This is a genomic window from Bacillus spizizenii TU-B-10 (assembly GCF_000227465.1).
Taxonomy (GTDB): Bacteria; Bacillota; Bacilli; order Bacillales; family Bacillaceae; genus Bacillus; species Bacillus spizizenii.
Map to the genome: position 1 here is coordinate 591,112 of NC_016047.1, position 57,671 is coordinate 648,782.

61 protein-coding genes, 7 tRNA genes, 1 pseudogene and 2 riboswitches (2 of these 71 only partly in view) are annotated in these 57,671 nt (G+C 44.6%); of the genes and pseudogenes, 52 read left to right on the plus strand and 17 right to left on the minus strand.

Annotation, left to right across the window (positions count from 1 at the left end; all coding sequences use genetic code 11):
* Positions 1-45: the final stretch of a lipid II flippase Amj gene (amj, locus tag GYO_RS24715; RefSeq protein WP_003225092.1), read on the plus strand. Its footprint begins 765 nt before the window's first position; the window shows 45 of its 810 coding nt (coding positions 766-810); its start codon lies beyond the left edge, outside the window; its stop codon occupies positions 43-45.
* A gap of 44 nt (positions 46-89) precedes the next feature.
* Here amj and GYO_RS24720 read toward each other — a convergent pair whose 3' ends face one another.
* The gene (locus GYO_RS24720; protein ID WP_014112694.1) at positions 90-380 is read right to left on the minus strand and encodes a DUF3817 domain-containing protein; all 291 of its coding nucleotides are present in this window, start codon (positions 378-380) and stop codon (positions 90-92) included.
* Positions 381-565: 185 nt separating this feature from the next.
* Here GYO_RS24720 and lrpC point away from each other — a divergent pair, with 185 nt between their 5' ends.
* The 10 genes from lrpC (at position 566) to GYO_RS24770 (ending at position 15,061) form a co-directional block, all read left to right on the plus strand.
* On the plus strand, positions 566-1,000 hold the full coding sequence (lrpC, locus tag GYO_RS24725; protein ID WP_014112695.1) for a transcriptional regulator LrpC: 435 nt from the start codon (positions 566-568) through the stop codon (positions 998-1,000).
* Between the two features lie 64 nt (positions 1,001-1,064).
* Positions 1,065-3,251 (plus strand): DNA topoisomerase III, encoded by a 2,187-nt coding sequence (locus tag GYO_RS24730; protein ID WP_014112696.1) that lies wholly within the window; start codon positions 1,065-1,067, stop codon positions 3,249-3,251.
* A 202-nt stretch (positions 3,252-3,453) separates the two neighbouring features.
* Entirely contained in the window at positions 3,454-4,542 is a 1,089-nt protein-coding gene (locus GYO_RS24735; protein WP_014112697.1) for a glycosyl hydrolase family 8, read from the plus strand.
* Positions 4,523-5,374, plus strand: a complete 852-nt coding sequence (epsK, locus tag GYO_RS24740) for a cyclic-di-GMP receptor EpsK (protein WP_014112698.1) — start codon at positions 4,523-4,525, stop codon at positions 5,372-5,374. Before GYO_RS24735 ends, epsK begins: the two co-directional genes overlap by 20 nt.
* Positions 5,375-5,384: 10 nt before the next feature.
* Positions 5,385-7,094 (plus strand): DUF2334 domain-containing protein, encoded by a 1,710-nt coding sequence (locus tag GYO_RS24745; protein WP_080010115.1) that lies wholly within the window; start codon positions 5,385-5,387, stop codon positions 7,092-7,094.
* Positions 7,087-8,349, plus strand: coding sequence for a glycosyltransferase family 2 protein (locus tag GYO_RS24750; protein WP_014112700.1), 1,263 nt, complete (start codon positions 7,087-7,089; stop codon positions 8,347-8,349). Before GYO_RS24745 ends, GYO_RS24750 begins: the two co-directional genes overlap by 8 nt.
* Before the next feature lie 5 nt (positions 8,350-8,354).
* Entirely contained in the window at positions 8,355-10,466 is a 2,112-nt protein-coding gene (locus GYO_RS24755; protein WP_014112701.1) for a cellulose biosynthesis cyclic di-GMP-binding regulatory protein BcsB, read from the plus strand.
* A 134-nt stretch (positions 10,467-10,600) separates the two neighbouring features.
* Positions 10,601-10,745: riboswitch (cyclic di-AMP (ydaO/yuaA leader) on the plus strand.
* 193 nt (positions 10,746-10,938) lie between these two features.
* Positions 10,939-12,762 (plus strand): potassium transporter KimA, encoded by a 1,824-nt coding sequence (kimA, locus tag GYO_RS24760; protein WP_014112702.1) that lies wholly within the window; start codon positions 10,939-10,941, stop codon positions 12,760-12,762.
* 58 nt (positions 12,763-12,820) lie between these two features.
* Positions 12,821-13,216: an NUDIX hydrolase gene (locus GYO_RS24765; protein ID WP_014112703.1), complete on the plus strand. Its 396-nt coding sequence runs from the start codon at positions 12,821-12,823 to the stop codon at positions 13,214-13,216.
* 120 nt (positions 13,217-13,336) lie between these two features.
* Positions 13,337-15,061 (plus strand): pyruvate oxidase, encoded by a 1,725-nt coding sequence (locus GYO_RS24770; RefSeq protein WP_014112704.1) that lies wholly within the window; start codon positions 13,337-13,339, stop codon positions 15,059-15,061.
* Positions 15,062-15,156: 95 nt separating this feature from the next.
* Here GYO_RS24770 and GYO_RS44290 read toward each other — a convergent pair.
* The 5 genes and pseudogenes from GYO_RS44290 to GYO_RS24790 all read right to left on the minus strand — a co-directional run.
* Positions 15,157-15,280: pseudogene (locus GYO_RS44290) on the minus strand (hypothetical protein); the annotation flags it as partial.
* Positions 15,281-15,363: 83 nt separating this feature from the next.
* The gene (locus GYO_RS24775) at positions 15,364-15,630 is read right to left on the minus strand and encodes a hypothetical protein (protein WP_041521127.1); all 267 of its coding nucleotides are present in this window, start codon (positions 15,628-15,630) and stop codon (positions 15,364-15,366) included.
* A 102-nt stretch (positions 15,631-15,732) separates the two neighbouring features.
* Complete coding sequence (locus GYO_RS24780) at positions 15,733-17,010, minus strand: Nramp family divalent metal transporter (protein WP_041520860.1); 1,278 nt, start codon at positions 17,008-17,010, stop codon at positions 15,733-15,735.
* Between the two features lie 228 nt (positions 17,011-17,238).
* On the minus strand, positions 17,239-17,496 hold the full coding sequence (locus GYO_RS24785) for a GlsB/YeaQ/YmgE family stress response membrane protein (RefSeq protein WP_014112708.1): 258 nt from the start codon (positions 17,494-17,496) through the stop codon (positions 17,239-17,241).
* Positions 17,497-17,573: 77 nt separating this feature from the next.
* A complete protein-coding gene (locus GYO_RS24790) occupies positions 17,574-18,026 on the minus strand; it encodes a DUF2188 domain-containing protein (protein ID WP_014112709.1) in 453 nt (150 codons plus the stop codon).
* Between the two features lie 117 nt (positions 18,027-18,143).
* On the opposite strand from GYO_RS24790, the gene GYO_RS24795 reads away from it, so the two are divergent.
* The 4 genes from GYO_RS24795 (at position 18,144) to GYO_RS24810 (ending at position 20,292) form a co-directional block, all read left to right on the plus strand.
* Entirely contained in the window at positions 18,144-18,962 is an 819-nt protein-coding gene (locus tag GYO_RS24795) for an EcsC family protein (protein WP_014112710.1), read from the plus strand.
* A 128-nt stretch (positions 18,963-19,090) separates the two neighbouring features.
* The gene (gene gsiB, locus GYO_RS24800) at positions 19,091-19,462 is read left to right on the plus strand and encodes a glucose starvation-inducible protein GsiB (RefSeq protein ID WP_014112711.1); all 372 of its coding nucleotides are present in this window, start codon (positions 19,091-19,093) and stop codon (positions 19,460-19,462) included.
* Between the two features lie 135 nt (positions 19,463-19,597).
* Positions 19,598-19,924 carry a cupin domain-containing protein gene (locus tag GYO_RS24805; protein WP_014112712.1) on the plus strand — a complete coding sequence of 109 codons (327 nt, stop codon included), beginning with the start codon at positions 19,598-19,600 and terminating at the stop codon, positions 19,922-19,924.
* An 8-nt stretch (positions 19,925-19,932) separates the two neighbouring features.
* Entirely contained in the window at positions 19,933-20,292 is a 360-nt protein-coding gene (locus GYO_RS24810) for a YdbC family protein (RefSeq protein WP_014112713.1), read from the plus strand.
* Between the two features lie 36 nt (positions 20,293-20,328).
* On the opposite strand, the gene GYO_RS24815 is transcribed toward GYO_RS24810, so the two are convergent.
* Complete coding sequence (locus tag GYO_RS24815; RefSeq protein ID WP_014112714.1) at positions 20,329-21,150, minus strand: manganese catalase; 822 nt, start codon at positions 21,148-21,150, stop codon at positions 20,329-20,331.
* 85 nt (positions 21,151-21,235) lie between these two features.
* Complete coding sequence (dctB, locus tag GYO_RS24820; RefSeq protein ID WP_014112715.1) at positions 21,236-22,288, minus strand: C4-dicarboxylate TRAP transporter substrate-binding protein DctB; 1,053 nt, start codon at positions 22,286-22,288, stop codon at positions 21,236-21,238.
* A 69-nt stretch (positions 22,289-22,357) separates the two neighbouring features.
* Between dctB and dctS the strand changes: the two genes are divergently transcribed.
* The 9 genes from dctS to GYO_RS24865 all read left to right on the plus strand — a co-directional run bounded on the left by dctS (position 22,358) and on the right by GYO_RS24865 (position 32,197).
* Positions 22,358-23,965 carry a two-component system sensor histidine kinase DctS gene (dctS, locus tag GYO_RS24825; RefSeq protein WP_014112716.1) on the plus strand — a complete coding sequence of 536 codons (1,608 nt, stop codon included), beginning with the start codon at positions 22,358-22,360 and terminating at the stop codon, positions 23,963-23,965.
* Complete coding sequence (gene dctR / locus GYO_RS24830; RefSeq protein ID WP_014112717.1) at positions 23,955-24,635, plus strand: two-component system response regulator DctR; 681 nt, start codon at positions 23,955-23,957, stop codon at positions 24,633-24,635. Before dctS ends, dctR begins: the two co-directional genes overlap by 11 nt.
* Before the next feature lie 120 nt (positions 24,636-24,755).
* Complete coding sequence (gene dctP / locus GYO_RS24835) at positions 24,756-26,021, plus strand: C4-dicarboxylate transporter DctP (RefSeq protein ID WP_003225140.1); 1,266 nt, start codon at positions 24,756-24,758, stop codon at positions 26,019-26,021.
* A gap of 149 nt (positions 26,022-26,170) precedes the next feature.
* A complete protein-coding gene (locus GYO_RS24840) occupies positions 26,171-27,223 on the plus strand; it encodes an AI-2E family transporter (protein ID WP_014112718.1) in 1,053 nt (350 codons plus the stop codon).
* A 48-nt stretch (positions 27,224-27,271) separates the two neighbouring features.
* Positions 27,272-27,402, plus strand: a riboswitch (cyclic di-AMP (ydaO/yuaA leader).
* Between the two features lie 73 nt (positions 27,403-27,475).
* Positions 27,476-28,714: a dicarboxylate/amino acid:cation symporter gene (locus tag GYO_RS24845; RefSeq protein WP_014112719.1), complete on the plus strand. Its 1,239-nt coding sequence runs from the start codon at positions 27,476-27,478 to the stop codon at positions 28,712-28,714.
* Between the two features lie 91 nt (positions 28,715-28,805).
* Positions 28,806-29,732 carry an ABC transporter ATP-binding protein gene (locus tag GYO_RS24850; RefSeq protein ID WP_014112720.1) on the plus strand — a complete coding sequence of 309 codons (927 nt, stop codon included), beginning with the start codon at positions 28,806-28,808 and terminating at the stop codon, positions 29,730-29,732.
* 19 nt (positions 29,733-29,751) lie between these two features.
* A complete protein-coding gene (locus GYO_RS24855) occupies positions 29,752-30,492 on the plus strand; it encodes a DUF2705 family protein (protein ID WP_236827570.1) in 741 nt (246 codons plus the stop codon).
* Positions 30,493-30,586: 94 nt separating this feature from the next.
* Entirely contained in the window at positions 30,587-30,922 is a 336-nt protein-coding gene (locus GYO_RS24860) for a hypothetical protein (protein WP_014112722.1), read from the plus strand.
* A gap of 129 nt (positions 30,923-31,051) precedes the next feature.
* On the plus strand, positions 31,052-32,197 hold the full coding sequence (locus GYO_RS24865) for an acyl-CoA dehydrogenase family protein (protein WP_014112723.1): 1,146 nt from the start codon (positions 31,052-31,054) through the stop codon (positions 32,195-32,197).
* Between the two features lie 24 nt (positions 32,198-32,221).
* On the opposite strand, the gene fbpB is transcribed toward GYO_RS24865, so the two are convergent.
* Positions 32,222-32,401, minus strand: coding sequence for a Fur-regulated basic protein FbpB (gene fbpB, locus GYO_RS24870; RefSeq protein ID WP_072565771.1), 180 nt, complete (start codon positions 32,399-32,401; stop codon positions 32,222-32,224).
* Positions 32,355-32,519, minus strand: coding sequence for a Fur-regulated basic protein FbpA (locus tag GYO_RS24875; protein WP_003225157.1), 165 nt, complete (start codon positions 32,517-32,519; stop codon positions 32,355-32,357). The genes fbpB and GYO_RS24875 overlap by 47 nt, the downstream gene beginning before the upstream one ends.
* A gap of 245 nt (positions 32,520-32,764) precedes the next feature.
* Between GYO_RS24875 and GYO_RS24880 the strand changes: the two genes are divergently transcribed.
* On the plus strand, positions 32,765-33,637 hold the full coding sequence (locus tag GYO_RS24880; RefSeq protein ID WP_014112724.1) for a cation diffusion facilitator family transporter: 873 nt from the start codon (positions 32,765-32,767) through the stop codon (positions 33,635-33,637).
* Between the two features lie 14 nt (positions 33,638-33,651).
* Here the strand turns inward: GYO_RS24880 and GYO_RS24885 are convergent, their stop codons facing one another.
* A complete protein-coding gene (locus GYO_RS24885) occupies positions 33,652-33,972 on the minus strand; it encodes a thioredoxin family protein (RefSeq protein ID WP_003225161.1) in 321 nt (106 codons plus the stop codon).
* Between the two features lie 153 nt (positions 33,973-34,125).
* Between GYO_RS24885 and GYO_RS24890 the strand changes: the two genes are divergently transcribed.
* The 5 genes from GYO_RS24890 (at position 34,126) to GYO_RS24910 (ending at position 40,666) form a co-directional block, all read left to right on the plus strand.
* Positions 34,126-35,211: a D-alanine--D-alanine ligase gene (locus tag GYO_RS24890; RefSeq protein ID WP_014112725.1), complete on the plus strand. Its 1,086-nt coding sequence runs from the start codon at positions 34,126-34,128 to the stop codon at positions 35,209-35,211.
* A 74-nt stretch (positions 35,212-35,285) separates the two neighbouring features.
* A complete protein-coding gene (locus tag GYO_RS24895) occupies positions 35,286-36,659 on the plus strand; it encodes a UDP-N-acetylmuramoyl-tripeptide--D-alanyl-D-alanine ligase (protein WP_014112726.1) in 1,374 nt (457 codons plus the stop codon).
* Positions 36,660-37,059: 400 nt separating this feature from the next.
* A complete protein-coding gene (gene cshA, locus GYO_RS24900) occupies positions 37,060-38,544 on the plus strand; it encodes a degradosome RNA helicase CshA (protein WP_014112727.1) in 1,485 nt (494 codons plus the stop codon).
* 171 nt (positions 38,545-38,715) lie between these two features.
* Positions 38,716-39,195: a PH domain-containing protein gene (locus GYO_RS24905; RefSeq protein WP_014112728.1), complete on the plus strand. Its 480-nt coding sequence runs from the start codon at positions 38,716-38,718 to the stop codon at positions 39,193-39,195.
* Complete coding sequence (locus GYO_RS24910; protein WP_041520861.1) at positions 39,185-40,666, plus strand: PH domain-containing protein; 1,482 nt, start codon at positions 39,185-39,187, stop codon at positions 40,664-40,666. Before GYO_RS24905 ends, GYO_RS24910 begins: the two co-directional genes overlap by 11 nt.
* Here the strand turns inward: GYO_RS24910 and GYO_RS24915 are convergent.
* Positions 40,663-41,262 carry a rhomboid family intramembrane serine protease gene (locus GYO_RS24915; protein ID WP_003225175.1) on the minus strand — a complete coding sequence of 200 codons (600 nt, stop codon included), beginning with the start codon at positions 41,260-41,262 and terminating at the stop codon, positions 40,663-40,665. The genes GYO_RS24910 and GYO_RS24915 overlap by 4 nt on opposite strands.
* 94 nt (positions 41,263-41,356) lie before the next feature.
* On the opposite strand from GYO_RS24915, the gene acpS reads away from it, so the two are divergent.
* The 14 genes from acpS (at position 41,357) to GYO_RS24985 (ending at position 52,240) form a co-directional block, all read left to right on the plus strand.
* The gene (acpS, locus tag GYO_RS24920) at positions 41,357-41,722 is read left to right on the plus strand and encodes a holo-ACP synthase (protein ID WP_014112730.1); all 366 of its coding nucleotides are present in this window, start codon (positions 41,357-41,359) and stop codon (positions 41,720-41,722) included.
* A gap of 164 nt (positions 41,723-41,886) precedes the next feature.
* A complete protein-coding gene (locus GYO_RS24925; protein ID WP_072181690.1) occupies positions 41,887-42,903 on the plus strand; it encodes a LolA family protein in 1,017 nt (338 codons plus the stop codon).
* A gap of 114 nt (positions 42,904-43,017) precedes the next feature.
* Positions 43,018-44,187 carry an alanine racemase gene (gene alr / locus GYO_RS24930; RefSeq protein WP_014112731.1) on the plus strand — a complete coding sequence of 390 codons (1,170 nt, stop codon included), beginning with the start codon at positions 43,018-43,020 and terminating at the stop codon, positions 44,185-44,187.
* Positions 44,188-44,302: 115 nt separating this feature from the next.
* Positions 44,303-44,584 carry a type II toxin-antitoxin system antitoxin EndoAI gene (gene endB / locus GYO_RS24935; RefSeq protein ID WP_003225183.1) on the plus strand — a complete coding sequence of 94 codons (282 nt, stop codon included), beginning with the start codon at positions 44,303-44,305 and terminating at the stop codon, positions 44,582-44,584.
* Positions 44,585-44,588: 4 nt separating this feature from the next.
* The gene (gene ndoA, locus GYO_RS24940; RefSeq protein WP_003156187.1) at positions 44,589-44,939 is read left to right on the plus strand and encodes a type II toxin-antitoxin system endoribonuclease NdoA; all 351 of its coding nucleotides are present in this window, start codon (positions 44,589-44,591) and stop codon (positions 44,937-44,939) included.
* A 116-nt stretch (positions 44,940-45,055) separates the two neighbouring features.
* Positions 45,056-45,880 (plus strand): RsbT co-antagonist protein RsbRA, encoded by an 825-nt coding sequence (gene rsbRA, locus GYO_RS24945; protein WP_003240350.1) that lies wholly within the window; start codon positions 45,056-45,058, stop codon positions 45,878-45,880.
* Positions 45,881-45,884: 4 nt separating this feature from the next.
* The gene (gene rsbS, locus GYO_RS24950; RefSeq protein ID WP_003225190.1) at positions 45,885-46,250 is read left to right on the plus strand and encodes an RsbT antagonist protein RsbS; all 366 of its coding nucleotides are present in this window, start codon (positions 45,885-45,887) and stop codon (positions 46,248-46,250) included.
* Positions 46,251-46,253: 3 nt separating this feature from the next.
* The gene (rsbT, locus tag GYO_RS24955) at positions 46,254-46,655 is read left to right on the plus strand and encodes a serine/threonine-protein kinase RsbT (RefSeq protein WP_014112733.1); all 402 of its coding nucleotides are present in this window, start codon (positions 46,254-46,256) and stop codon (positions 46,653-46,655) included.
* Positions 46,656-46,666: 11 nt separating this feature from the next.
* Entirely contained in the window at positions 46,667-47,674 is a 1,008-nt protein-coding gene (gene rsbU, locus GYO_RS24960; protein ID WP_014112734.1) for a phosphoserine phosphatase RsbU, read from the plus strand.
* 61 nt (positions 47,675-47,735) lie between these two features.
* Entirely contained in the window at positions 47,736-48,065 is a 330-nt protein-coding gene (gene rsbV, locus GYO_RS24965; RefSeq protein WP_014112735.1) for an anti-sigma factor antagonist RsbV, read from the plus strand.
* Positions 48,062-48,544 carry an anti-sigma B factor RsbW gene (rsbW, locus tag GYO_RS24970; protein WP_003234299.1) on the plus strand — a complete coding sequence of 161 codons (483 nt, stop codon included), beginning with the start codon at positions 48,062-48,064 and terminating at the stop codon, positions 48,542-48,544. Before rsbV ends, rsbW begins: the two co-directional genes overlap by 4 nt.
* Positions 48,510-49,298, plus strand: coding sequence for an RNA polymerase sigma factor SigB (sigB, locus tag GYO_RS24975; RefSeq protein ID WP_003240361.1), 789 nt, complete (start codon positions 48,510-48,512; stop codon positions 49,296-49,298). The genes rsbW and sigB overlap by 35 nt, the downstream gene beginning before the upstream one ends.
* The gene (gene rsbX, locus GYO_RS24980) at positions 49,298-49,897 is read left to right on the plus strand and encodes a phosphoserine phosphatase RsbX (protein WP_014112736.1); all 600 of its coding nucleotides are present in this window, start codon (positions 49,298-49,300) and stop codon (positions 49,895-49,897) included. Before sigB ends, rsbX begins: the two co-directional genes overlap by 1 nt.
* Before the next feature lie 183 nt (positions 49,898-50,080).
* A complete protein-coding gene (locus GYO_RS24985) occupies positions 50,081-52,240 on the plus strand; it encodes a Tex family protein (protein WP_014112737.1) in 2,160 nt (719 codons plus the stop codon).
* 9 nt (positions 52,241-52,249) lie between these two features.
* Here the strand turns inward: GYO_RS24985 and cmpA are convergent, their stop codons facing one another.
* Positions 52,250-52,363 carry a cortex morphogenetic protein CmpA gene (cmpA, locus tag GYO_RS43600; protein WP_003225207.1) on the minus strand — a complete coding sequence of 38 codons (114 nt, stop codon included), beginning with the start codon at positions 52,361-52,363 and terminating at the stop codon, positions 52,250-52,252.
* Positions 52,364-52,466: 103 nt separating this feature from the next.
* Here cmpA and GYO_RS24995 point away from each other — a divergent pair, with 103 nt between their 5' ends.
* The 8 genes from GYO_RS24995 to GYO_RS25030 all read left to right on the plus strand — a co-directional run bounded on the left by GYO_RS24995 (position 52,467) and on the right by GYO_RS25030 (position 53,760).
* Positions 52,467-52,919, plus strand: coding sequence for a SprT family protein (locus tag GYO_RS24995; RefSeq protein ID WP_014112738.1), 453 nt, complete (start codon positions 52,467-52,469; stop codon positions 52,917-52,919).
* A gap of 122 nt (positions 52,920-53,041) precedes the next feature.
* Positions 53,042-53,116, plus strand: a tRNA-Asn gene (locus tag GYO_RS25000).
* A gap of 4 nt (positions 53,117-53,120) precedes the next feature.
* Positions 53,121-53,211: transfer RNA gene (locus GYO_RS25005), tRNA-Ser, on the plus strand.
* Positions 53,212-53,240: 29 nt separating this feature from the next.
* A tRNA-Glu gene (locus GYO_RS25010) sits at positions 53,241-53,312 on the plus strand.
* 12 nt (positions 53,313-53,324) lie between these two features.
* Positions 53,325-53,399 (plus strand) — tRNA-Gln (locus GYO_RS25015).
* Positions 53,400-53,426: 27 nt separating this feature from the next.
* Positions 53,427-53,502: transfer RNA gene (locus GYO_RS25020), tRNA-Lys, on the plus strand.
* Positions 53,503-53,513: 11 nt separating this feature from the next.
* Positions 53,514-53,595, plus strand: a tRNA-Leu gene (locus tag GYO_RS25025).
* 81 nt (positions 53,596-53,676) lie between these two features.
* Positions 53,677-53,760: transfer RNA gene (locus GYO_RS25030), tRNA-Leu, on the plus strand.
* A gap of 259 nt (positions 53,761-54,019) precedes the next feature.
* Here the strand turns inward: GYO_RS25030 and GYO_RS25035 are convergent.
* From GYO_RS25035 to GYO_RS25050, 4 genes are all read right to left on the minus strand, one after another.
* Positions 54,020-55,189, minus strand: coding sequence for an MFS transporter (locus GYO_RS25035; RefSeq protein WP_041520862.1), 1,170 nt, complete (start codon positions 55,187-55,189; stop codon positions 54,020-54,022).
* Between the two features lie 137 nt (positions 55,190-55,326).
* Complete coding sequence (locus tag GYO_RS25040; protein WP_014112741.1) at positions 55,327-56,073, minus strand: SDR family oxidoreductase; 747 nt, start codon at positions 56,071-56,073, stop codon at positions 55,327-55,329.
* A gap of 246 nt (positions 56,074-56,319) precedes the next feature.
* Positions 56,320-56,595: an HPr family phosphocarrier protein gene (locus tag GYO_RS25045; protein ID WP_014112742.1), complete on the minus strand. Its 276-nt coding sequence runs from the start codon at positions 56,593-56,595 to the stop codon at positions 56,320-56,322.
* A gap of 169 nt (positions 56,596-56,764) precedes the next feature.
* On the minus strand, positions 56,765-57,671 hold the 3' portion of the coding sequence (locus GYO_RS25050; protein ID WP_014112743.1) for an alpha/beta hydrolase. The gene runs 221 nt beyond the window's last position; the window shows 907 of its 1,128 coding nt (coding positions 222-1,128); its start codon lies beyond the right edge, outside the window; the stop codon is at positions 56,765-56,767.

Consider the following 57,671-nt stretch of genomic DNA (forward strand, 5'->3'; position numbering starts at 1 on the left):
ATTCCGGGCGCCTACTATATCGCGTGGCTGACAAAGTGGTTTTGATAAGAAAGGCTGGATCATAAAGATCCAGCCTTTTTCGCGCTTACTTATTTATATTTCCGTAATCCGCGGTCGTACAAAAAGTTTCCGAATGGGACAAAAGCGGCGATGAAGCCGGCGGCTGACCATTTCAGCGACCATTTGACAGAGAAGGTTGCATACGCCAAGACAAGCAAATACAAAATGAACAACCCGCCGTGAACCGAACCGACAATTGTCACCGCCAGCGGAAGGCCTGCCCAATATTTAAGCGGCATGGCGATGAACAGCAGGATTAAGAGTGACATTCCTTCAATAAAACCCATCGTGCGAAGTCTTCCGATCGGCGTTTGCAGCATAAATCGCCCTCCTTGTGGACACGTTTTCATTCTATACTATAAACAATCCGGAGGGCGCATATGACAGCTTTCAGAAAATGTTCGGAAAACATTCATTTTTAAATACTATTTCTAGGGGACTGTACTTGTCATTTACAAAAATACCCGAGATAATGTGTACAAAATCATAAAAGAAGGATGTTGAAATGAAACTTGACCAGATTGATCTGAATATCATTGAGGAGCTGAAGAAGGACAGCCGTTTGTCAATGAGGGAATTAGGCAGGAAAATTAAGCTGTCGCCGCCATCTGTGACAGAACGGGTGAGGCAGCTTGAATCGTTCGGGATCATTAAGCAATACACGCTGGAGGTCGATCAGAAAAAGCTGGGGCTTCCCGTTTCATGCATTGTGGAAGCAACCGTCAAAAACGCGGATTACGAGAGGTTCAAAAGCTATATTCAAACATTGCCGAATATCGAATTTTGCTACCGGATTGCGGGTGCAGCCTGCTATATGCTGAAAATCAACGCTGAAAGCCTCGAAGCGATAGAAGATTTCATTAACAAAACATCGCCCTACGCGCAAACCGTCACTCACATTATTTTCTCAGAAATTGACACGAAAAACGGGTGCAGTTAGAGAGTGCTTGTTCAAGTCTGTTATAATAAAAGGATGAGCGTGAAAGAAAGAGAAGTGATCAAGCATGTCAAAAACAGTTGTATTAGCTGAAAAACCTTCAGTCGGCCGGGATTTGGCCCGGGTGCTGAAGTGCCATAAAAAAGGAAACGGTTATCTCGAAGGCGATCAATATATTGTTACATGGGCTTTGGGCCATTTGGTGACACTTGCTGATCCGGAAGGCTACGGAAAAGAATTTCAATCATGGCGGCTGGAGGATCTGCCGATTATCCCAGAACCATTAAAGCTTGTTGTGATTAAGAAAACCGGAAAACAGTTCAATGCGGTCAAATCGCAGCTTACCCGTAAAGACGTCAATCAGATTGTCATCGCGACTGATGCAGGCCGGGAAGGGGAGCTTGTTGCGCGCTGGATCATTGAAAAAGCAAATGTCCGTAAGCCGATCAAGCGGCTGTGGATTTCATCTGTGACAGATAAAGCGATCAAAGAAGGCTTTCAAAAGCTGCGCAGCGGCAAAGAATATGAAAACCTGTATCATTCTGCCGTCGCCAGAGCGGAAGCGGATTGGATTGTGGGGATTAACGCGACCCGTGCCCTCACCACAAAATTCAATGCCCAGCTATCATGCGGCCGTGTACAGACCCCGACGCTTGCTATGATTGCAAAGCGGGAGGCGGACATTCAAGCGTTTACGCCGGTTCCATATTACGGCATCCGCGCGGCGGTCGATGGCATGACGCTGACGTGGCAGGATAAAAAATCAAAACAGACGAGAACGTTCAATCAAGACGTAACTAGCCGTTTGCTAAAAGACCTCGAAGGAAAACAAGCGGTCATTGCTGAGCTGAAAAAAACAGCGAAAAAAAGCTTTGCACCTGCGCTTTATGATTTAACGGAGCTTCAGCGTGACGCCCACAAGCGCTTCGGATTTTCAGCCAAAGAAACGCTTTCTGTGCTGCAGAAGCTGTATGAGCAGCATAAGCTCGTCACATATCCGCGGACGGACTCAAGATTTTTATCCAGTGACATCGTCCCGACGTTAAAAGACCGTCTGGAAGGCATGGAAGTAAAACCGTATGCCCAATATGTCAGCCAAATTAAAAAACGCGGCATCAAATCTCATAAAGGCTACGTCAATGATGCGAAGGTATCAGACCACCACGCGATTATCCCGACCGAAGAGCCGCTCGTTCTCAGCAGTCTGAGTGATAAAGAACGGAAGCTGTATGACCTGATTGCGAAACGTTTCCTTGCTGTATTAATGCCGGCATTTGAATATGAGGAAACAAAGGTCATCGCTGAAATCGGCGGAGAAACCTTTACGGCGAAAGGCAAAACCGTGCAGTCACAAGGGTGGAAAGCCGTTTATGACATGGCGGATGAGGATGATGAGCAGGAGGATGACAGAGATCAGACACTCCCTGCCCTTCAAAAAGGCGATGCTCTTACCGTCCGCATGTTAACTGAAACAAACGGCCAAACGAAGCCGCCTGCCCGCTTTAACGAAGGGACCCTGCTGTCAGCGATGGAAAACCCAAGCGCCTTTATGCAGGGAGAAGAAAAAGGCCTCGTCAAAACGCTTGGAGAAACAGGCGGCCTCGGCACAGTGGCAACACGTGCCGACATTATTGAAAAACTGTTCAACAGCTTTTTAATAGAGAAAAAAGACAAAGATATTTTTATCACTTCTAAAGGAAAACAGCTCCTGCAGCTTGTTCCGGAGGATCTGAAATCACCGGCCTTAACGGCAGAATGGGAGCAAAAGCTGTCTGCGATCGCCGCCGGCAAATTAAAATCATCTGTCTTTATTAAAGACATGAAGGCTTATGCTAACCAAACGGTAAAAGAAATCAAAAACAGCAGCCAAACCTTCAGACACGACAACGTCACGGGAACGGCATGTCCGGAATGCGGCAAAATGATGCTGAAGGTAAACGGCAAACGCGGCACGATGCTCGTGTGCCAAGACCGTGAATGCGGAAGCAGAAAAACGATTGCCCGAAAAACAAACGCGCGCTGCCCGAACTGCCATAAAAAAATGGAGCTTCGCGGCCAAGGCGAGGGCCAGACCTTCGCGTGTGTCTGCGGGCACCGTGAGAAGCTTTCCGTATTTGAAAAACGAAAAAACAAAGACAAAGGGCGCGCTTCCAAACGGGACGTTTCCTCTTATATGAAAAAACAAAATAATAAAGAAGAGCCGATTAACAACGCGCTGGCAGAACAGCTGAAGAAACTCGGTTTGGATAAATAATAGAAAAACCTGTGCATATCGCACAGGTTTTTCTATTGGACTTAGGTCCCGTTTTTTTATTGATCAAAAAGGGAAAAAAAAGCTAGCAATCTGCATTTTTTTCTTTTATAGTAAATGTACTTTGTAACATGGCAGTCATATTTTCGTCTATATATATTTGTGAGCGTCTGAATCGTTTCGGGCGACAAAGGGGGATTTGCCTGTGAGGCATCTGTTAATCGCTGTCATCTTATTCTTCTTATCTATCGGACTTTCCGCAGGGTGTGTTGAAGCTGGAAACAAGACCCAAAATCAGTCAACAGCAGAAATGAACACCAGCCAGCTCCAGCCGGCAGAGTATTTCATCTATCACAATCTAATGAATGACCAAGGGTTAATCAAAACCGATTTTTCAGACCAGCCTTCGTATCTATCAGAATCTCTTGGCCTGTGGATGGAGTTTTTGGTCAGCAAAAATGATGCCCCGCATTTCCAGGAGCAATATCAGCATCTGACGGATTCATTTCTGCTGAGCAATCACTTGGTAACGTGGAAGATTCAAAACGGCCAAGCGAGCGGGACGAATGCGCTGATAGATGATATGAGAATTATGCTGTCTCTTGACCAAGCTGCCGCAAAATGGGGCCGCAGCGACTACGCGCAAACGGCCCGGGATATCGGCACGGCTTTGAAGACATACAATATGAACAACGGATTATTTACAGACTTTTACGACTCACAGGCCGCTTCAAAGGATGTGACGATTTCATACGTCATGCCTGATGCATTAGCTGTCTTAAAGAAGAATGGAATCATAGACGAAGAAACGGAACAGCGGAATGCCAATGTTCTCTATTCAGCTCCTTTAAAAAATGGCTTTTTGCCGAAAACATACAGCTCTGTCACGAAGGAATACACGTATGATAGTGAAATCAACCTGATTGATCAGCTGTACGCTGCTTGGCATTTGCCGGAAGGGAATGAAAATGCCGCTGTTTTAGCGGACTGGATCAAGCAGGAATTTCAGACAAACGGAAAGCTGTACGGACGATATTCGGCAGATACGAAGGAGCCTGCCGTCAAATATGAGTCGCCATCCGTATACGCATTAGCCGTATTATTTTTAACGAAACAGCATGAAGACAGCTCTGTCATCAAAGCCATATATGACAGAATGAGTGACTTTGAAATTCATGATCCGGTGAAATCGTATTATGGAGGCTATATGAGCGGCACTCAGACGCATTCTTTTGACAATCTGCTGCCGCTGTTAGCCGAAAGGAAGCTTTTTAATGAAAATATCATTCAATGAATCACAAAAATTATTTACTTATTTTTCAGGGCTCATTGCAGCCCTGTCTCTGTTTATTTATTATGTGTCAGTCCAGCAATCGGAAGGGGCTCTGATCATTTGCATTACGTTTGTCGTCATCGCCGCAGGCATCTGGTTCGGCCCGATTTACGCGCTGGCAGTGACCTTAATCGTACTCTTTGTTCTCGGTACCTTAATGATGTTTTTCCAGACTGGACAGGCTGCGCTGTTTCCGGCTGAGGAAGGGCTGCGAATGCTTGTCGTGTGGGGAATTGCGCTTTTGCTGTTTTCTTTTATATCAGGAAGAATCCACGATATTGCAGTAGGGCTTCGGCGATCAGTTACACGGCTTCAATCCGAAATCAAAAGCTTTGTCGCTGTGGACAGAGTGACCGGATTTGATAACAAGCAGAGGATGAAGCTGGAACTTTCAGAGGAAATCAAACGGGCGGAGCGCTACGGCAATTCTTTCGTGTTTTTGCTGCTGCATATGCATTATTTCAAAGAGTTTAAGTCTTTGTACGGTGAAAAAGAAACAGACCGTCTCTTCCAATATGTCAGTCAGCAAATCAGGTCAAGCGTCAGGGAAACGGATAAGAAATTCCGCCCCTCTGACGAGCGTATCGGGATCGTGCTGACGCACACGCCAGCTGAACATATGCCGGCCGTCCTGACAAAGCTGAAAAAACAATTAGACACGTATCAGCTGGAAAATGGAAAGTATGTGTCGCTCACGTTCCACGTCTGCTACTTGCCTTACCGTAAAGATATCAAAACAGCTGATCAATTTTTAGAAGAACTGGAAAACGAGATGATGATGAATGAACTATAAAGGAATCACGCTGCTCTGCGTCACAATGCTTCTGCTTTCGGCTATTGCATCTTTTCCCGTTTCTGGACAAGCGAAAGAGCCGGATGCCGGCATCCTCATCATCTATTCAACCTTGGACGGCAAAGAGTCGTCTCAAGTCAAAATGCTCGATTTGCTTGCGGGCCACTTTACATCCCATGTGACCGTCAAAAAAGATTCAGACGTGGAAGCGTCGGATTTCAAAGGCAAAGGCCATGTGATTTATTACGGCCAAACGAAAAGAAAGCTCAGCAAAAAATTAGTGTCTCTTATCAGCAACGTAAAAAAAACTGTTGTCGCCATCGGCTATAACGCTGGCCAAATCAGCCAATTTTCCGGGCTTTCATTAGCCCGCAAAGAAAATGTGTACCAGGTCCACAGCAGGTCGGAAAAGGCCGAGGTATCTCTGGAGAGCGGGCTTAACGTGCTGAGCGTATCAGGCCTGAAAGGAAAGGCGCTTTATACCTTCAAAGCCGGTGACGGCAAAACGCATTCTTTTATATGGAAAACAAAAAAAGACAATGTGTACATTGGATTAACGAATTTGTTGAATGACAATTTGATCGTGGCGAAACAGCTCAGAGAAGTTTTCGGTGAGAAGGCGGGGGCGACGTTATTGTATTTGCGTCTCGAGGATATCAGCCCGATGTCTGATGAAAAATTGCTGCTTCAAGCCGGTACATATCTGCATAAGAGGCATGTTCCTTTTATCCTGGCAGTGATTCCCGTTTACTTGAATCCGGAAACAGGCGACAAAGTGTATTTGTCTGATAAACCGAAGATGGTCCAGGTGCTGAAAAAGCTGCAAAGCATGGGCGGCAGTATCATTGTTCACGGCTATACACACGCCTATCGCTACAGTGAAACAGGAGAGGGCTTTGAATTTTGGGATGCAAAGGCGGATCAGCCGATTACATCTGGAAATGCCGAAGACACCCCATCCATTTTGGAAAAAGAGCAGGACTTTCCGAACGAACACGCCTATAACAGCTATCTAAAACCATTTCGTGAAAAGGAAGAAACGTATACAAAGCAAAAATTGACGCGCGCTATTGAGGATTTGACATCATCGGGTCTCTACCCGCTTGCATTTGAAGCCCCGCATTACACGATGTCCGAATATGGCTATCAGATCGCCTCGCAGTATTTTACAAGCATATTCGGCCAGGTTCAGCTCAGCAGCACAACGTGGAAAACATCCGGTGCACCCCCGTTTGTGAGTGCTTCTTCGATGTTGCACGGCATGACGCTGTATCCGGAAACGATCGGCTTTGTCGATACATCTAAGCAAAACCCGCTCGGCGATATGGAGGAGCACATCTCCCAGATGATTGATTTTGAAGGTGGAGTAGCCGGAGGATTTTATCACCCGTATCTCGGGATGAAATATCTGCCGGAGCTGGTTGATCAAATGGAACGCATTCCAGACAGTGAATGGCTTGATTTAAAGAAAACGAAACAAACCGTCAAAACAGACAAAGTGGAAATCCATACAAGTGGTGACGGAACGATTCAGGTGAAAAACGGCGTAAGCGCCATTGACGAGTTTTTCGATCATCATCGGCAAACCCCTCTGGAAAAGGCGTTATGGATTCTCTCCGCAATCGTGCTCTTATTTGTCGTCATGTTTGTCAGTTATACGTTTTACTTGAGAGCCACATTGAAAAAACGAATTTTTAAGGAGAGAAGAAGCCTTGGGTAATACGCTGTTCTTTATCTCGCTAAGTTTAATATGGGTTATGCTTCTCTACCACATGTTTCTCATGCAGGGCGGATTTCGCCACTATATGACCTTCGAACGGGACATCCCGAAGTGGAGAGAAAACATGAAGGAGCTGCCAAAGGTTAGTGTTCTCATCCCGGCGCATAACGAAGAGGTTGTGATTCGGCAGACGCTGAAGGCGATGGTCAACCTTTATTATCCGAAGGACCGTCTGGAGATTATCGTCGTTAATGACAATTCATCAGACCGGACGGGTGATATCGTCAATGAATTTTCCGAGAAATACGATTTCATCAAAATGGTGATTACGAAGCCGCCAAACGCAGGAAAAGGCAAATCCTCTGCACTTAACTCTGGTTTTGCCGAATCGAACGGCGATGTGATCTGTGTATATGACGCCGACAACACGCCTGAGAAAATGGCCGTGTACTACCTTGTGCTCGGCCTGATGAATGACGAAAAGGCAGGCGCCGTGGTTGGGAAATTCCGCGTCATCAATGCGGCAAAGACGCTGCTGACGAAGTTTATTAATATCGAAACGATCTGTTTTCAATGGATGGCCCAGGGAGGCAGATGGAAGTGGTTCAAAATCGCCACTATCCCAGGCACCAACTTCGCGATCCGCAGAAGCATTATCGAAAAGCTCGGGGGCTGGGATGACAAAGCGCTTGCTGAGGATACCGAGCTGACGATCCGGGTGTATAACCTTGGCTACCACATCCGCTTTTTCCCTGCCGCCATCACTTGGGAGCAGGAGCCGGAAACGTGGAAGGTGTGGTGGCGCCAGCGCACCAGATGGGCGCGCGGCAATCAATATGTTGTGCTGAAATTTTTGGCGCAGTTTTTCAAGCTGAAACGAAAACGGATTATCTTTGATTTGTTTTATTTTTTCTTTACGTACTTTCTGTTTTTCTTTGGCGTGATCATGTCAAATACGATATTTGTAGTGAATCTGTTTTATGATTTGCATTTGTCGGTCGGTTTTTTGGCAATGATTCTCTGGATTTTGGCGTTCTTCTTATTTATGACAGAGGTCATGATTACGTTGAGCATTGAAAAAACAGAAATGAACAGGCAAAACTTTTTTATCGTATTTCTCATGTACTTTACATACTCGCAGGCATGGATTGTGCTGGTCATCTATTCTTTATTCGTAGAAATCAAGCACCGTTTATTCAAGCAGGAGGTCAAATGGTACAAAACAGAACGATACAATCAACATAAAAGCGGGTGACCTTTTTGAAACAAATAATGATTTTTCTCACAAGCTTCATGCTCATGGCGATGGCCGGACAAACGGCTTTTGCCAAAGAGGTGGAGGTCAGCGGTTCGCTCCTCGGAAAAAGCAGCCAAGAACAAGCCAAACAGCAGGTGCTGACAAGCGACCTGATTACACTGTACGGATCAAAAGACAGCGCGGAGCTGACGTATCAGATCCCGGCAGGCGCATCTTCCGGCAACCAGCAATTGGTGATTGAATACGAGGCATCAAATCTTTTAATTTCTCCATCATCGTTAACGGCTGTCATTGACGATGAACCGGTCAAAACGTTAAAGCTTGATGGTGATTACAAACGGAAAACAGTAAAGCTAAACCTGAATAAAAGCCAGTCTGCCCAAGGCTATCACAACGTATCGCTGAAATTTTACGGCGTGATGAAAGAGGGCGTTTGCGTCAGACAGGATACGTCCGGCAACTGGATCAAAATTTATCCGGACAGCCGCCTGACGCTGGCGGACAGCAGTGAAGCGAAGGGAACGTCGCTGGATCATTATCCATATCCTTTCGCCCAATCGGGAAATACAGCGGAAGAAACCGCCATCGTCATTCCGGATGACCCAAGTTCGGCCGAAATCGAAGCTGCAGCTAAAACAGAAGGCTATTTGAAAACGGCGGACAGCAGTGTCAGCATTTCGTATGTTACGGAATCTGAACTGAAGAAAATAGACAAGCCGACGATTTTCATCGGCGTGGACAAGCATTGGAACGGCAAGGTGAAAAAGCTGATGAAACAAGCCGGCTTACAGGCAAAAGGAGACAAGCTCCTGCTTGCGGAGCGGGTGCTGAAAGCAGAGGGCAAGCAGCAGCCGGTTCTGTTTGCGGAAGCGTCATCCGATGATGTGCTCACTGAAAAAATCAGTGTCATCACGGATCAGACTTATACAGGCCAGCTCAGCGGCGACACACTCTCAATCAGCAAGCTGAAGCAGGCAGAAAAAAAAGAAAGCAATAAGCTGACTCTCGAGAATTTTGGAGCGGGTGATATCACAATTGGAGCTGACAAAACTTCTTCTGCACATTACTTTTATCCAGCTTCGGCGGTTTTAGACCAAAACCAATCAGCAAAGCTGTCGCTCAAGCTGAAGAAGTCCGAAACAATTCAAGCCTTAACGGCGGAAAACGAATCGGTTTCTCAGGCGGCAGAACTGAAGATCATGATCAATGGCCAGCCGCACTCGGTCCGGCTTGATGATTTAGGAAAAGAAGATAAAAACGGATTCTATCATGTCATGGTAAAAGTGGACCCTAAACTGCTGCAAAAAAACCGCTACATTGATATTCAGTTCGTTACGACTGGGCTAAAGGAAAACAATCCTTGCAACACCACTGATGAAGAAAAGTGGGTCTTTATCGATAAAAGCAGTACATTGTCTTACGCCATCAAAGATATGTCTCCGTCAGCGGATTTCCAAGAGTGGCCGCTTCCTTACGCTGGAAATCAGGAACAAACAACGCTAATCGTTCTTCCTGACACCGTAAGCCAATCGAAGCTTGCGGAACTTTCTCTCGTAACGGAGTCCTTCGGCAGTGAAGCGCAGCACACATATACGGTGAAAAAATCATCTGATGTAACAGCAAATGATGCCAAAGGGCGGAACCTCATTTTCATAGGGGGTATCGATCAATTTTCTCTTCTGAAGGAGAAATCATCAGATCTGCTTGTTCCGCAAACAAAGAACGGCTCGTTTGATGTATCAGGTTTTGAGATGCTGAATGAGACAACAAAACGAGTGGCATTTACTCAAGCGTCTCTTTGGGATACACGCTACACAATGGCTGTCTTTGCACCATCAAAAGGAACTGGCACGGCTGTCACGAAAGAGATCATCAGTTATCTGAATAGTACCGATGACTCGGCAACCGTCGTTAACGAAACCACCAGCCAGCAGGTGTTTACAAACCACCAGCAGCTTAAATCTGAAACTAACAGTTCCAGCGCAGAGCAATCATCACAGGATAATAGCCAGAAATGGCTGTATATTGGCGTGCTGGCACTTATTATGGTGATTGCGGCAGTGTTCATTTGGGTTGCCGTAAGACGAAGAAAAAGAAAGACAGATACAGAATAAAACAGAGGCAATCTAGCCTCTGTTTTATTATTTTTGGTATGTAAATTCCAGTTGTGGAACCTATCATTTTATTTTTTCCGCCCGGCCAATAAGCCTCTTTACAACGTGCAGGAACGGGAGTATGATCTCTTTTAGAAAACAAATCGCTTAATCTGAAATCAGAGCGGGGGACCCATTAGAACGGCTTTTTTGCCGTTGGGGTGAATCCTTTTTAGGTAGGGCAAACTCTCATATGCCCGAATCCGTCAGCTAACCTCGTAAGCGTTCGTGAGAGGAGATGAATGAAACCTGTGTTCGATGTGATGGCACAGGGGCATCCGTTTGCCTCTGTGTTTTTTGCTGTTCATTTTTAGAATGCAAATCGCATACAGAGACATCATAGCAGAAAGGACTATTACAAAATGTGAGAGCTAGATGCTGATGTTTTTATTGTTTTAATTGAAAAATGAGAAATTAAAAGGGGAAGACATCGATGTATCATTCAATCAAACGTTTTTTGATTGGGAAACCACTAAAATCTCAAGCAGCTGGAGAGCAAAAACTGACGAAATTAAAAGCCTTAGCGATGCTTTCCTCAGATGCGCTTTCATCTGTCGCATACGGCACAGAACAAATTTTAATCATTTTGGCAACAATCAGTGCTGCTGCATTTTGGTACTCCATTCCGATTGCGATTGGCGTCCTCATATTGCTGCTCGCACTGATTCTTTCATACAGGCAAATTATTTACGCTTACCCGCAGGGCGGCGGAGCGTATGTTGTGTCGAAAGAAAACCTCGGTGAAAAGCCGGGATTGATCGCAGGCGGTTCACTGCTTGTCGATTATATTTTAACGGTAGCGGTAAGTATTTCCGCAGGAACGGACGCTATCACGTCGGCCTTTCCTGTATTGCATGATTATCATGTGCCGATTGCTGTTTTACTTGTTTTAGTCATTATGATTTTGAACCTGCGCGGGCTTTCGGAATCAGCATCGATTCTTGCCTATCCGGTTTATCTGTTTGTGGTGGCACTTTTGGTTTTGATAGCAGTCGGGTTGTTTAAACTCATGACAGGGCAAATAGACCAGCCAGTCCATCATACACCGCTCGGTACACCTGTAGCCGGCATTACGCTGTTTTTGCTGCTCAAGGCTTTTTCTTCGGGCTGCTCGGCTTTGACCGGGGTTGAGGCCATTTCTAACGCGATTCCTGCTTTCAAAAACCCGCCTGCGCGAAACGCGGCTAGAACTCTTGCAATGATGGGCATTTTGCTGGCGATTCTGTTTTCTGGGATCACGGTGCTCGCATACGGCTATGGAACGGCGCCGAAGCCCGATGAAACGGTGGTTTCACAAATTGCGTCTGAAACCTTCGGGCGGAATGTGTTCTACTATGTGATCCAAGGTGTCACATCACTTATTTTGGTCCTTGCGGCAAATACGGGATTTTCAGCCTTCCCGCAGCTTGCCTTCAACCTGGCGAGAGACCAGTACATGCCGCGTATGTTTACAGTCAGAGGCGACCGCTTAGGCTTCTCAAATGGGATTATCTTTTTAGGCGTTGCTTCGATTGTGCTCATCCTGCTATTCGGAGGACAGACAGAGCATTTAATCCCGTTATATGCTGTGGGCGTATTTATTCCATTTACGCTTTCGCAAACCGGCATGTGCATCAAATGGATTAAGCAAAAACCAAAAGGGTGGATCGGAAAAATGCTGATCAACTCCTGCGGCGCTTTGATTTCGTTTATGGTTCTGTCGGTCCTGTTTGTGACGAAGTTTAATGTTGTATGGCCTGTGTTAATCTTTATGCCTATCGTCGTTTTACTGTTTTTTGCGATTAAAAATCACTACACAGCTGTCGGTGAACAGCTTCGCATCGTAGACAAAGAGCCAGAAGAAATCAAAGGCACGGTTGTGATTGTGCCTGTAGCTGGTGTCACCACCGTCGTGCAAAAATCGATTCACTATGCGAAATCACTGTCCGATCAGGTGATCGCAGTTCACGTGTCATTTGACAGAGAACAGGAAAAGAAATTCGAAAAACGCTGGGAAGAGCTCAATAACGGAGTGCGTCTCGTTACGCTTCACTCCTCGTACAGAAGCCTTGTCCATCCGTTTGATAAGTTTTTGGAAACAGTTGAGGCAAAAGCGAAGAAGGAGCAGTTTTCCGTCATGGTGCTGTTTCCGCAATTTATTACGAAAAAACGCTGGCACACCATCCTTCACAACCAATCGGCTTTCCTCCTCAGAGTCCGGCTGTTCTGGAAAAAGGACATAATGGTTGCCACGCTGCCGTATCATTTTAAAAAGTAAAGCTCTAGGACCAAGGGAATCACCTTGGTCTTTTTTTTGCGGGAAAAGGAGAAATGCAATGTATACACAAGGTGCATTTGTGATCGTGTTGAACAACAATCAGCAGATTCTGCTGGTTAAACGAAAGGATGTCCCTTTATGGGATCTGCCGGGCGGCACGATCGATCCCGGGGAAACGGCTGAGGCAGCGGCAGTTCGGGAGGTATTGGAAGAAACGGGATACAGCGCAGTGCTTTCTGCGAAAATAGGTGTCTATCAAAGGCCAAAGTTTCAAGATGAGCAGCATGTATTTGCCGGACACATAACAGGCGGACAAGCGATAGCGAACGGGATGGAGACAGCGGAATTGAAGTGGTTTTCTCCGCAACGTTTGCCGCTTTTTATGGTGCCGAACCGAAAAAGGCAAATCAAAGATTTCGTGAATGGCGCTCTAGATATAACCATCACCCTCTAGGACAGAGGCATGCTTGCGGTGATCGACCTGTTGAAAAGAAGACTGGGCAAGTGATAAAGGTCTCCGGGTTTTAAAGTGTTTCTCCTGTGGTATTGAAAAAAGGAAAAAGGAGGATACGGCATGGCACACAAAACTGCAGGACAAGCAATGACAGAACTGCTTGAACAATGGGGAGTTGATCATGTTTACGGCATCCCTGGAGACAGTATAAATGAGTTTATCGAGGAATTAAGACATGAAAGAAATCAATTGAAATTCATTCAAACCCGCCATGAAGAGGTAGCAGCGCTGGCGGCCGCGGCTGAGGCAAAACTCACCGGCAAGATCGGCGTCTGCCTGTCAATCGCAGGGCCGGGTGCAGTGCACTTATTAAACGGTTTATATGATGCAAAAGCGGACGGCGCCCCTGTGCTGGCAATTGCAGGACAGGTTTCATCAGGCGAAGTCGGACGGGATTATTTTCAGGAGATCAAGCTTGAGCAAATGTTTGAAGACGTGGCTGTGTTCAATAGAGAGGTACATAGTGCGGAATCACTGCCGGATCTCTTGAATCAGGCGATCCGCACCGCCTACAGCAAAAAAGGCGTTGCGGTATTAAGCGTGTCTGATGATTTGTTTGCGGAGAAAATCAAACATGAGCCCGTGTACACCTCACCAGTGTATATTGAAGGGAACCTTGAACCGAAAAAAGAACAGCTTGTCACTTGCGCGCAATATATAAATAACGCCAAGAAGCCGATTATCTTGGCGGGGCAGGGAATGAAAAAGGCGAAACGGGAGCTTCAGGAGTTTGCGGACAAAGCTGCAGCCCCGATCGTTGTCACGCTCCCGGCAAAAGGCGTCGTCCCCGATAAGCACCCGCATTTTCTCGGCAACCTCGGGCAGATCGGCACAAAGCCGGCCTACGAGGCAATGGAGGAATGTGATTTATTAATTATGCTCGGAACTTCATTCCCGTACCGCGATTATTTGCCTGATGACACGCTGGCGATCCAGCTCGATTCAGACCCGGCGAAAATCGGAAAACGCTATCCGGTGACAGCGGGACTTGTCTGTGATTCGACTCTCGGCCTGCGTGAGTTAACGGAGTATATTGAACGGAAGGAAGACAGAAGATTCCTGAATGCCTGCACGGAACATATGCAGCATTGGTGGAACGAAATCGAAAAAGATGAGGCCGAGGCGGAAACACCGCTCAAACCCCAGCAGGTCGTGGCACGTCTTCAGGAAGCGGCAGCCGATGATGCGGTGCTCTCTGTAGATGTCGGCACTGTGACAGTCTGGATGGCGCGGCATTTCAAAATGAACGCGAACCAGGATTTCATCGTTTCCAGCTGGCTTGCGACAATGGGCTGCGGCCTGCCGGGAGCAATCGCAGCAAGCTTGTCCGAACCGGAGCGCCAGGCCATCGCCGTCTGTGGTGACGGGGGCTTTTCCATGGTCATGCAGGATCTCCCGACCGCCGTCAAATACAAGCTCCCAATCACCGTCGTCATTTTAAACAATGAAAACCTCGGTATGATCGAGTACGAGCAGCAGGTCAAAGGCAATATCGACTATGTCACAAAGCTTCAAAATGTCGACTATGCCGCATTTGCAGAAAGCTGCGGAGCAAAGGGCATCAAGGTGACCAAAGCGGAAGAGCTTGCACCCGCTTTCCACGAGGCGTTACATGCTGACCAACCGGTCGTTGTGGATGTCATGATTGGAAACGAACCGCCGCTGCCTGGCAAAATCACCTACGGGCAGGCGAAAGGCTTTAGCAAATACATGCTGAAAAACTTCTTCGAAAACCAAAAATTTGAAATGCCGTCACTGAAGAAAAGTTTAAAGCGGTTATTCTAAAAAAAAACAGGGGCCTTTTGAGGCCCTTGTTTTTATGTATTGGAAACAAATGTATTTTTTAGTTATCATAACATTACATTGCAAATAAAGGAGGAAAGTATGTTTGAATCCATAAAATTAGTGGTGTACTTATTAGGATCAACAGGAATGATTTATGCAGCCTGTCATGATTTTCGCCATGCTCAAAACGGACAAAAGGACAAATGCATCTTCTTTCAAAGCAAAAAGATCAGCGCATTTGTCCTTTTATGTTTCGTATGTTTATTCTTTTCAAATCTTGCAGAGTTCTCTTCTTTATAAGTTTATTTCTCTTTTTTCTTAAGCCCGAAAAAGAAAGGAAAAGCAGAACCAACCAAGAAGGTGCCGAATAAAAACATTCCGCCGATAAACACGTGAAAATTCGTGTGTCCGGCCGTAAACGCGGTGATCAAGGAAATGATACTGAGCACGATCATGGCAATGCCAGGCGCGACTCTCATTTTTCCTTTGGATTTATAGGCAACAACAGAACATAAAATTCCGATTACAATAGGAACAATCCACAAATAAAACAGAATAAATACTGACATCATCAAAACTCCGATTTTTTCTTCTATCATAACAAATTTCTGTCAAAAAGGGTATCAATGAGCTTTTGCGAAAAATCAAAACCGGCTTAGCAGCCGGTTTTTTTAACGAAACGTATCAACAATTAAAAATACATTCAAAGCAACGATCAATACAGCAATCAGCCAAGAAACCACTGTGACCCATTTGGCGTTGATCAGTGACCCCATAATCCGTTTATTGCTTGTAAACATAATAAGCGGGATTAAGGCAAAGGCGATGCCGAAGGACAGCACGACCTGGCTCAGTACGAGAGCGGTTGTCGGATTGACGCCTGATGCGATGATCAAGATCGGCGGAATAATCGTGATAAACCGCCGTACATACAGCGGGATGCGATAGTTGATAAATCCCTGCATGATCACGTCGCCTGAAAGTGTGCCGACTGACGAACTGGATAGTCCGGCAACGAGCAGCCCGATTCCGAATAAAGCCGCTGACACAGGGCTGACAAGATGTCCGAATTGTTGATATGCGACATCGAGATCCTCGACAAACAGGCCGTTTTTGAAGAATAATGCAGCAGCCACAATCAGCATACTTGCATTAATAGCTCCTGCAATCAGCATCGCTATTAAAATATCAATAAATTCAAATCTGAAGATTTTTTTCCGTTCAGTATCAGTTTTGCCAACAACCCGCCGCTGTGTAAGGGCAGAGTGTAAATAAATGGCGTGCGGCATAACGGTTGCGCCGAGAATACCCGCTGCAAGAAGCACACTGTCAGTGCCATGAAACGCCGGGACAAAAAGGCCCTTCATCACTGACGCGGCATCAGGCTTTGCGAAAAAGGTCTGCAACGCAAAGGCGATCACCACTACAAATAGCATACCGGCAATGCCGGCTTCAAGTGAGCGATAACCGCGGCGCTGAAGCTCCAATATCGCGAAAGAACCGATCGCCGCTATAATAGACGCTTCAAGCATCGGGATGCCAAACAGCAAATACAGTCCCAGAGCCGCCCCGATAAATTCCGCCAGATCAGTTGCGATAATGACCAGCTCGCCCTGAATCCATAATCCAATGGAGACGGGTTTTGGAAATTCTTCGCGGGCAACCTCAGGCAGATTTTTGCCTGTGGCAATACCGAGTTTGGCGGATAGTGATTGGATTAAAAGCGCCATGATATTCGAAAATAAAATCACCCATAGCAACATATATCCGTATTTAGAACCCGCCGATATATTCGTTGCGAAATTGCCGGGATCAATATAGGCGATGGCTGCTATAAATGCTGGGCCCAGAAAAGGAAGCAGCCCTCTGAATCCTCTGATTTTCCCGTCAAGCGCATCTTGGACTGCTTTGGAACGGGGAGATTGTGCTGTGATGTCCTTGTTCATCATGTCTCACCTGAATTCTGATTGTTTTTGCCGAACAACAAAGAGTTTCCTTAAGGCAAATTATTTTATCTACATCATATGACCATCCCGGTTTATTGTCAACCGAAAATGTTCAAAGTACATTCATAAATTTTTCCCTGTTATGTAACATGATATGTAGGGATTCGGATAAGGTCCCATATAAAAAGACATCGTTTCAGTTCGAAACGATGCCTCCTGTATGAAATGAGTCTAGGCTTCCTTACGCAGCCCGCGGAATACGAGGCCCAGCAAGAACACGAAGATGGCAGCCCCGATGATGGCTGGGAAAATAGCAAAGCCAGCGAGGCTCGGTCCCCAAGTGCCAAGGAGTCCGTGTCCGATCCAAGCACCGATCAGCCCGGCAATCATAGAACCGAAAATTCCTCCCGGCATCCGGTTTCCTACGATGGCGCTTCCGATTAATCCGATTACGATCGCAACAACTAATGAAACCAAAAAGCTAATCATAATACTCACCTCTCATAAATGATTTATCAATCAATAACCGCTTATGCCAAACCTGAAACACCGAAAAGCATATCGCTTTATGATTCTGCTTTAATTTTTCTCTGCACGCTGCCGTCAGCCAAATGAACAATCACCTCAGTGCCTTTATGTGCTGCAATTTCCTTTGCCCGTTCAATCGCATCTTTCTTTGTATCTTTGATCTCAGAGACACGTTTGGCACCCTCGGCTTTGACCGCCCAGCCGTTTTTATGCTTGATGACATGCTCAGCTTTATCCATAAGCTCTGGGCCGTTGCCACTGCTTGAATCTTCATCGCGTTCTGTCTCATCATCATGCTTGAGGAAATCATCAATTTCTTCTTTAGAGGCGTTTTCCGCCCATTCCTTTGCTTTGCTTGTCGCAATCGGAATCGCGCGTCCGTCCTCATAGCCCTCATCAATCATCGCATTCGCAATTTCAATTGCTTTTTTCTGTACCGGCTTCTCAAGATTTCTTAATGAAGCGGGATAATCCTTCATCGACCAAGGCATGTCCATCACTCCTTTTCCTTTTATAAAAATGGTACCCGCAGGTGAAAAATAAAAACGTTTTCGAGAAAATGAAGGTATACTATATAGTAGAAAAAACGGAAGGGAAGTGCGAGTTGGGTGACACCTGAACTTAAAGAAGACTTACATCAGCAATTAAAAGAAATAGAAAAATGGGAAAAAGATCAGCAAAAAGTCTGGTTTTGGGAAAAGCTCAGCCGTCTCCCGTTTCAGCTGCTGGACAAGCTGACGCCGGAATTCATTCAGAAAAAGATCGGCAAGCTTTTGGATGAGGTCGGCAGCTTTGTTCAAACAGGAGGACAGTATCTGACATCGGAAAAACAGATTATCAAAACGTTTCAAAAGAAGCTGCCGGAGCAAACCTTTGAGTCTTTGGAGGACGTCCGAAAAGCGCCTCTGCCTGTCATGGATGAAATTGCGGAAGGAATGGGCAAAAACAGAATCAACACGGCAACCGTACAAGGCGCGACAACGGGTGTGGGCGGTGTGTTTACGCTGGCGGCAGACATTCCGGCCGTGCTTGGTCTGTCGTTAAAAACGCTGCAGGATATCGCTGTTGCTTACGGCTATGACCCAAAGGAGAAAAAAGAGCGTGTCTTCATCGTAAAATGTTTGCAGCTGACATCGGCTGATGTTGTCGGCAAAAAATCGATTTTGCAAGAATTAAAAGACTATGATCAAGATCGTACATATAAGAATGTCGCTTCTCAAATCCAAGGCTGGCGTGAAGTCGTATTAGGATATCGCGACACGTTTGGCTGGAAAAAGCTTTTTCAACTAGTGCCGGTCGCGGGAATGGTCTTTGGCGCGGCAGCCAATCGCTCAACATTAAACGACATTACCGAAACGGGCATGATGCTGTATAAAAAGAGGCGCATTCTTGAGCGGCTGAAAGAAACAGAACAAGAGATGGAATAGAAGAAAGCAGACGGACAACGCGCTCCGCCTGCTTTTTTTAGTGGAAACACACCCAATGTGCTTTGTTTGTTTAAAAGAATTGATAGCGGGAAAACAACAACCAACACCAATTAAAGGAGGAATTCAAAATGGCAGACGATAACAAAATGAGCAGAGAAGAAGCAGGTAGAAAAGGCGGAGAAACAACAAGCAAAAACCATGATAAAGAATTCTATCAAGAGATTGGCAAAAAAGGCGGAGAAGCCACTAGCGAAAACCATGACAAAGAATTCTATCAAGAAATCGGCGAAAAAGGCGGAGAAGCCACTAGCCAAAACCATGACAAAGAGTTCTACCAAGAAATCGGCGAAAAAGGCGGAGAAGCCACTAGCGAAAATCATGACAAAGAATTCTATCAAGAAATCGGCCGTAAAGGCGGAGAGGCAACAAGCAAAAATCACGATAAAGAATTCTATCAAGAAATTGGCTCAAAAGGCGGAAACGCCCGCAACAACGACTAATCAAAAGCATAAAGGCAGACAACCTGTAGATAAAAAGCGATCCGGCACATCAGCTGGATCGCTTTTTTATTTTAGGAATTTTCTCAATTTATGCCGGTATTACGATACAATAAGTGAAAAAAGGGGTTTTCGCTAATGTCCGAGATGCAAAATTTGCTCGCCATCGCCAATGAAGTCAAAGAAAAATACGCCAATTTTCCAATCTCAGAGGTCAACGACCACTGTGTGCGCCTCGCTGTGTTTACAGGAGAATATGACTGGCACCATCACCCCGACTCAGATGAATTATTCATTGTTCTTGAAGGTGAACTGCTGATCGATTTTAAGGACAAAGAAACCGCGGTACTCAAAGCAAATGACAGCCTGCTGATCCCAAAAGGAACGATTCACCGCACGCGCTCTTACGTCAGAACGGTGAATCTCTGTGTCGAGCATACACAAGCGAAAACAGTCATCATATAGGAATTGCCATGCTAATCAAAAGGATTGTATGTGAAGTAGACGCTGCAAACACTGAAGCATTTTCAAAAGCGCAGTCACAGTGGGGAGCATTATCACATGTAAGTGGCTTCATCAAACAGGCCGGCGGCTGGCGGAAAACAGCAGATGGGCTGTTCACCGCAGAAATCATCAGCGTTTGGGAGAACAGAGCTGCCTATGATCATTTTATGGAGAACGAACATGACAGCATATACGAGGAAAATGAACAGAAGGCAATGATTCTTTCGATAGAAGTGAAGCTGTACGAAGAGGGTGAACCGTTCATTCACGATCTGTTACATAACTCTGACATCCGGCACGAACCAGACTGGACGGTTCTGAAGGCATAATGAAAGCCCAAAACATCATGTTTTGGGCTTGTGTCTTTACTCGCGTCCCGGAAGCGTATCATGAACAAAAGGCGGTGCTGGTTTTAATTCCGGTTTTTCTCCAAAAGCTTTAGCTTCTTTCACATATTCAAAGGCTTCTCCATCCGGCGCTTTTTCGTTCAGCCAGGTTTGTTCGGCGCTTTCCTCGCCTTCAGAGAAATTGATAAGCTGATGCGAGAACTCTTGTTTTTCAAGTGCTTTCGGGAAGGTCCCCGGCACAATCGGGCCTTCTTGTGCTTCTAATTCTTTAATAGCGGCGAGCCATTGGTTTTGGTGCATCGTGTCACGCGCCAGCAGGAAGCTGAGCATATCTTTAACGCCTTTGTCATCCGTCATTTCAAACAGGCGTGCAACCTGCAGACGGCCTTGTGATTCCGCATTCAGATTGGCGCGGAAGTCTGCCAGCAGGTTTCCGCTTGCTACGATATAGCCGCCGCTCCAAGGTACGCCTGTACTGCTTTCCGGCATGGCGCCAAGTCCTGATACAATTGCATGGTGAGGGTTCATGCCGCCCAGGATGGAGCCGATGACCGGATCTTCAGCGGCTTTTTCCTGCTGATCAAGCGGGGCATCCTCAAGAAGTCTCGCAATCATCGTAGCGATCATTTCAACATGCCCGAGTTCCTCAGTTGCCGTATCCATCAGCAAATCCTTGTATTTTTCATTTCCTCTTGTATTCCAGCCTTGAAATAAGTATTGCATGGCAACAGAAATTTCTCCGAATTGCCCGCCTAAAATTTCTTGCATTTTTTTAGCGAATAATGGATCTGGACGATCTGGTTTAGCAGGATGCTGCAGCTTTTTCGTATGCTTAAACATGTTTCCATCTCCTTTTTTCGTTTATCTCTATTTATATTTCCGATCAATTGAAAGATAAACGAAAAACAGCGTATCGAGATGGGGATTACGAATCCTCTCGCAGCTCTAAAAGCTCCTGTATCAGCTTCCGGCCGAAGATGGGCTCGTACTGCCGGTAAACAGGATCAAGGCGCTTCATCCATTCTTTTTTCTCTTTATCTGACAGCTCGTAGATTTTAATAGATGAATGTTTTTGGATTTCTTCCAGCTGCTCCTTGTTCATTTCTTCGGCATACGTTTCGTTCCACTCCGTCGTTTCCTTCATCGCTTCAGTCAAAATGCGCCTTGTTTCCGATGTTTGCGCGTTCCAGAAATGCTCATCAGTCATGACAGCGTAACCGAGATAACCGTGGCTGCTTATTGTCAAATAGTCCTGAACATTATAAAATTTTTTAGAATAGATGTTTGAGATTGTATTTTCTTCGCCATCGACTACATTGTTTTCTAACAGCTGAAAGGTAGAATTGAAGGATTCCTGATGAGGTGTTGCGCCAAGCAGCTTGAACTGATCCTCTATCACATCGCTTTGCATAATGCGGAGATCTTGTCCTTTTAAATCATCCGGGTCTTTGACCGGTCCTTGATTTGTCGTGATTTGCTTAAAGCCGTTTGTCCAATAGGCGAGTCCTTTTAATTGATTTTTCTTTAGAGAATCAAACAGCTGTGTGCCGATGCTGCCGTTCAGCCCTTTTTTGACAGCATCGTAATTTGTAAATGCATACGGAAGATCCAGCACGCCCCATTCAGGCGAGAGCATGCCGAGCTTCGATGTGGAGGGGGCGATAAATTGAACGTCGCCGTTTTGCAATGCTTCAATTTCTTCGATGTCCGAATACAGGCTACCATTCGGGAACACTTCAATTTTTATTTTTCCGCCTGATTTTTCGTTCACCAGCTCGGCGAATTTATTGGCGGCCAGCCCTTTCGGCGTATTTTCGGCAACCACATGGCTGAATTTAAACACGATTTGATCCTGTAAGCCTTCCTGGTCGTCATCATAAACAATCTCTTCACTGCCGGTATGATCATGGAATCCGATAAATAAAGCGGTTGCAATTCCGGCGATCATCAGTGCGAGACATGCAAGGAAACTCTTCATGAAAACCCCTCCCCTTCATTAAGGATAGTGGGGACAATGCCATTCGTAAAGACCTGAAAGGAGAAGCTGATGAACAAAAAGAAGCTCTCAATCCGTTGGAAAATCACGATCTTATCCTATATACTCGTCATTTTCTCCTTTTTGATCGGCGGCATTGTGCTCATTGGCAATATCCAGCATACAGAGGAGCGGGAGCTGAAAAAACGTTTGATGAATACGGCCCGGACGGTGTCAGAGATGACAGAAGTGAAAGAGGCCTTGGCGAGAAACAAACAAACAGAAGCGGTTCGCCATGCGGTTGAAGAAATCAGGATGATTAATGAAGCAGACTATATTGTCGTCATGGATATGAATCACATCCGATATACGCATCCTGTCAGCACAAGCATCGGCAAGAAATCTGAGGGTGCAGACGAGGAGGCGGCGTTTGCGGAGCACATTTATTTCTCAGAAGCAAAGGGTGAGATCGGCACGGCGGTCCGGGCTTTTTATCCGGTGAAGGATCATGATCTGAACCAGATTGGCGTGGTGCTTGTCGGGAAAACACTGCCGGGGATCGCAGACATCCTGCTTCATTTAAAGCGAGATATTACATTCATCGTTGTGCTGACACTAGGCTTCGGCCTTGCAGGGTCCTTTCTGCTGGCGCGCCATATCAAAAAACAAATGTTTCAGCTTGAGCCACATGAGATTGTCCGAATGTATGAAGAACGGACAGCGACGTTTCACTCAATGAATGAAGGCGTAATTGCCATTGACAATCGGCTCATCATTACAATTTTCAATGAAAAAGCGAAACAGATCTTTGAGGTGCAGGGGAATTTGGTCGGGAAGGTGATTTGGGACGTTCTCAAGGATTCGCGCCTGCCCGAAATCGTGGAGCGGAACAAAGCGGTTTATAATGAAGAAATTCGCGTCAGCGGAAAGGTCATCATGAGCAGCAGAATTCCGATTGTCATGAAGAAAAAAGTCATCGGCGCCGTCGCTATTTTTCAGGACAGAACGGAAGCCGCCAAGATGGCAGAGGAATTGACGGGCGTCAAAAACTTTGTGGAGGCGCTCCGCGTTCAAAACCATGAGCATATGAATAAGCTGCATACAATCGCCGGCCTCATCCAGCTGGGGAAATCTGAAAAAGCCTTGCAGCTTGCATTCCAGGCATCAACTGAGCAGGAAAATGTGACTGAATTTCTGCACCGCTCGATTCAAAATGACGCCGCGGCGGGCCTTCTATTAAGTAAAATCAGAAGAGGAAGGGAGCTCGGCATTGCTGTTCATATTGATGAAAACAGCAGCCTTCAGCAATTTCCCGAGCATGTTGATCAGCATGATATCGTCGTGCTTTTGGGGAATCTGATTGAAAATGCCTTCGGTTCATTTGAAACCGTTCAATCTGATGATAAACGAATTGACATCAGCATCGAACAAACGGATGATATCCTTGCTATTTTAATAGAAGATAACGGGTGCGGGATTGAACCGACACACATGCCGCACCTTTACGACAAAGGATTTACGGTCAATAAAACAGGCGGCACAGGCTATGGCCTGTATTTAGTAAAACAAATCACAGACAAAGGATCGGGCACGATAGAAGTTGATTCACACGCGGGACAGGGAACATCTTTTTCTATCGTTTTTCCAATGAAGGGGGAGGAAGCACAGCATGACTCGTAAGGAATGGAAGGTTCTGCTCATTGAAGACGATCCGATGGTTCAAGAGGTAAACAAGGATTTCATCACAACTGTCAAGGGCTTTACTGTCTGTGCAACAGCGGGAAACGGAGAAGAAGGCATTAAGCTGATTAAAGAAAAACAGCCCGACCTCGTCATTCTCGATGTGTACATGCCGAAAAAAGACGGAATCAAAACCTTGCAGGAGATCAGAAAGCAAAAACTTGAAGTGGATGTCATCGTCGTCTCCGCTGCAAAAGACAAAGAAACGATCTCTCTTATGCTACAAAATGGAGCGGCTGACTATATCTTAAAACCGTTTAAGCTTGAGCGAATGAGACAGGCACTTGAAAAGTACAAGCAATATAAACAAAAAATAGAAGCGAGCGATACGCTGTCCCAGGAACAGCTCGATGCGATCCTGAATATTCCGCAGCAGGCCGTACAGGATTTGCCGAAAGGGCTGAATCATTTCACGATGAATGAAGTTACTGCTTTTTTGAAACAGCAAACTGCATCTCTTTCTGCGGAAGAGGTCGCCAAGGCGCTCGGCATCGCCAGAGTGACAGCTAGACGATACCTTGATTATCTTGAAAAAACCGGAACCATTAAATTGGACGTTCAATACGGCGGAGTCGGCAGGCCCGTCAACCGCTACGTGTTTAAAGGATAAATTTGAGACCAAAAAGACCAAAATGTCCGTTATGATCATAAACTTCCCCAGACTGTATGAAAACGCTATCATTCTAGTAAGAAAGACACAAAGGTGAATAGGACAGGGGGAATGCAGGATATGAAACTGTTTAAAAATTTAACAGTTCAGGTCATAACTGCGGTCATCATTGGGGTCATTGTCGGACTGGTCTGGCCGGATGTCGGCAAAGAAATGAAGCCGCTTGGCGATACATTTATCAACGCTGTTAAAATGGTGATCGCCCCAATCATTTTCTTCACAATCGTTCTCGGGATTGCAAAAATGGGCGATATGAAGAAGGTTGGAAAAGTAGGGGGAAAAGCGTTTATTTATTTCGAGGTTGTCACTACCCTCGCACTCATTATCGGTTTATTTGTCGTCAATATCATGAAGCCGGGCGCGGGTCTTGATTACAGCAAGCTTGAAAAGGGAGATGTATCACAATACACGCAAAATGGCGGTCAGGGAATCGACTGGATTGAATTTATCACACACATTGTTCCGTCCAACATGGTTGATGCCTTCGCAAAAGGGGACATTTTGCAGGTCTTATTCTTTTCTATTCTTTTCGGAGTCGGTCTTGCAGCATTAGGTGAAAAGGGGAAAAGCGTGATTGATTTCTTCGACAAGATTTCTCACGTCTTTTTCAAAATCATCGGCTACATCATGCGTGCCGCGCCAATCGGGGCATTCGGGGCGATGGCGTATACGATCGGGCATTTCGGTCTCGATTCCATCAAGCCTCTGGCAAGCTTAATGATGTCTGTTTATATTACGATGTTCCTGTTCGTGTTTGTTGCTTTAAATCTCATCTGCAAGCTTTACGGATTCAGCCTGTGGAATTACCTGCGCTTCATTAAAGATGAGCTTCTGATCGTGCTTGGCACAAGCTCTTCAGAATCGGTGCTTCCGCGAATGATGGATAAAATGGAGCGCTACGGCTGTTCGAAATCGGTTGTCGGGCTTGTTATTCCGACGGGCTATTCATTTAACCTTGACGGCACATCCATTTATTTATCAATGGCGACGGTTTTTCTGGCACAGGTGTTTGGAGTAGACCTCAGCATCGGCCAGCAAATTACAATTATCCTCGTTCTGATGCTGACATCGAAGGGAGCAGCCGGTGTGACGGGAAGCGGATTTATCGTCCTTGCCTCAACACTGTCAGCGCTTCAGGTCATTCCGCTGGAGGGTCTTGCACTCCTGCTTGGGGTCGATCGTTTTATGAGTGAAGGAAGAGCGATTGTGAACCTGATCGGAAACGGAATAGCCACGATTATTGTTGCAAAAAGCGAAAATGAATTCGATGAAGCAAAAAGCATAGAGGCTGTTGAAGGCATGAAAAAAATGAAAACAGCAGTCTGAAAAAAAGAACGGCCCATCCATGGGGCCGTTTTTTTAATTGTTTAAGAATAATTAAGGTGAGGACAGAGACCTCAGCATTTTTTTGTTATATAATTTACAAATGGATACTATATTGAATGAAGGACGTTTGTCCTAACAGGAGTGTATAAATGGCCGCTTTAGTTAAATTTTTTCAGCACCCGGGAGTAAGGCGTTTTTCCGTCTTTGTCGTGTTAACTGGTGTGTTATACCTATTTAAGAGCATGATCAACTTAATATTGCTGACTTTCATTTTCACATTTCTTATGGATCGTTTGGAGCTTGTCGTACGGCAGTTTTTAAGCCAGTTCTTCCATGTGAGCCAGCGGGTGGTCATTACGTTTCTTTACATGTTGCTGGCTGTGCTGCTTACAGTCGGGGGGTTTGTATTTTATCCTGTCGTCGCGGCGCAGATTCAGCAGCTGGTAAAGCAGATTAAACATATTGCGTATCACCCGGACACCATCCCTTTCTTTGATGAGATCACCAGTGTTTTCGGAGATATTAATGTCAGTTCATATGTCAAAGAGGGTTTCAATGTGGTGTATACGTATCTGGCAGATATCAGCACATTCGGCTTGCAGATCGTAATGGCGCTCATTCTCAGCATGTTTTTCTTATTTGAGAAAAAACGGCTTTCTGAATTCATGGCTAAATTTAAAACGAGCAAACTGGCGGTCTTTTATGAGGAAATTGCTTTTTTCGGAAGCAAATTTGCAAGAACGTTCGGCAAGGTGCTTGAGGCTCAATTCATCATTGCGCTCGTCAACTGTATTCTGACGTTTATCGCGCTTTGGATTATGCATTTCCCGCAGCTGTTTGGGCTTTCTATTATGGTGTTCTTCCTTGGATTGATCCCTGTAGCAGGCGTCGTCATTTCTCTGATCCCGCTCAGTATTATCGCTTACAGCACTGGCGGCGGAATGTATGTGCTCTACATTGTGCTTGTCATATTCGCCATACATGCGATCGAAACGTATTTCTTAAATCCGAAGCTGATGTCTGCGAAAACGGAGCTGCCGATCTTTTTCACCTTCACAGTACTCATTTTCTCTGAGCACTTTTTCGGTATTTGGGGTCTAATTATCGGGATTCCGATCTTTGTGTTTCTCCTAGATATTCTTGATGTCACCAACAAGGAAGAAGGACCCAAAAGATTCCAAGAGAAAAGTAACAAAAAATAGTTTACAAAATTGGATCTTTTCTGTATAAATAAACTAAATCATACAATAGTAAGCCACACGCTTAATCCTTTTATAAGGAGTGGGGGACCCAATCTTTTGGGGTTAATTTTTCATCTGAAAAACGGACATCTCTTCGTCCGAACCCGTCAGCTAACCTCATCAGCGTGAAGAGAGAGTCCTGTGGTTTGAAGTTACAGCCAAAGCCCACGGGAGTCTCTCGCGGGCTTTTTTTCAAAAAAGGGAGGAATGCGGATGAAACTGGCTACAAAGATAATCATTGCATTGGTGCTAGGTGCGGTGACGGGGATTATTCTTAACGTAACATCACCTGAATTATTTGAAAATTTAAATAAGTTTGTATTCGGGCCGCTGGGCACCATCTTTTTAAACCTCATTAAAATGCTTGTCGTTCCGATTGTCTTTTTCTCATTGACACTCGGAGTAGCCGGGCTGGGCGATCCTAAGAAGCTTGGCAGAATCGGTGTAAAGGCGATTTCTTATTTTCTCGTCACGACAGCAGTGGCGATTACCATTGCCATCATTTTAGCTCTTGTCATCAAACCGGGAGAGTTTGGAACGTATGATACATCGTCTGCCGAATTCACTGCTGAAAAAGCGCCAAGTATTGCGGACACCCTGTTAAACATTATTCCGACCAACCCTGTGCAAGCGATGACGGAAGGAAATATGCTGCAAATTATCGCTTTTGCCATTTTTGTCGGGCTTGGGATTACAATGCTTGGGAAAAAAGCGGATATGCTTCTCAAAGTTGTTGAACAAGGAAATGAATTGATGATGTACCTGGTGAATCTTGTAATGAAGTTCGCTCCGTATGGTACATTCGGTCTGATTGCGACAGCTATCGGAAGCCAAGGGTTCAGCGCAATGAAAGCGATGGGCTTGTACATGATTGTGGTAACCCTTGCATTACTGATACATGCAGTCGTTACCTACGGATCTACGGTTGCGCTTATAGCCAGAAGAAATCCGATTACGTTCTTTAAAAATTTCTCAGAGGTTATGGTCGTTGCATTCAGTACTTCCAGCAGCAATGCGACCCTGCCTGTATCCATGGATGTGGCCCAGAAAAAATTAAAAGTGCCTGAGCCGATCAGCAGCTTCGTCCAGCCGCTCGGTGCTACAATTAATATGGACGGAACAGCCATCATGCAAGGGGTAGCCACTGTCTTCATTGCGCAGGTATTCGGGCATGATCTGACATTCACTCAGCTGCTGATGGTGATACTGACGGCAGTGTTAGCAAGTGTCGGTACCGCGGGTGTTCCTGGAGTCGGCTTGATTATGCTCGCCATGGTGCTTCAATCTGTCGGCCTGCCTGTCGAGGGAATCGGATTAATTCTTGGAATTGACCGTCTGCTTGATATGCTCCGTACAGTGGTGAACACAACAGGAGACGCGGCCTGCGCCGTCATTATTACAGAAACAGAAAAGAACAAACAGCCTGAGCAAACGCCGACTCTATCGGTTTAACCAAACATTTGGAAGCAACAAATGCTATAATACAAACAGTGCCTAATTTTTGGGCACTGTTTATTTTTTGTCGAAAAAGGAGGAAGGCTTTATGGCTGAGCCGATTTTACATATTGAAGGCCTCGATAAAAAGATTGGGTCTAAACAGATTTTAAAACAGATCAGCATGGACGTCATGGAGGGCGAAATCATCGGCCTGCTCGGTCCTAATGGTTCCGGAAAAACAACACTCATCCGTATCATCGTCGGGTTATTAAAACAAAACAGCGGAAGTGTGACAATCAGCGGATTTCAGCATGATACAGAGTTTGAAAAAGCGATGGAAGCGGTTGGAGCGATCGTCGAAAATCCTGAGTTCTATCCGTACTTGACAGGATGGGAAAACCTCAAGCACTTTTCGAATATGCACAAAAAAATAACGGATGAACGGCTTGATGAAGTAGTGGAACGTGTAGGGCTGACATCAGCAATTCATGATAAGGTGAAAACCTATTCCCTTGGCATGCGCCAGCGTCTTGGTATTGCACAGGCGATTCTTCACCGGCCGAAGCTTCTTATTTTAGATGAACCGACAAACGGTCTTGATCCCGCCGGCATGAAGGATTTTCGCGATCATATTAAGGAGCTCGCAGAAAAGGAAGGAACAGCAGTCCTGTTCGCCACTCACTTATTGCGTGAGGTTGAAGATCTGTGTGACCGTGTCATCATCATTCAAAAAGGCGAGATCAAAGCGGAAGTCAGCTTACATGGAACAGATCAAAAAACAGAAAAAGCGATCATTGAAGTGCAGCCGGAAGAAAAAGCGCTCAATTGGCTGGCAGGCAATCAATATCAAGCAGAGCGGCAAGACGGGGCGATTGTTGTTGAGGTAGCAAAAGAAAACATTCCGGAGCTGAATCGTTCACTTGTCGGACAAGACCTGAATGTCTTTTCCATTACGCCTTATACGCAACCACTTGAAGATGAATTCATAAAAGCGACAACTGTTCATCAAGAGGAGGGAGAAGAGCTTGTCTAAATTAATTTGGAATGAACATATGAAACTTTTTAATCGGAAGGTCACGTTGGTATCTCTTATCCTGATGGCGGTCTTTCAATTTTTCATGGCCTTGATCATTAAACGGATTGTCATCAGTGCCGGAACGGATGAAAACTTCATCGGCTATTTATCGTATACACCGAGTCTGAACATCCTGCTGCAGGCTTTAACGATCGTGATTGCAGCGACAATAGTTTCGATGGAATTTGATAAAAAGACGATCAAATTTTTGCTCATCCGTCCTGTTAAACGCCAAAAGGTTTTTTGGTCAAAATTAATCACAGTCGTAATGGTCAGCTTTTATTTGTATCTGGCATACTACATTTTGGCATTATTATTCGGTCTCGTCTTTTTCGGCACATCCGTGAGCGCGGAATCAAAGACATTGCTGATCAACACCTTAGCGCTGATCGGCTCAAACTGGCTTGAAGCCGTAATGATGGGATTATTCGGGCTGCTTTGTTCTTCACTGTTCCGCAACAGCGCGGTAGCAGTTGTTGTTTCTTTTGTCGTTTTATACGGAGCGAGTACACTTGTCCAGCTCATGAAGCTCTTTGAAAACAAATGGGGCAGCTTTTTGCTTTTTGCCAATACTGACTTTACGCAATACAGAAGCGGAGCAACAGCGTTGTTTTCCGGCATGACACCATTATTTTCAGCAGGGATTATCATCATACATGCCATATTCTTCATCGCCGTTGGCTGGTGGTGCTTCTGTAAACGGGATGTCCGGGTGTAAAGGCAAGGAATGACATTTTTGTGAAAAAGCTCACGTAAATCAATATCATTTGATATTTTGGTTTATACTAAAGGTACTGACGGAGGTGTCTCGATTGAGGAACTTTATTACCGCTTTACCGATTGTATTGCTGCTTGGATTCTCATTTGTGTCATTCATGTTTCAGTTTGAACATCTTGTTTATTTCAGACTCGCGCTTGGGTTGTTCTCTCTCGTGGGGCTGTACATGATATATAAAATGAAGACGGGCGTCCGTTATTTTATCATCTATCTGTATGCCAGCTGGATTGTGCTTGCGGCAGTGACTGCTTTTGAAGAGCCAATCTTCTCGAGCTTTTTCTTTGGCGGCCTGGTGATGACAATGGGTTACCTGACATATATGCTGATTTATCTCGGCATGAAACAAGACCGGGATGCAAATCCTGTGTAAGCGCGCTGTTCCCTTGGGGGAACGGCGTGTTTTTCTATACCGGACAAAAGGTTAACAGTTGCGGAATAATGGCAGGAAATCTATAATACATATTAAATTTATCGGAATTAAAACTTGGGGGGCTGCCGGATGTCATTATTTATACAAAACGATCAACAGCGGCAATGGATGGAGAAAATCGGACGGATTGCGGATGAATTTCAGCAAACAGCAGCTGAAGATGATGAACAAGGACGTTTTCCTGTAGAAAAAATACAAAAACTGCGTGATGCTGGGTATACGGCATTAACATTGCCGGCATCTCATGGAGGAGGAGGCATTTCTGTTTACGATATGCTCCTGTTTCAAGAAAGGCTGGCACGGGGAGATGCTCCGGCAGCACTGAGCATCGGCTGGCATTTGAGCGTAATTGGAGAGCTTGGAGAAGGCAATAGCTGGGATAAAGACGTGTTTGCGTATATTGCAAAGGAAGTTCAAAACGGAGCCGTCATCAACAGGGCGGCGACAGAAGCGAAAACCGGAAGCCCGACAAGAGGAGGGCGTCCCGGTACAAACGCCGTCAAAAAGGATGGCAAATGGGCAGTAAACGGAAGAAAAACCTTTACGACGATGTCACAAGCACTGGATTATTTTTTAGTGACGGCATGGATTGAGGAAAAACAAACAACAGGCGTGTTTCTCGTTCATAAAGATGATCCCGGTTTGTCGATTGAAGAAACGTGGGATATGATCGCGATGCGGGCGACTGGAAGCCATGACCTTGTACTGAATGAGGTAACGCTTGATGAGGAGAAACTGGTGGAATTGCTTCAAGGACCTCGGGGAGCTAAGCCGAATGGCTGGCTGCTTCACATCCCGGCGATTTATCTTGGCATTGCTCAAGCGGCGCGAGACTATGCGGTGCAATTTGCATCTGAGTATTCTCCAAACAGTTTGAAGGGACCGATCAAGAATGTTCCGGCCGTACAGCAAAGAACAGGCGAAATGGAGCTTGAACTGCTCAATGCCAGACATTTTCTTTTCCATATCGCTCAATTATATGACGATCCGGAGCGCCGCCCTCACTTGAGAAGCGAGCTCGGTGCGGCGAAACATATCGTCACAAATGCTGCGCTGTCTATCGTCGATAAAGCGATGAGAATTGTCGGAGCCAAAAGCCTTGAACGAACCAACCCGCTTCAGCGCTATTACCGTGATGTGCGCGCCGGTCTCCATAACCCGCCGATGGATGACGCGGTGATCCAAAAGCTGGCTACGGAAGCGTTTGAGTCATGAAAAAAAGAGCCATCCCGGCTCTTTTTATGTATTGTTTTGCTCTTGCAGATTTTTTTGATGCTTGCGGTCGATCCTGTCATAAATGACGTTCATCAGCTTTGGATTGCCCATAATCGCCTCTTTGTTTTCCTGGATCAGCTGTTGGTAAGTTTTTACTTTACGCTTCGGCATGCTCCGGTGCCCTCCTGACATGTTTGTATTCACTTTCTAACTCCGTTAGCGACAATTCATACAAATGACGCTTTGACTTTTTGTATATACCATTCTGTATTAACAGATGAATGAGCTGTTTTTTTCTGATTTCTGCAGACTGAGGTGTCATTATGTCACCAACCTCCAATCAAACGATATTGATAATCATTATCAATTAACCCCAGTATACAATGTCCACAATAGCCTGTAAAGGTGAAAACAGTCCTATTCTTTCGCAAATTGGCAAACATTCAACAGATCGACAAAAAGTTTCCCGGGCAATAATTTGCTGTCGAAATGTCCCTCTTATGAATGTTGCCGCTCTATTTTTTATGTTTTGAACCATACTATGTAATAGAATGGAGGCTGGTATTCATGGAGCGGACAGAAAATCTGAAAAAAGGAGAAAAAGGAGCGCTCCTCAATATTTTGGCATATGTCATCCTTGCTGTTTTGAAGCTTGTAATCGGGATTTTATATCATTCCGAAGCGCTGAGAGCAGACGGATTAAATAATGGAACAGATATTGTTGCGTCAGTAGCTGTGCTGATTGGATTGCGTATTTCCCAAAGGCCGGCTGACAGCGATCATCCATATGGCCATTATCGGGCTGAAACGATTTCGTCTCTTGTTGCGTCTTTTATTATGATGGTTGTCGGCATTGAGGTGTTAATCGGCGGAGGAAGAGCGATTGCGGGCGGAACAACGGAAACGCCAAGTCTTATCGCTGCATGGACGGCGTTAGGCAGTGCTGTGTTTATGTATGGCATCTATTTATATAACAAAAGGCTGGCAGCGTCCATTAAAAGCTCTGCCCTGATGGCAGCGGCAAAGGACAGTAGGTCAGACGCTTTTGTAAGTGTCGGAGCATTTATCGGTGTGATGTCATCCCAGCTGCAGCTGCCGTGGATCGATCCGGTAACGGCTTTTATCATCGGTATCATCATCTGCAAGACGGCATGGGACATCTTTAAAGACGCTTCACATTCTTTAACAGACGGTTTTCATTTAAAAGATCTTGAGCCTTATAAACAGACCGTCGGCAGGATCGAGAATGTACATCGTCTAAAAGATGTGAAAGCGAGGTATCTAGGAAGCACAGTTCATATCGAAATGGTCATTACGGTTGATCCGAAGCTTACAGTAGAAGAAGGCCATGGAGTGGCGGATGAAGTAGAAGACAAAATAAAACATGAACACGATGTGACTCATGTTCATGTTCATGTAGAGCCTGACGACATAAAATAAGGCTGTTTAACGAATTAGCTTATATGTTCAGATAAAAATTCAGTCACTTCTTCAGGCGTTTTGGCATTGGCGCTGTGAAGGTGAGCTGTTTTTTCACCGTTTTTGAAGATAAGCAAGCTAGGAATACCCATTACTTGGTATTTTTCAGCCAGTTCAGGAAGCTCGTCCTTATTCAGCTCATACCAATCGTTTTGATTGTACTCTTCCAAAATATCGCCGATGAACATATTCATGCGCGTGCAGTCTGGGCACCAATCAGCATAAAACTTTACGATAATTTCTTTATCAGATTGAATCAGTTCGTTAAATTGTTCGTTTGTCGTGATTTTTTTCATATGTCACATCTCCTTTTCAATGCCATTTTAATATAAAATAAAAAGGAATTACATACAAATGCATTCAACATCAGCATGCCCAAAAATAATTAGATCATTTTCTTGTGAAAGTGATAAGATAGTAAAGATGAATTGTAGTGGGGGGAGTATCCATTGAAAACAAGTCTAGGATTAGTGTACGGAGGAAAGTCGGCAGAACATAATGTTTCCCTGCAGACAGCTCTGGCTGTAATCAAAGCGCTAAATACTGAGAAGTTTGATATACATCCGATTTATATAACAGAAAAAGGCGAATGGGTAAAAGGCGCCCGTTTAACTGAGCCTGTTTCAAACGTGAAAATGCTTCAATTTGAGCAAGGAGGCAGTGCGTTTTCTCCAGCTGCCCTAAACCAGGAGATGTTTCCGCAGGAAGCGTCACAGCAAAATGAAGCCATCGACGTCGTATTCCCGCTCCTCCACGGACCGAACGGAGAAGACGGTACGATCCAAGGAATGCTCGAACTGTTGAATGTTCCTTATGTCGGCAACGGTGTGCTTGCTTCCTCAGCTGGCATGGATAAAGTTGTCATGAAACATTTATTCGCGCAAGCCGGCCTTGCTCAGGCTAAATACGCTGCTTTCCTTAAGAAAGACTGGACTCGTTCTCCGGAAGAAAGCTGTGAGCAGGTCGAACAGGAATTAGGCTATCCTTGCTTCGTAAAACCGGCGAACCTTGGCTCAAGTGTCGGAATCAGCAAATGCCGAAACCGTGAAGAACTGCAAAAAGCGTTTGAGCTTGCTTTCCAATATGATCGCAAAGTTGTCGTTGAAGAAGGAATTAACGGCCGCGAGATCGAGATCGGTGTTCTTGGAAATGACGATCCTAAATGCTCTGTTGTGGGAGAAATCGCACCGAAGACAGATTTCTACGATTACAAAGCGAAATATGAGGATGGAGATACTGATCTGATGATTCCGGCAATTGTGACCGATGAGGAATACGCAACAATCAGTGATATGGCGATCAAGGCGTTTAAAGCGATCGATGGGTCAGGACTCGTCAGAGCGGACTTTTTCCTGACAGCTGACGGCGAAGTTCTGATCAATGAAGTCAACACAATGCCTGGCTTTACACCTTTCAGCATGTTTCCGCTCCTCTGGAAAGAGGCTGGAGTGGAATACGCTGACCTGATTGAACAGCTTGTGGAGCTTGCAAAAGAACGCCATGCTGAAAAACAATTGATTAAGCATACATTTTAATAATAAACATGGACACTGCCGGTCAGAGGGCAGTGTCTTTTCCCGTATATACAAAAGAAAGAGAGGGACCTCACTTGATTAAACGAACAGTAAAGAACATTGCGGAGATGGTCAAAGGCACACTGACAAATCCGCAATATGAACAAACAGTCATTCATGGAGTGGCAACTGATACAAGAAAACTGGAACAACAGCAGCTTTTCATCCCGCTGAAAGGGGAACATTTCAACGGCCACACTTTTGTGCCGCAGGCTTTTGAAGCCGGTGTAGCGGCCGTTCTTTGGGATCGGTCAGAACCAAACCCGCCCGAGAATCAAGCCGTGATCTTAGTGGACGACACCCTTTCCGCTCTTCAGCAGCTTGCAAAAGCTTATTTGCAGGAGCTTGGCACCCGTGTCATCGGGGTAACTGGAAGCAATGGCAAAACGACAACGAAAGATATGATTCACGCCGTCCTGGGAACCCGATACCGTGTCCACAAAACAGGAGGAAACTTCAATAATCACATCGGTCTGCCGCTGACGGTTTTAGCCATGCCTGAAGATACGGAGATCGCTGTATTGGAGATGGGAATGAGCGCCAAAGGAGAAATTGATCTTCTGTCCCGCCTGGCAAACCCGGATGCTGCAGTAATTACGAATATCGGCGAATCCCACATGCAAGACCTTGGCTCAAGAGAAGGTATCGCGGAGGCGAAGCTTGAAATCATTAATGGGCTAAAAGAAGACGGGGTGCTGATTTATATCGGAGACGAACCGCTCCTTCAAAATGCATACAGCTGCCAGACGAAAACGTACGGTACGGGAGCGCATAATGATTATCTGCTTCAGGATGTCAGCCAGAGCGAGGAAGGAACCCATTTTACAATCAAAGGGATGGAAAAAACGTTTTTTATTCCGATACTTGGCAAGCACAATGTCATGAACGCCATGGCTGCGATTGCTGCAGGGGCTTATTTCGGCATCACGCCTGAGGATGCGGCAAAAGGACTGAGCGGTCTAAAGGTAACTGGCATGAGACTTGAACTCATCAAAACAGACAGCGGCATTTCGATAATCAATGACGCTTATAATGCCAGTCCGACTTCCATGAAGGCTGCGATTCTATTGACAGAAAGTCTTGAAGGCTACGGGAAAAAAATGCTCGTGCTCGGCGATATGCTTGAACTCGGCGATCTTGAAGAAACATTCCATAAAGAGTGCGGCGCTGTGATCAGCCCTGAGAAAATTGACCGCGTCTTTACGTACGGAAAACTGGGAGCTTTTATCGCGGAAGGCGCACTGAAACACTTTGAGAAAGAACGCGTCAGCCATTACACTGAGAAAAAAGATCTCCTCCAAGCTGTGAAGGAAAACGCGTCAAAAGGAGATTTAATTTTATTCAAAGCGTCCAGAGGTATGAAGCTTGAAGAAATCGTTAAAGATTTAATAGAGAGCCCGCTTTCGTAAAAAAATCTTGCGGAAAAACCGCATATTGCATCATAAAATAACATGATGTGCAAACACTAATGTATGCCGGACGGAAATTATGTATATCTGGCCGGCTGCGGCTATGATACAATATATATAGGTTATTTCGCGATACGAACATATTCGCCCGGACTTTTCATCCGCTGACCCGAAGTTCTCCGCCGGATACAGGGGAGCGGATGGAGAAGCAGCCGGCATATTCGAGAAGCCGATCTGCTTCTCATCTTATTGAAAAACAACTAGTGTAATGGTAAGATAAAACTTAAAGTAATTCGGGCTTTGTATACGGATGGATCCTGTCCTTTTTGTCTAAAGGGCAGTTTTATAAGTGGTAAATCACGACATTACTGAAACAGCAATTAGAAGGAGTTTGAATAATTTGACTATAACGTTTCAAGATTTTAATTTAAGTTCTGATCTCATGAAAGCAATTAATCGTATGGGATTTGAAGAAGCAACACCGATTCAGGCACAAACGATACCGCTCGGACTTTCAAATAAAGACGTCATTGGACAAGCGCAAACAGGTACAGGTAAAACAGCTGCGTTTGGTATACCCCTTGTTGAAAAAATTAACCCCGAGTCTCCTAATATTCAAGCAATCGTAATCGCGCCAACCCGTGAATTAGCCATTCAAGTATCTGAAGAATTATATAAAATCGGACAAGATAAACGTGCGAAGGTTCTTCCTATTTACGGCGGACAGGATATTGGACGGCAAATCCGGGCGTTAAAGAAGAATCCGAATATTATTGTCGGAACACCTGGACGTCTTCTTGACCACATCAACCGCCGCACAATTCGTTTAAACAATGTAAACACTGTTGTAATGGATGAAGCGGATGAAATGCTGAACATGGGATTCATTGACGACATTGAATCTATTCTTTCAAACGTGCCGAGCGAGCATCAGACACTTCTGTTCTCTGCTACAATGCCAGCGCCGATCAAACGCATTGCAGAGCGTTTTATGACTGAGCCGGAACACGTAAAAGTAAAAGCAAAAGAAATGACGGTTTCTAACATTCAGCAGTTCTATTTGGAAGTGCAAGAACGCAAAAAATTCGATACACTGACTCGCCTTCTTGACATTCAGTCTCCTGAGCTTGCGATCGTATTCGGACGTACAAAACGCCGTGTCGATGAGCTGGCTGAAGCCCTGAACCTTCGCGGATATGCGGCTGAAGGAATTCACGGTGACTTAACGCAGGCAAAACGTATGGTTGCGCTTCGTAAATTTAAAGAAGGTGCAATCGAAGTTCTTGTTGCAACTGATGTTGCCGCTCGCGGACTTGATATCTCAGGCGTCACACACGTGTACAACTTCGACGTGCCTCAAGATCCTGAAAGCTATGTTCACCGTATCGGAAGAACTGGCCGTGCAGGAAAAACAGGTATGGCGATGACGTTTATTACACCGCGTGAGAAAAGCATGCTTCGCGCAATTGAACAAACAACAAAACGCAAAATGGACCGCATGAAGGAGCCTACACTTGATGAAGCGTTAGAAGGCCAGCAGCAGGTTACTGTTGAACGTCTTCGCACGGCAATCAGTGAAAACAACCTAAACTTCTACATGACAGCGGCAGCTGAGCTGCTTGAAGATCATGATGCAGTAACAGTGGTTGCGGCTGCTATCAAAATGTCTACAAAAGAGCCGGACAACACACCAGTTCGCTTAACAGACGAAGCGCCGATGGTCAGCAAACGCTACAAGAACCAGCGCACTTCTAAACGCAGAGACGGACAAGGCGGCGGCTACCGCGGCGGAAAAGGGAAAAACAACAACCGTTCTTCCTATGACAAAAAGCGTTCAAACGATCGCCGTTCTTCAGGTGACAGACGCCAGAAAAAATCTTACTAATTCTATCGATTGAAAGCCCAAAACATGACGTTTTGGGCTTTTTTATGTTCGCGATTGGCTATTCAGCAAACTTTCAGCTGACGGATGCCATTTTTCTCTGTATGCTTAAGAATGAAACCTTTCTGTATAAGAGACGTATAAGTAACGACGAAAAATCGGGAGGTAGGTATTTTGAGAGACCAGCCAAAAAACCAAATCAGTCCAGACGGATTAAAGGTTTGGCGACTTCAAGAGATCATCATATCCGCTGTTTGCTTGCTTATCGTCATAGCAGTTGCGGTATTAAGCTATTATTTTCATTGGCCGTACTGGATCAGCGGCGGGCTCGGCGCTGCTTGGCTGCTAGGTTCGGTTGTGACGGTCTTTATCATTCCAAAGATCCGTCATAAAGTGTGGCGCTATGAAGTCCATGAACATGAAATAGATATTCAGTCAGGTATTTTTGTGGTGACGCGTGTGATTGTCCCGATGGTCAGAGTTCAGCACGTCGATACGTCACAAGGTCCGTTATTGAAAAAATACAACCTGGCAACCGTAAAAATTTCCACGGCCGCGACCGTTCACTCGATCCCCGCTTTGGCGATGGAGGAAGCGGATCGGCTGAGAGACTCCATTTCCCGTCTGGCAAGGGTGACTGACGATGATGTCTGAACCGAAACGCCTGCACCCGGCGGCAGTCATTTTGAATTTATGCCATACCATTATTCAAACGATAAAAAATATCATTCTGCCATTCTTTTTTGTGTATATCGTCAATTCGAACAATACTGTCCGTTTTTACGGAGCCATTGCGCTCGGTGTGCTGTTCATCTGGCTTATAGCCGCAAGCATCATCAAATGGAGAAGGTTTACCTATCGAATTGAAGATGATGAATTCAGAATCGAAGAAGGCTTGTTTGTTACGAAAAAGCGATACATATCGATCGATCGGATTCAAACGATGAATACGAGCGCGGGCGTGGTCCAGCAAATCTTTAAGCTTGTGAAGCTGCAAATTGAAACGGCAGGCGGAGGCAAGGAGGCGGAAGCCGTTCTTTCTGCTATTTCTGTTGAAGAAGCCGAACGCATCAAGGAAGCCGTCTTTAAGAAAAAAGCGCAAAGGCACGAAAGCGAACAAGAGGAAGAATGGCTTGAAGCTGAGCAGGAGTTCATTCCGGCCGTTGAGCCGCAAGAGCACTATCGGATGAACGTGAAAGAGTTGCTCATGGCCGCTTCTACATCTGGGGGAATCGGAGTGATTATCTCCGCTGTATTTGCGCTTTTTACCCAGCTTGACGAAGTGCTGCCGATGGATTGGTTTTTTGATAAATTTTCCTTCCTTCAGCACGCGAGCATCGGCATTTATGCGGTACTCATTTTTATTGGTTTATTTATCGCCTGGGTGTTCAGCATCGCCGGTATGATGTTTAAATACGCGAACTTTCAAATCATAAAAAAAGAGCAGGAATTGGTGATTTCAAGGGGAATTATTGAAAAACATCAAGTCACGATCCCGCTTCGAAAAATACAAGCCATTAAAATAAAAGAAAACATCATCCGCCAGCTTTTCGGCTTTGTGACGGTGTCCATCGTCAGCGCGGGCGGAGGCGACCGGGAAAAAGAAGAGGGCGCTTTGACCATTCTTTTTCCGATGATTCATAAAAAAAAGCTTCCGCACATGCTCCGGACATTTACGCCGGAATATACGCTGGAAGAAAACGTCCGCCGCCTGCCGCGGCGCGCGTTGAAACGATATCTGTTCCGTTCCGTCATTTTTTCACTCTTTTTGATTATCCCATTATGTATCTTTTTTCAGCCATGGGGCTATCTGTCGATCATCCTGCTGCCGATTGAATTGATCTTCGGCTACCTCGCATTTAAGGATACAGCATGGACGATTAACGAGGACCGGCTTCAGCTGACCTCAAGATTTATCGGCAGAACCACCGCGATTGTGTTGAATAGGCGAATGCAGGTTTGCAAGTTCAGCCAATCCTATTTTCAAAAGAAAGGCCGCCTGTATACCATTTCTACCTCGGTAAAATCATCAAGCCATATGGAAGAATTAACGGTGAGGGATGTAGGTGAAGAGGATGCAGACTTCATTTTAAATTGGTATTCATATGAAAAAGCGGACGGTTAATACCGCCGCTCTTTTTTTTGCACACATAAAAACGAGAGAAGAAACCCGCCGCAAAGTCCAAACAGATGGGCCATCATGTTAATATTGGAGTTGATAAACGACATGAGAACGGCAAATGCGAGCAGTGTGAGAATCATTTTGGAATGCTCTTGCCCGATCAGTTCTTTGCGAAAAAGAACCATAAACAGGTACACGCCGAACAGCCCGAAAATCGCGCCGGAAGCCCCAACATGCACGTAATCAAGCGGCTCTGTAACATATGTGCCGATATTGCCGATGATGCCGGAGCCAGCGTACACAAGAAGGAAACGCGCTTTTCCCAGCATGCGTTCCAAAGCCGGGGCAAATAAAAAGATGGACATGGAATTGAACAGCAGATGGGTAAAACCGGCGTGCAGCAAAACGGGAGTGATCAGCCGCCACCATTCACCGTTTGCGACGCCTAAATTATAGCCTGTGACCGCATCTCTCCATAACACGACTGAATGGACAGGAAGTGAAAAAAACAGCCAGAGAACAGCTTGCAAGGCCAATATAAAGGTGACAATGGGATAAAGCCTGATAAACGTTTGAAAATTTTCGGTCCGTATAAACATTCCGAGCCCCTTTTCTTCATTTTGGTATTTCTATAGTAACACGTTTATGAGACAAACCTTTCAAATAGTACGTACGCAAAGGAGGTTATCACACATGATTTACGGCATTGGACTAGACATCACAGAGCTTAAACGGATCGCTTCTATGGCTGGACGTCAAAAAAGATTTGCTGGAAGGATTTTAACTCGAAGCGAGCTTGACCAATATCATGAGCTTTCAGAGAAAAGAAAAATCGAATTTCTCGCGGGCAGATTTGCGGCAAAAGAAGCATTCTCGAAAGCATATGGCACTGGTATAGGGAAGCAGCTCAGTTTTCAGGACATTGAAATTAAGAAAGACCAAAATGGCAAGCCTTACATCATTTGTGCGAAGTTGAGTCAGGCCGCCGTTCACGTATCGATCACTCATACAAAGGAATACGCAGCCGCGCAGGTTGTCATTGAAAGGTTGTCAAGCTAGTCTGCATATTAGGGAAACCCCGCTCATATATTTGATAGTGCATTAAGGGAGACAAGTTGTTTGAGGCTTTTATGGTACGCATCCGTTCTGCCTAACGTGTACCGAGCGTACCGTTAAAGTCAAACAAGCGATTTCTTCCTTTTACATCAATTGAGAAAAAGGGGTTGAAAAAGGTGAGAAAAAGCTTTGTTTTGCTTTTAACGGGACTGCTTGCTGTCCTTATTCTTTCTGCCTGCGGGCAAAAAACGCAGCAAGATATTGTGACCGGTTTAGATGAAAAGGCGAAAGAATACACCTCGTACAAAGCAAAAGCAAAAATGACCATCGAGACAGGGAGTGAGCCTCAAGTATACAATGTGGAAATCTGGCACAAAAAGCCGTCTCTGTACAGGGTTTATTTAGAAAATCCGAAAAAGGACCAAAATCAAGTCATTTTACGAAACGAAAACGGAGTATTTGTTCTCACGCCGTCTTTAAATAAGAGCTTCAGGTTTCAAAGCGACTGGCCGAACAACAGCAGCCAGGTCTACTTGTTTGAATCGCTCGTAAAGGATGTTCAAAACGATTCGGATGCCGTTTTTACTGCCAAAGAAAAGAAATACGTATTCGAAACAAAAACGAACTATCAGCATAACAAAATGCTGCCAACGCAAGAAATCACGTTTAACAAAAAAGATATGAGCCCGTCATCTGTCAAAGTCATGGATACAGACCGCAAAGTCATGGTGAAAGTAGAATTCAGCAGCTTTGAATTTAATAAACAATTCGACAAAGAATCATTTGACGAAAAGAAAAATATGACTCTTTCCCAAATGGATGTCGCCACAAGCGCGAAGCCATCCGATACGTTCGCGGTAAAAACGCCGCTAGAACTGCCGCTAGGCGTAAAGCTGCTTGAAGAAAAAGATATTTCTACTGAAGACGGGAAGCGGATCATCATGACCTACGGAGGAGAAAAGTCATTTACCTTAATTCAGGAAAAAGCCCAGATTGCCAAAGCTTCTTCTTCAGTTACGATGAACGGCGAACCGGTAAATCTCGGCTACACGATCGGCGCCTTGTCGGATGCATCATTATCATGGACCTATGACGGTGTAGATTACCTTCTCTCCTCTAAAGATCTTTCTAAAGAGGAAATGGTGACAGTCGCGAAAAGCATGCAGGGACAATCATCTAAATAACCGCCGAAGGCCAAACATGATTTGGCCTTTTTTTCGTTAGGCATCGTTTCCCTTTGTCCTTTAATTTTAGTATGATATGTAAATGATATTGAATAAAAGCTAGGAAGTGTCATAATGAGCACAAAACCTTTTTACAGAGATACGTGGGCGGAAATCGACTTGTCCGCGATAAAAGAAAATGTCAGCAATATGAAAGAACATATCGGCGAACATGTCCATCTGATGGCAGTTGTAAAAGCGAACGCATACGGGCATGGTGACGCGGAAACAGCGAAGGCGGCTCTTGACGCAGGTGCTTCATGCTTGGCTGTGGCCATTCTGGATGAAGCGATTTCGCTGCGCAAGAAGGGCTTGAAGGCGCCTATATTGGTACTCGGCGCGGTTCCCCCGGAGTATGCGGAAATCGCAGCTGAATATGACCTGACATTAACAGGTTATTCTGTTGAATGGCTTCAGGAAGCCGCCCGCCACATGAAAAAAGGTTCTCTTCATTTTCATTTGAAGGTCGATACGGGGATGAACAGGCTGGGCGTAAAAACAGAAGAAGAAGTACATCACGTGATGGCGATTCTTGACCGCAACCCCCGTTTAAAATGCAAAGGGGTATTTACCCATTTTGCGACAGCGGATGAAAAAGAAAGAGGCTATTTTTTTAAGCAGTTTGAGCGCTTTAAAGAACTGATTGCTCCGCTCCCGCTAAAGAAAATGATGGTGCACTGCGCGAACAGCGCCGCCGGCCTTCGCCTGAAAAAAGGCTTTTTTAACGCGGTCAGATTCGGCATCGGCATGTACGGCCTCCGTCCGTCAGCCGACATTACGGATGAAATACCGTTTGAGCTGCGCCCTGCATTCACCCTGCATTCGACGCTGTCTCATGTCAAATTGATCAGAAAAGGCGAGAGCGTCAGCTATGGAGCGGAATACACAGCGGAAAAAGACACATGGATCGGGACGGTGCCTGTCGGCTATGCGGACGGCTGGCTTCGAAAATTGAAAGGAACCGAAATTCTTGTGAAGGGAAAGCGGCTGAAAATAGCGGGCCGAATCTGCATGGACCAATTTATGGTGGAGCTGGATCAAGAATATCCGCCAGGCACAAAAGTCACATTAATAGGCCGGCAAGGGGATGAATACATTTCCATGGATGAGATTGCAGGCAGGCTCGAAACCATCAACTACGAGGTGTCTTGTACAATTAGTTCCCGTGTTCCCCGTATGTTTTTGGAAAATGGGAGTATAATGGAAGTAAGAAATCCTTTATTGCAGGAAAATACAAGCAAATAGCTCATCTCAATGGAGAATTCATAAAACAGCTTTGCTTGCAGAGTGAATAATGGTATCATTATCACTGGATGGATAAAAGAGTCGTATCCGTAAGTTTGGTGGAGGTGTATGTTTTTTGTCTGAATCCAGCGCAAGAACCGAAATGAAAATCAGCTTGCCCGAAAACCTAGTAGCTGAATTGGATGGTGTAGCGATGCGGGAGAAACGAAGCAGAAACGAACTGATATCACAAGCAGTGAGAGCGTATGTCAGCGAACGAACAACTCGTCACAACCGTGATTTGATGAGACGCGGCTATATGGAAATGGCGAAAATCAACCTGAATATTTCTTCTGAGGCTCACTTTGCGGAGTGCGAGGCTGAAACGACAGTTGAGCGCTTAGTCAGCGGAGGATAATCATTTGATTGTGAAACGCGGCGATGTTTATTTTGCTGATTTATCTCCTGTTGTTGGCTCAGAGCAAGGCGGGGTGCGCCCGGTTTTAGTGATCCAAAATGACATCGGAAATCGCTTCAGCCCAACTGCTATTGTTGCAGCCATAACAGCACAAATACAGAAAGCGAAATTACCAACCCACGTCGAAATCGATGCAAAACGCTACGGTTTTGAAAGAGATTCCGTTATTTTGCTGGAGCAAATTCGGACGATTGACAAGCAAAGGTTAACGGATAAGATTACTCATCTGGATGATGAAATGATGGATAAGGTTGATGAAGCCTTACAAATCAGTTTGGCACTCATTGATTTTTAGACATATGTGCAGGTTGCTCAAATAGAGCAACTTTTTTTGTTTTCAAAAAACATAAACGATATAATAGTGAAATAACGTAAAAAAATATGTTGTTTTTTATTGGGAGGTAAGCGAATTTGATGTCGAATCAGACTGTATACCAGTTCATTGCCGAGAATCAAAATGAACTGCTCCAACTGTGGACTGACACACTAAAAGAATTAAGCGAACAAGAATCATATCAGCTGACTGACCAAGTGTATGAAAATATATCTAAAGAGTATATCGACATTCTTCTCTCATCTGTTAAGGATGACAGCGCTGCTGAAAGCCAAATTAGCGAACTGGCGCTTAGAGCCGTCCAAATAGGGCTTTCTTTGAAGTTTTTGGCTACGGCGCTGGCTGAATTCTGGAAGCGTCTCTACACGAAAATGAACGATAAGAGATTGCCAGATCAAGAGAGTACGGAATTAATCTGGCAGATCGACCGCTTTTTCAGTCCGATTAATACAGAAATCTTTAACCAATACTCAATCTCATGGGAGAAAACAGTATCCCTGCAAAAAATCGCGCTGCAGGAGTTATCAGCTCCGCTCATTCCGGTGTTTGAAAACATTACCGTGATGCCGCTTGTCGGAACAATTGATACCGAACGTGCTAAACGAATTATGGAAAATCTTCTTAACGGCGTCGTCAAACATCGGTCTCAAGTCGTGTTAATCGATATTACGGGCGTGCCGGTCGTTGATACGATGGTTGCCCATCATATTATTCAAGCGTCTGAAGCGGTAAGGCTTGTCGGAGCGAAATGCCTGCTCGCCGGAATCCGTCCGGAAATTGCTCAGACCATCGTTAACCTGGGGATCGATTTATCCCAAGTTATAACTAAGAATACCCTGCAAAAAGGAATTCAAACGGCTTTGGAAATGACAGATCGAAAAATTGTTTCATTGGGGGAATAACATTTTGAGACATCCGAAAATCCCGATCTTGAAACTGTATAATTGCTTATTAGTGTCCATTCAATGGGAACTCGATGACCAAACTGCATTAACCTTTCAAGAAGACTTATTAAATAAAATATACGAAACAGGCGCTAACGGAGTTGTCATTGACCTGACATCTGTGGACATGATTGATTCCTTTATCGCTAAAGTGCTGGGCGACGTGATCACGATGTCTAAACTAATGGGCGCAAAAGTGGTTTTAACGGGAATTCAGCCTGCTGTGGCAGTTACGCTGATTGAACTCGGAATCGCACTTGAGGAAATTGAAACCGCGCTCGACTTAGAGCAGGGGCTTGAGACATTGAAGCGGGAATTGGGGGAATAGCGAATGAACGACCAATCCTGTGTAAAGATCATGACAGAATGGGATATTGTGGCCGCCAGACAACTGGGACGAAACGTTGCAAAAGAACTGGGTTTCGGCACGGTAGACCAGGCTAGAATTACAACGGCTATTTCAGAATTAGCCAGGAACATTTATTTATATGCCGGTAAAGGCCAGATTGGAATTGAACAGGTCTCTGACAGAGGAAAAAAGGGCCTGAAAATCATAGCGGAAGACCAAGGACCGGGAATTCCTGATATCCGCAAGGTCATGGAAGACGGATTTTCAACGTCTGGCGGACTCGGGGCGGGACTTCCCGGCGTGAAAAGGCTGATGGATGAATTCAGTTTAAATTCCGTAGCGGGGGAAGGAACAGAGATACAAGCCATTAAATGGCTTCGGTAGGAGGTAAGAAAGTGGATTTTAGGGAGGTTATTGAGCAGCGGTATCATCAGCTGCTTAGTCGATATATAGCCGAATTAACAGAAACATCTTTATATCAAGCCCAAAAATTCAGCCGAAAAACAATCGAGCATCAAATTCCTCCGGAAGAAATCATCAGCATTCACCGAAAAGTGCTGAAGGAGCTGTATCCGAGTCTCCCGGAAGATGTTTTTCATTCGCTGGATTTTTTAATAGAAGTCATGATTGGATATGGAATGGCTTATCAGGAGCATCAAACCCTCAGGGGGATACAGCAGGAAATCAAATCAGAAATTGAAATCGCGGCAAATGTCCAGCAGACGCTGCTCGGAACAAAGATTCCGCAGGAAGAAGCGCTGGATATCGGCGCCATCAGTGTGCCCGCTAAACAGATGAGCGGTGATTATTACCACTTTGTCAAAGACAAGGATTCCATTAATATCGCAATCGCGGATGTGATCGGAAAAGGCATTCCGGCGGCTCTTTGTATGTCCATGATCAAATATGCGATGGACTCTTTGCCGGAAACGGGCATTCATCCTTCTCAGGTGCTGAAAAATTTAAACCGGGTTGTTGAACAAAACGTTGATGCCAGTATGTTTATAACGATGTTTTATGCAAATTACAATATGGACAAACATCAATTTACATATGCTTCAGCGGGACATGAACCGGGATTCTATTATTCTCAAAAAGACAACACCTTTTACGATTTAGAGGCTAAAGGACTCGTTCTCGGCATCTCACAGGATTATGACTACAAACAATTCGATCAGCATCTTGATAAGGGCGATATGATTGTTTTATTTTCTGACGGCGTCACAGAATGCAGAACGGAAAACGGTTTCTTGGAGCGCCCTGATCTGCAAAAGCTTATTGAGGAACATATGTGTTCCTCCGCGCAGGAAATGGTCAAAAACATTTATGACAGCCTCCTCAAATTGCAGGACTTTCAGCTTCATGATGATTTTACGTTAATTGTTTTGCGAAGAAAGGTTTAGCATCAGCCAGCCGGGGGTATAAGACAATTAGTGATTTGAAGGAAAATTTGAGGTGATACGAATGAATATAAATGTTGATGTGAAGCAAAACGAGAATGATATACAAGTAAACATTGCAGGAGAAATAGATGTATATTCAGCTCCGGTGCTCAGAGAGAAGCTCGTTCCTCTGGCAGAACAAGGCGCTGATTTAAGAATTTGCCTGAAAGATGTCAGCTACATGGACAGTACCGGACTCGGCGTTTTTGTAGGCATCTTTAAAACAGTCAAAAAACAAGGTGGTTCGCTGAAACTTGAAAATCTTTCTGAGCGGCTGATCCGTCTGTTTGACATTACAGGCTTGAAGGACATCATTGATATTTCTGCAAAGTCAGAAGGTGGAGTGCAATGAAGAATAACGCAGATTACATCGAAATGAAAGTGCCGGCCCAACCTGAATATGTAGGGATTATAAGGCTGACACTGTCAGGCGTCGCGAGCAGAATGGGCTATACGTACGATGAAATTGAAGATCTGAAAATCGCAGTCAGTGAAGCGTGTACAAATGCAGTTCAGCACGCTTACAAAGAAGATAAAAATGGGGAAGTGTCAATCCGATTCGGTGTGTTCGAAGACCGTTTAGAGGTCATTGTGGCGGATGAAGGAGACAGCTTTGATTTCGATCAAAAGCAGCAGGATCTAGGGCCGTACACACCTTCGCACACAGTTGATCAATTATCAGAAGGAGGGCTCGGTCTATATTTAATGGAAACGCTCATGGATGAAGTCAGAGTGCAAAACCACTCCGGCGTCACCGTAGCGATGACAAAGTATTTAAATGGGGAGCGAGTTGATCATGACACAACCATCAAAAACTACGAAACTAACTAAGGATGAAGTCGATCGGCTCATAAGCGATTACCAAACGAATCAAGATGAACAGGCGCAAGAAACGCTTGTGCAGGTGTATACAAATCTTGTTGATATGCTTGCGAAAAAATATTCAAAAGGCAAAAGTTTTCACGAGGATCTCCGTCAGGTCGGCATGATCGGGCTTCTCGGCGCGATTAAGCGATACGATCCTGTCGTCGGCAAATCGTTTGAAGCTTTTGCCATTCCGACAATCATCGGTGAAATTAAACGTTTCCTCAGAGATAAAACGTGGAGCGTTCATGTGCCAAGACGGATTAAAGAACTGGGTCCACGAATCAAAATGGCGGTTGATCAGCTGACGACTGAAACACAAAGGTCACCGAAAGTAGAAGAGATTGCCGAATTCCTCGATGTTTCAGAAGAAGAGGTTCTTGAAACGATGGAAATGGGCAAAAGCTATCAAGCCTTATCCGTTGACCACAGCATTGAAGCGGATGCGGACGGAAGCACCGTCACGATTCTTGATATCGTCGGATCACAGGAGGACGGATATGAGCGGGTCAACCAGCAAATGATGCTGCAAAGCGTGCTTCACGTCCTTTCTGACCGTGAAAAACAAATCATAGACCTTACGTATATTCAAAACAAAAGCCAAAAAGAAACTGGGGACATTCTCGGTATATCTCAAATGCACGTCTCGCGTCTGCAGCGCAAAGCTGTGAAGAAGCTCAGAGAGGCCTTGATTGAAGATCCCTCGATGGAGTTAATGTAATGATCCAGGTTGAAGAAAACGAGCATATTCAAACTCTTGTATACCAACTGAATAAAGAAGGAAAATCGATTTGCGGCGACAGCTTTTTTATGAAAGCTGATGATAAGGAGTTAATTTGTGCGGTAGCTGACGGACTTGGAAGCGGATCGCTTGCCAACGAATCTTCTGCAGCCATCAAAGACTTAGTGGAAAACTATGCAAATGAAGATGTACAAAGCATTATCGAACGCTGTAATCAGGCGATGAAAAACAAAAGAGGCGCTACAGCATCTATTTTGAAAATCAATTTTGAACAAAGGCAGTTTACGTACTGCTCTGTCGGAAACGTACGTTTTATTCTGCATTCCCCCTCTGGTGAAAGCTTTTATCCTCTGCCGATTTCAGGCTATTTATCAGGCAAGCCGCAAAAATACAAAACGCACACAGCCACCTATGAAAAGGGTTCAAGGTTCATTATACATACAGATGGACTCAACGTGCCCGATATCCGCTCCCATTTGAAAAAAGGCCAATCGGTAGAAGAAATATCAAATTCGCTGAAAATGTATACGACATCGAGAAAAGATGATCTGACCTATATTCTTGGACAGCTGTCCTAAGAGATCAAAAAAAAGAAGCTGGACATCCGGCTTCTTTTTTTGCGCGATGTGTGTTTGAAAACAGCCAGAAATCTTCTTTTGAAAAATGAATAAAGACGTGCAGCACAGCTGTCTTTTTTTATGTGTTTTTTTCGGTTTTTGATACACTAGAGAAAGAACGACAAAATTGGAGGCTTTGGTTACATGGAAACGTCAGCCCTTTTAAAACAGCAAATTGCGAAAGAAATAGGTTTGTCACAAAAATACGTTGAAAGTGTCATCCGCCTGCTTGAGGACGGCAACACAGTCCCGTTTATCGCCCGGTACCGAAAAGAGCAGACGGGGTCAATGGATGAGGTTCAGATTCAGACGATTTCTGAACGCTGGCAATACATACAAAACCTGAATCAGCGAAAAGAAGAAGTCATCAGGCTCATTGCAGAGCAGGATAAATTAACAGATGACTTAAAGCGAAAAATTGAGCAATCGGTGAAGCTTCAGGAAGTGGAAGACCTTTACCGCCCGTATAAACAAAAACGCAAAACAAAGGCGACAGTCGCCAAAAGCAAAGGCCTCGAGCCGCTTGCTGACTATATCCTGACACTTCCGCGAGATAACCGTCTGGCACACACCGCAGATCAATACATCAGCGAAGAAAAAGAAGTGTTCACACGGGAAGAAGCGATTGAAGGCGCCAAGCATATTATTGCGGAACAAATCTCAGACGAGCCGAGTTTCAGAAAGTGGATTCGCCAGGAAACCTTTAAAAGAGGAAGCATTAAGTCTGCAGCCGGAAAATCGGCAGACACAGACGAGAAAAATGTGTATGAAATGTATTACGAGTATGAAGAGCCAATTGCAAAAGTCGTTCCGCACAGGGTGCTGGCGATGAACCGCGGCGAAAAAGAAGACATTTTAAAGGTATCTATCGAACCGCCTGCGGATCACATTAAGGCATATTTAGAAAAACAGATCATCAAAAACCGCTCAACGTCCGTAAAAGAGGTTTTGCAGGAAACGATTGAAGACAGCTATAAAAGGCTGATCCAGCCGGCAATAGAGCGTGAAATCAGAAAAGAGCTGTCAGAAAAAGCGGATGAACAGGCAATTCACATTTTTTCTGAGAACTTGAGAAAGCTTCTTCTGCAGCCGCCGATGAAAGGCAAAACCGTTCTCGGTGTTGACCCAGCGTTCCGAACTGGCTGTAAGCTTGCTGTATCAGATGAGACCGGAAAAGTCTTGAAAATTGATGTCATCTATCCGCATGCGCCGGTCAACAAAACAAAAGAAGCCCATGAAAAAGTGAAAAAGATTCTTGAGCAGTATCAAGTCGAGATGGTGGCGATCGGAAACGGCACGGCATCAAGAGAAACAGAGCAATTCATCGTCAATGTACTGAAGGACATGCCGCGGAAAATTTATTATGTGATCGTTAATGAAGCGGGAGCAAGCGTATATTCGGCTTCTGAGCTTGCCAGAGAAGAATTCCCTGAGCTTCAGGTTGAAGAGCGCAGTGCCGTATCTATTGCGCGAAGACTTCAAGATCCGCTGGCAGAACTCGTGAAAATCGATCCGAAATCTGTTGGTGTCGGACAGTACCAGCATGATGTCAGCCAAAAACGCTTAAATGAATCTCTGCGGTTCGTCGTCGAAACTGTTGTTAACCAGGTGGGAGTAAACGTCAACACAGCATCCGCCGCGCTGCTTCAATATGTAGCGGGATTATCGAAGTCTGTCGCAGGCAACGTTGTCAAAAAACGTGAGGAAATCGGTAAGTTTTCGAATCGAAAAGAACTGAAGGACATCCCGAGACTCGGTGCGAAAACCTATGAGCAATGTATCGGTTTCTTAAGAGTGCAGGAAGGGACAGAGCCTTTGGACCGAACAGGCATCCACCCGGAAAGCTATAAAGAAACAAAAGCACTATTGAAAAAGCTCGGCCTTTCAACAGAACAAATCGGCACGGCGGAATTGAAGGATAAAATCAATCAGCTGGCGCTTTCTGAAACGGCACAAGAGCTGGGAATCGGAGAAATCACCCTGAAAGATATTTGTGAACAGCTGACAAGGCCGGAACGCGATCCTCGCGATGAGGTGCCTAAGCCTTTGCTGAAAACAGACGTCCTTCAGCTGGAAGATTTGAAAGAGGGAATGGAGCTGCAGGGCACCGTGCGCAATGTAGTGGACTTCGGAGCGTTTGTTGATATCGGAGTCAAACAAGACGGGCTTGTGCATATCTCAAAACTCAGCAATCAATTCGTCAAGCATCCTCTTGATGTCGTATCCGTCGGCGATATTGTAACGGTTTGGGTTGACGGCGTAGATGTACAAAAAGGCAGAGTATCGCTGTCTATGGTAAAATAAAAGCACTGCTTACGAGCAGTGTTTTTTCCTATAGAAATACCAGCATTGATTCAGCAGTTTAATTTGGTAATTATCTTTTTCAAGGAACGCTTTTTGCATCTGTTTTTTAAGCCAATTTGGCATAGGCTCATTCCTCCTCAGCTTTTATCATATGAGGGACGGTGATTACCATATTGTATGCGAACGGTGAATTGTCCCGTTCAATGTTTTTTAAGTGAGGTGCACCATGGATAACAAAGAGCTTCAAAAGCTGACAGAGGATATTTCCGAAACGTATTTTAACAAGCCGTTCCGCCATCAGGCGCTTTTTAATGACAGGCTTAAAACCACGGGCGGAAGGTACCTGTTAACCTCCCATAACATTGAATTGAACAGAAAATATCTGATTGAACATGGCAGGGAGGAACTAATCGGCATCATCAAGCACGAGCTCTGCCATTATCATCTTCACCTTGAAGGAAAGGGGTACAAGCACAGAGACAGAGATTTTCGAGTGTTGCTGCAGCAGGTCAACGCGCCAAGGTTCTGTACACCCCTTAAGAAAAAAACAGAAAACAAAAAAACTTATATGTATATCTGTACGGCGTGCGGCCAACAGTATATAAAGAAGCGTGCCATGAATCCTGACAGATACAGATGCGGAAAATGCCGCGGAAAAATAAAAAGAATTTTTTCGTAAAAAAGGTTGACGGATATGGCAAGCCTATGTTACATTATAAAAGTCGTCACGAGAGATAAATAAAAACATTTACCTCTTGACACTGAAAATCAAGGCTGATATAATAAGTCTTGTCTCATTATTCCACAGTAGCTCAGTGGTAGAGCTATCGGCTGTTAACCGATCGGTCGCAGGTTCGAATCCTGCCTGTGGAGCCATATTGGAGAAGTACTCAAGTGGCTGAAGAGGCGCCCCTGCTAAGGGTGTAGGTCGCGTAAGCGGCGCGAGGGTTCAAATCCCTCCTTCTCCGCCATAAGATTTCGATATAAGTTCTCAACCATCGGCCCGTTGGTCAAGCGGTTAAGACACCGCCCTTTCACGGCGGTAACACGGGTTCGAATCCCGTACGGGTCATTCCATTTTCGTTGGGCTATAGCCAAGCGGTAAGGCAACGGACTTTGACTCCGTCATGCGTTGGTTCGAATCCAGCTAGCCCAGCCATTTTTATTTTTTGAAATCTAATAGTAAGAGCCATTAGCTCAGTTGGTAGAGCATCTGACTTTTAATCAGAGGGTCGAAGGTTCGAGTCCTTCATGGCTCACCATTTGTCTTTTTGCGGGTGTGGCGGAATTGGCAGACGCGCTAGACTTAGGATCTAGTGTCTTACGACGTGGGGGTTCGAGTCCCTTCACCCGCACTTTATTTACAAAGTGCACGCAAATTGGTTTTACTAGGTTAAGAGCCTACTAAACCAGCACAAATACAATTTCATGATCACGCGGTCGTGGCGGAATGGCAGACGCGCTAGGTTGAGGGCCTAGTGGGTGAATAACCCGTGGAGGTTCAAGTCCTCTCGGCCGCATCAATGATACCAAGGGTTTTGACGTCCTTGTTTTTTTGAGTTTTCGAGGAAATTATGTTTTGTGACCAAAAGTGTCGACTAACTTAAAGTAAGTTATTTATTTACAGTTCATATGATTGTCAGATAAATGACGTTAAATGTTGAAATGCCTGACTTAGTTGTTGAAAAAATAAGGTGTGAAAAAGCCGATCATCCTCAAAAGGACAGTCGGCTTTTTCTTCATGAAAATACGAAAAGAAAGTTCTTTAAAATATTGAGTTTATCTAAAAAATTGTTTTGTGGGACTATACATGTTCGTTCTGAGTAAAATCGATATCAAGCTCAATATAACTGATAAAAATCCTACTAACACGACGTATTGTGTACCTAATTGTGATATAAATAATCCACCTACAGCTGTACCAATTGTTGTTCCTACATTAGCAGATGTTACAAATAATCCATTTGCGAAATCAGGAGCTTCTGGTGCAGCAGACGTAATCCAATATTGATTTATATTATTTCCTATACCAGCTACTATTCCCCAAACTAAAGTAATGACAGCCATTGGTAAAGTAAATTGTCCTATTAAAAATAATATGATGTATACAATTCCTAATACAAATGGGTAAGAAACAACAGTCTTGATGGTATCTTTAGTAAGTAACTTACCTGCAATAATATTCCCAATGATGTTTGCCACACCGAATATGACTAATATGAAACTAATTGTATTAGGAGACATATTCGTAACTGTTTTCAGATACTCAGCAAGATAACTATAAACCCCAAATATTGCTGAATTTATTAAAATGACTGTAACAATGGAAAGCCAAGTAATTGTTTTTTTTAATACACTTACCTGTTTGCCGTAAGAAAGTTTTTCTTTTACAGGCATAGAAGGAAAAAATACTAATGTAGCAATGAATGTTAGAGCATTCACAATTGCAAAGAATAACATTGCGATATGAAGCGAAACTGTACTAGCAAGAAAACTTGCGATTGGTACACCAAGTACCATACCTGCAGAAACGCCCATAAGTACCTTGGCAACAGCTTTTGGAGCTTCTTCCTTGTCAACTGAGTTAGCAGCTATTGTAAAAGCCGCTGAAAAATAAATGGGGTGAAAAATGGCTGGAATTACACGAGCAATGATAGCTATCGTAAAGTTTGTTGCAAACAGAGAGACAATGTTACCCAGAACAAAAATACCAAGTACAAGTAACATTACCTTCTTGCGATTGATCCCCGAAAATAATAACGGCATAGTAGGACCGCAAATAGCAACAGTAAGTGCAAAGAGACTTACCAGCCACCCGGCCTTAGATACACTAATATGAAAATAATCAGCAATAGAGGGTAATATCCCTATAACCCCCATTTCAGTATTGATAATGCCGAAAGTTCCTACGGTGAGTATTAATATTAATAAATTATTTCGTTTAACCAAAATAACAACTCCAATCTTTATTGATGGATCAACAAGCAATAGTAAAAAATGCCCCAAACCATATAGGGGCATTTTTTTATTATAGAATTTAAAGTAACTGGCATGCAGGGCTAATAATCCTTAATCGCCAACATTCATTAGATAACTTGTTTGGTTGGACGAATCAAAATTTCACTTACTGCAACGGTTTCAGGCGTACTGATCGCATAAGCTACTGCATCTGCAATATCGCTTGGTTTAAGAGAAAAACCTTCTCCTGTATCCATAAGATCCTTTACCCATTCGCGGTTTTTAGGATCATTAATTGTTGTATAAAGTTCAGTACTGACAGCACCCGGTGAAACAATAGTTGACCGAATATTATTTTCCCTTTCCTCCTGACGCAATCCCTCCATAATCGCTCTAACCGCAAACTTAGTCCCGCAGTATACAGCTGAATCTGGATAAACAACATGTCCAGCTACGGAATCAGTTGCAATAATGTGACCGGACTGTTGTTGTTTCATAATAGGTAATGCAGCAGCAATTCCATTTAAAACACCCATAATGTTAATATCCAACATTTGACGCCATTCATCAAAGCGAGTTTCTGAAAGTGGAGCAGTTGGCATGATTCCAGCGTTATTGTACATTACATCTATACGGCCATATTTTTTAACTGCCAAATCTACAACTGCTTGAACATCTTCTTTATTCGTTACATCTGCAACAGCATATGAAATTTCCGCGTTGGGTAACGTTTCAACAAGAGCTTTCAAACGATCTTCACGACGAGCAGCTATAACTAGTTTTGCTCCTTCTTGTGCAAGTTTCTTAGTAGTTGCTTCGCCAATCCCACTTGATGCACCTATAATAATCACAACTTTACCTTGAATATTTGACATATTGCATAACACCCTTCTTTGAAACATTTCTTTATATTGTGTCCAAGATTTCTTTCATTTAAATGAACATCGATCGAATAACGAACATTTGTTTATTATTAATTAGATATGTGATACATACAATGATTAAATGAATACAATTTGTTGATTATTCAACAAGTCAACAAATATTGTTGATTATTTTAGAAAAAGCTAAGTATTTGTATAACCTGCATATCAGTGTCTTTAGTTTAAGAAGATAGAGTTTTACTGTACATAATCATTTTTTATTAAACTATCTTTGATCATTTCGATAGCCTGAACCTCGTCAGCTCCAATAGCCTTTAAATATATTTCGGTTCCAGGTTTAATTTCCAAGTCCATAATGTCCATTATAGACTTAGGTGAGTGTTTTAGATTGATTCTTTTCCCACGGCATTCAAGAAAGATATCTGATGCAAATGGATGAGCTAAACTTACTAACAGGATTGCTGGTCTCGCAAATCCTGTTTCCTTATTGACAATAAACTGTTTTTTAATCATTCTTCACCTCATAACATTATTATTGACAAAAGGAATTTTAGAGAAATAAAACTCATTTTATAAAATTACTTTGTTTTAAAAAATGAGAATCCAGGAAGATTTGCTTTATTATAATTGTTTCGTTTGAAGTACCATTGGTACGCAAAGCTCTCTGCAATTTTCAATCCGACTATTTTTTCTTCAGGTTTTTTTTGAAGAAGGACTCGAGCTTGTCAAAAGGGATTAGATTCACTCGGTCATACAGATCCACGTGACCTGCACCCGGAACAATGTAGATTTCTTTCGGTTTGCCCGCCAGCTTGTAGGCTTCTTCACTAAACTCTCTGGAATGAGCGTTTTCACCTGTGATGAAAAGCATTGGACGAGGAGAAATCGTCTGTATATCTTCGAATGGGTAAAAATTCATGAATTTGACGTTGCTGGTGAGCGTCGGGTGCGTTGTGAGTTCTGGCGACGATCCTTTAGGCGTGTATTCACCTCTTGGAGTGCGGTAGAAGTCATAAAACTCTCGCTCAATGGCAGTAGATTTTTCATTCAGTTCATGTACTGTCCCACTGGTGTATTTGGTTTTGCCGCCTGTGAACTCCGCATAGCGTTGCTCCGCTGCCTCTTCGAGAATCTTCTTTCTCTGCTCGAGAGTCTGCGAGTGTTTAAGCCCGTTACGGTTAGCAGCACCCATGTCGTACATACTGACTGTCGCAACGGCTTTCATGCGCGGGTCGATCTTGGCTGCGCTGATGGCAAAGCTCCCGCTGCCACAAATCCCTAGAACACCAATCCGCTCCTTGTCAACAAACGGCCGGGTGCCTAGGAAATCCACCGCAGCACTGAAATCCTCGGCATAGATATCCGGCGAAACAGCGTTGCGAGGCTGACCTTCACTCTCTCCCCAGAAAGACAAATCCAAGGACAACGTAACGAATCCCTTTTCAGCCATTTTTTGCGCATACAGATTTGAACTTTGTTCTTTTACTGCGCCCATAGGATGCCCGACAATGATCGCGGGATTTTTGGTGTTCTGATTCAAACCTTTAGGAATAAAAAGATTCCCTGCAACTTTCATGTTGTATTGATTT

Coding starts and splice junctions, on each gene's coding strand:
- GYO_RS24720 (WP_014112694.1), bottom strand. CDS start 380: ATGCTGCAAACGCCGATCGGAAGACTTCGCACGATGGGTTTTATTGAA.
- lrpC (WP_014112695.1), top strand. CDS start 566: ATGAAACTTGACCAGATTGATCTGAATATCATTGAGGAGCTGAAGAAG.
- GYO_RS24730 (WP_014112696.1), top strand. CDS start 1,065: ATGTCAAAAACAGTTGTATTAGCTGAAAAACCTTCAGTCGGCCGGGAT.
- epsK (WP_014112698.1), top strand. CDS start 4,523: ATGAAAATATCATTCAATGAATCACAAAAATTATTTACTTATTTTTCA.
- kimA (WP_014112702.1), top strand. CDS start 10,939: ATGTATCATTCAATCAAACGTTTTTTGATTGGGAAACCACTAAAATCT.
- GYO_RS24765 (WP_014112703.1), top strand. CDS start 12,821: ATGTATACACAAGGTGCATTTGTGATCGTGTTGAACAACAATCAGCAG.
- GYO_RS24770 (WP_014112704.1), top strand. CDS start 13,337: ATGGCACACAAAACTGCAGGACAAGCAATGACAGAACTGCTTGAACAA.
- GYO_RS24775 (WP_041521127.1), bottom strand. CDS start 15,630: ATGTCAGTATTTATTCTGTTTTATTTGTGGATTGTTCCTATTGTAATC.
- GYO_RS24780 (WP_041520860.1), bottom strand. CDS start 17,010: ATGATGAACAAGGACATCACAGCACAATCTCCCCGTTCCAAAGCAGTC.
- GYO_RS24785 (WP_014112708.1), bottom strand. CDS start 17,496: ATGATTAGCTTTTTGGTTTCATTAGTTGTTGCGATCGTAATCGGATTA.
- GYO_RS24790 (WP_014112709.1), bottom strand. CDS start 18,026: ATGCCTTGGTCGATGAAGGATTATCCCGCTTCATTAAGAAATCTTGAG.
- gsiB (WP_014112711.1), top strand. CDS start 19,091: ATGGCAGACGATAACAAAATGAGCAGAGAAGAAGCAGGTAGAAAAGGC.
- GYO_RS24805 (WP_014112712.1), top strand. CDS start 19,598: ATGTCCGAGATGCAAAATTTGCTCGCCATCGCCAATGAAGTCAAAGAA.
- GYO_RS24810 (WP_014112713.1), top strand. CDS start 19,933: ATGCTAATCAAAAGGATTGTATGTGAAGTAGACGCTGCAAACACTGAA.
- GYO_RS24815 (WP_014112714.1), bottom strand. CDS start 21,150: ATGTTTAAGCATACGAAAAAGCTGCAGCATCCTGCTAAACCAGATCGT.
- dctB (WP_014112715.1), bottom strand. CDS start 22,288: ATGAAGAGTTTCCTTGCATGTCTCGCACTGATGATCGCCGGAATTGCA.
- dctS (WP_014112716.1), top strand. CDS start 22,358: ATGAACAAAAAGAAGCTCTCAATCCGTTGGAAAATCACGATCTTATCC.
- dctR (WP_014112717.1), top strand. CDS start 23,955: ATGACTCGTAAGGAATGGAAGGTTCTGCTCATTGAAGACGATCCGATG.
- dctP (WP_003225140.1), top strand. CDS start 24,756: ATGAAACTGTTTAAAAATTTAACAGTTCAGGTCATAACTGCGGTCATC.
- GYO_RS24840 (WP_014112718.1), top strand. CDS start 26,171: ATGGCCGCTTTAGTTAAATTTTTTCAGCACCCGGGAGTAAGGCGTTTT.
- GYO_RS24845 (WP_014112719.1), top strand. CDS start 27,476: ATGAAACTGGCTACAAAGATAATCATTGCATTGGTGCTAGGTGCGGTG.
- GYO_RS24850 (WP_014112720.1), top strand. CDS start 28,806: ATGGCTGAGCCGATTTTACATATTGAAGGCCTCGATAAAAAGATTGGG.
- GYO_RS24855 (WP_236827570.1), top strand. CDS start 29,752: ATGAAACTTTTTAATCGGAAGGTCACGTTGGTATCTCTTATCCTGATG.
- GYO_RS24865 (WP_014112723.1), top strand. CDS start 31,052: ATGTCATTATTTATACAAAACGATCAACAGCGGCAATGGATGGAGAAA.
- GYO_RS24875 (WP_003225157.1), bottom strand. CDS start 32,519: ATGACACCTCAGTCTGCAGAAATCAGAAAAAAACAGCTCATTCATCTG.
- GYO_RS24880 (WP_014112724.1), top strand. CDS start 32,765: ATGGAGCGGACAGAAAATCTGAAAAAAGGAGAAAAAGGAGCGCTCCTC.
- GYO_RS24885 (WP_003225161.1), bottom strand. CDS start 33,972: ATGAAAAAAATCACGACAAACGAACAATTTAACGAACTGATTCAATCT.
- GYO_RS24910 (WP_041520861.1), top strand. CDS start 39,185: ATGATGTCTGAACCGAAACGCCTGCACCCGGCGGCAGTCATTTTGAAT.
- GYO_RS24915 (WP_003225175.1), bottom strand. CDS start 41,262: ATGTTTATACGGACCGAAAATTTTCAAACGTTTATCAGGCTTTATCCC.
- acpS (WP_014112730.1), top strand. CDS start 41,357: ATGATTTACGGCATTGGACTAGACATCACAGAGCTTAAACGGATCGCT.
- alr (WP_014112731.1), top strand. CDS start 43,018: ATGAGCACAAAACCTTTTTACAGAGATACGTGGGCGGAAATCGACTTG.
- rsbT (WP_014112733.1), top strand. CDS start 46,254: ATGAACGACCAATCCTGTGTAAAGATCATGACAGAATGGGATATTGTG.
- rsbV (WP_014112735.1), top strand. CDS start 47,736: ATGAATATAAATGTTGATGTGAAGCAAAACGAGAATGATATACAAGTA.
- rsbW (WP_003234299.1), top strand. CDS start 48,062: ATGAAGAATAACGCAGATTACATCGAAATGAAAGTGCCGGCCCAACCT.
- sigB (WP_003240361.1), top strand. CDS start 48,510: ATGACACAACCATCAAAAACTACGAAACTAACTAAGGATGAAGTCGAT.
- rsbX (WP_014112736.1), top strand. CDS start 49,298: ATGATCCAGGTTGAAGAAAACGAGCATATTCAAACTCTTGTATACCAA.
- GYO_RS24985 (WP_014112737.1), top strand. CDS start 50,081: ATGGAAACGTCAGCCCTTTTAAAACAGCAAATTGCGAAAGAAATAGGT.
- cmpA (WP_003225207.1), bottom strand. CDS start 52,363: ATGCCAAATTGGCTTAAAAAACAGATGCAAAAAGCGTTCCTTGAAAAA.
- GYO_RS24995 (WP_014112738.1), top strand. CDS start 52,467: ATGGATAACAAAGAGCTTCAAAAGCTGACAGAGGATATTTCCGAAACG.
- GYO_RS25040 (WP_014112741.1), bottom strand. CDS start 56,073: ATGTCAAATATTCAAGGTAAAGTTGTGATTATTATAGGTGCATCAAGT.
- GYO_RS25045 (WP_014112742.1), bottom strand. CDS start 56,595: ATGATTAAAAAACAGTTTATTGTCAATAAGGAAACAGGATTTGCGAGA.